The organism is Ruegeria profundi (assembly GCF_049800715.1).
Taxonomy (GTDB): Bacteria; Pseudomonadota; Alphaproteobacteria; order Rhodobacterales; family Rhodobacteraceae; genus Ruegeria; species Ruegeria profundi_A.
The window spans coordinates 57672-113434 of the sequence record NZ_JBNAFO010000011.1 but is presented as its reverse complement, the minus strand read 5'-3'; the positions used below and the strand labels follow the sequence as shown (position 1 = coordinate 113434).

The window sequence follows — 55763 nt, the reverse complement described above, 5'->3', positions numbered from 1 at the left end:
GACGTGCCCCAGAATCCTGAACTGAGCGTCGAAACCGAGAATGTCGAGGTCGACAACTGCGCGCATCAGGTTCTGCTGAAGCTCGAGAGCATGGGCCTGATCGCTGCGAACTAGGCGGTTGAGCTAAACCAGATTGGAAACGGCCTCCGGTCACCGGCGGCCGTTTTTCGTGCAACTAAAGCGTGGCAGGGTATTCGTGTCGCAGGTTTAACCCGGAACGCTATAACGACTGAGATTGACAAAAATGCGTGGCCTTGATGCAGTCGGCCCAGTCAAGTTCTGTACGGCCAATCCAAGATGCGCTCTCTTCCTCAAATCGCCAGCTTCTGGTTTGGCTCCGATCTCAGCTGGCTTGAGGCGCTGTGCATTCAGTCCTATCTGGACCATGGCCATTCCTTCACCCTCTATGCGACTCATGACATCGCGAATATCCCAAATGGCGTCGATCTGCGGCACACGTCCGAAATACTGTGGCCCGCCCCTTTCGCGTTGCGGCCCGAAGATCGGCTGGGTGTTGCGGTCTTTTCCGACATTTTCAGGCTGAGATTGCTAGAACGTACAGATTTCATCTGGGTGGATCTGGATGCACTCTGTCTGAAGCCTTTCGATTTTGCGTCCCCTTTTGTTTTTGCCCCCTCTCAATCCGGCAAGTTTCCCAATGGGGTGCTCCGTCTGCCGCAAGAGTCCCAAACGCTTGCGCAGATGCTGGCATTTGTCGCCTCGGCCAACCCGACCCAACCCTGGCGCGGGGCCAAGCTGCGCAGACGCAACGAGCAGCGTATCGCTGAGGGTGAAACCTGGGGGATCGAGGCGCTGCCCTGGGGATGCTCCGGCCCGAAGGCGCTGGGGCATTTTCTGCGTGAGACCGGAGAGGACATCCACGCAATGTCCGCCGATACGTTCTACCCGCTGGCGAATGAGGCGCTTTGGAAGCTGCACGACCCCTATCTGCCCCCATCCACTATTGAACGAGACGGGGTACATTCCGTGCATGTCTTTGGGCATCAGAAGAAATTCATGGCCCAACAGACTGCGGGCCTGCCGGTGCGGGGATCGTTTCTCAGCACGCTATGCGCGCGTCACGGGATTGACCCACAAGACAACCCAATCGCACCGATGGCTTGGATGGGGTTTTAACCGGACGCGCCCGATAGCTCATGCCGCAGAGCGCGCACGGCGCGTTCTTCGAACTGACCGTAATCTGCAGCTGCGTCCTGAGTCGCCTTCAGATGGGGCAGACGCTGGGCATAGTCTTCTTCGGATGCAGACTGAATCGCTTGCTGTATATCTGCCTGTGTCTCGCAGAGGATCATCCCAGAAGTCTCCATGAAATCCCCGATATTCGGGCAACCCCAGTAAATCGGGACCGTTGCGCAGAGGATCGAGTCGATCAGTTTCTCCGAGAAGTAATTCCGCTCTCGAACATTCTCGATTACGACCGAATAGCGGTAAGGGGCCAAACCATCCGATTTCTGATCGAAAGGCGTGTATCCCCGCCCCATGATGTCCACATCGGCCCCGGTTTCGCGGATCCAATCTATAACGTCATGGCGTAGCTGGTGGCCCACGAGGTCCCGCTTGGCCGAGGCGATCAGCGAACAGGATTTGACCTTCTCAGCCTGTAGCTCCTGCCAGTCCGGCACCATGGTCACGCCATAGGGCAGAAACACAGCATTGGGCAGGTTTTCCAGTAGAACGTCGTGAAAGGTGAACACCCTAAAGAACCGCCGCCATGTCAGGCGCAGCTGTCGGTCATGTTTGGCGTGGATGGCCGAAGGCTCGCCCATCATCAGCGAAATTCGCGCCTTCGTGCCACGCCGCAACCGCCAATGGACCGTCGAATTGGGATACATGATCAGATGATCTGTCGGCGCGAGGTCCCCGACCGTTTTACCCAGCAAACGATCCGGGCAGCCCTCGTGCCAGATCAGCTCGGACAGAGGCACCTCGGCCAGTTTCGGGCCCAGACGGTGGCCGTAGGGTAAAACAGCAATCGCTTGAGTCATTGATCCGCCTCAGGCAAGTCGACCTGTCCGCGCATCAGAACATAGCCTTGCCCCGCCACCTTGATCCCGGTCATGGCATCGCTCGGACCGACACGCGTCACCGTTGCTTGCCCCGGACGCCCCATGTCGTGACCCTGTTCAGCGATGAATTGGTCTTTCTCCATAAGCCCGTATTTCCAAAGATAGGCCGCCATCGCGCCCGTCGCAGAACCTGTGAAAGGGTCCTCGGGTGGGCTGGGCGGTGCCAGCAGCAGGCGTGAGAACGTATCCCCTTGTGTCGTCGCTCCCTGCAAGGTGACCAAAAACGGCTCTGCCATATCGGAACCAGAAAACCCCGCTGCTGCTGCCACCTCGCGCAAAGGACCTTCGGCCAGCCGTGCCGCGCGTAAGGCGTCGTGATCCCGCAGCACCGTGATACAGAATGGCAACCCGGTAGAGACAAATCGCGGCGGAGAGATGATGGCCTCTTCAGGCAGCAAAATCGCGCTGGCAACCAGATCGGCGGGAACATGTGCTCCAAATTCCGGCGCAACCTGCGTCATCTCGATCTCGTCACCGTCCAGACGAATGGCAACAAGCCCCGCCCCGGTTTCCAAAGTCAGAGAGCCACCCTCAACCAGACCGCGCGACCGAAGTGCCGCGACCGTTGCGATGGTCGGATGACCGGCAAAGGGGATTTCACGGCTGGCCAGAAAATACCGCACCCGGATATCGGCAACATCCGACGGGCCGGTAAAAGTACACTCGACCAGAGAGGTTTCGCGCACATAGGCCATGCAGGCCTCATCCGACAGATGGGCCGCGCTATGGACGACGGCGCAGCCATTGCCACCAAAGGCTTTGTCGGTAAAGGCATCCACCCAGTCAAAATCGAACCAGCTCATCCGGCGTTTCCTTACATGCAGATGTCATCCCGGATACAATCCGGAGTTTGTGCATGTTTCGCTGGTGTCGGGCGGAATGTCACGCGCAAACGCGTGTGGCTGGGGCCGTTCAGTGAACGGCCACCGGCGAGAGATCATGCTCGCGGGCCAATACAAAGGCCAGCTTGCGGTCGGCGACAAGCGCCAGTTGCTGCCCGTCTGAGTCATGAACGGCGTACAGCTGATCCAGATCACCCGCCTGATCGCGCAGATCGCTGGGCAGATCGGCAACCTCAACCGTTTTGACATAGACGATACGATCGCCTTCGGTGTTGATTTCAATCGGTGTGTTCATTGATCTTACCCCTTCCGTATGTTGATTGTCTGCACCACGGTTTCCGGCACGGCGCGGGTCAGATCCACATGCAGCAGACCGTTCTCCATAATCGCCTCGCCCACCTCGACACCGTCGGCCAGCACGAACATGCGCTGGAATTGACGCGCCGCAATGCCGCGATGCAGAAAGATGCGCCCCTCGCTATCGTCGCGTTGACGGCCTCGGATCACCAGTTGGCGATCCTCGATGGTGATCGACAGATCTTCTTCCGCGAACCCGGCCACCGCCAGAGTGATGCGGTAGGAAAAATCCGAGGTCTGTTCGATGTTGTAGGGCGGATATCCTTCATTGCCAGCCTTCGCAGACCGTTCCAGAAGGCGTTCCAATTGCTCGAACCCCAACAGATGCGGGTATGAGCCCAAGGTAAGTTTTGACACGTGTTCTCGTCCTTTTATGTCAAAGCGACGTTCTGGGCGGCCCCGTTCCGGCAACCGCACAAGATAGAATATGGGAAGAAACCCGGATGTCCACAAGGTCTGGCGCGATAACGTCTTGCACACTATCTTGTTGGGGACGCACCACAACAAGCCCGAGTCGCCAATGAACGCGCCCACTGACCTTTCCATGAAAACCGACGAAGTTCTGCGGGTTGAGCTGGAGGTTTTTCGCCGTCAGCACCGTGATCTTGATGAGGCGATTGAGGCGTTGCAGGCCACCGGCACATCCGATCAATTGACGATCAAACGATTGAAAAAGCAGAAACTGCGGTTGAAAGACATCATCCGCCTGATCGAGGATCGCCTGACCCCTGACATCATCGCATGACATCAGGGTCTATTGGATAGAGAGCTTTGCAATGAAGGCATCAGGTGGGTTTCTGTATGCGTTTTGGGGTGTTTTCCTTGTTTCAATACTCGTGCATTTCGCAATTGGCGGTGTCGTGGTTGCCCATAGCTTCGAAGATGGACAAAATTACATAGCTTTGCGCGGTGCTCCAAACGTTTGGATGCCAATATCAGGCTTCCTTCTTACTGCTCACCTAGTCCTAAAACCTCTGATGCTTGCGATGTGTGCGACCGCCGTATCTATAGGTGTGTTTTGTTGGGTGAACGGTTTGCGGCGATCTCCAAAACACTGAAGCCCGGGCGACAGGAAACTGCATTGCCACATGGTCGGATTTGGCTATAGTGCGCGCTCTTTCGAACGGCAGGGACGCAAGCGGATGAGCGATGTGAAAGTGGGGATCATCATGGGCAGCCAATCGGATTGGCCCACAATGAAAGAAGCCGCCAATATCTTGGATGAATTGGGCATCGCGTATGAAAAACGCATCGTTTCGGCCCACCGCACCCCTGACCGTCTATGGGATTACGGCAAGACTGCCGCGTCGCGCGGTTTGCATGTGATCATCGCAGGCGCTGGCGGAGCTGCGCATTTGCCCGGCATGATGGCGTCGAAAACTCGCGTGCCCGTTGTTGGTGTTCCGGTTCAGACGCGGGCTTTGTCGGGTGTCGACTCCCTGTACTCGATCGTTCAGATGCCGAAAGGATTTCCTGTGGCGACCATGGCAATCGGCTCGGCCGGTGGGGCCAATGCGGGTCTGATGGCGGCCGGTATTCTGGCCTTACAAGACAGCGCACTGGCTGAACGGCTGGACACGTGGCGTGAGGCTCTGTCCGCCTCGATCCCGGAGGAGCCAGTTGATGAGTGACGCTCTGAAACCCGGCGCCCGGATCGGTATTCTGGGCGGAGGCCAATTGGGCCGGATGCTGTCGGTCGCTGCCTCCCGCTTGGGGTTTGTGACGCATATCTATGAGCCGGGCGCCAACCCTCCCGCCGCTCAAGTCGCCGACCGCGTGACAACCGCGCCCTATGACGACGCCGACGCGCTGCGCGCCTTCGCCGACTCGGTCGATGTCATCACCTACGAGTTCGAGAACATCCCGACCGAGGCGCTGGACCTGCTAGAAGCCCACCGCCCGATCCGTCCGGGACGCGAGGCGCTGCGGGTCAGTCAGGACCGGTTGACCGAGAAGAATTTCCTGCAAGGTCTGGGCCTCAACACCGCGCCTTTTGCAGACGTCACCGATCTGGCAAGCCTGAATACGGCCATTGAGGACATCGGGACACCCGCGATCCTGAAAACGCGCAGGTTCGGCTATGACGGCAAAGGTCAGGCCCGCCTGCGCGCGCCTGAGGATGCCGAGGCTGCTCTGGCCGATATGGCGCGCGCGCCTGCGATCCTTGAGGGGTTTGTGGACTTCTCACACGAAGTCTCGATCATCGCGGCCCGCGGGCTTGATGGTCAGGTCGCTTGCTTTGACCCCGGTGAGAATGTCCACCGCAACGGCATCCTGCACACCACAACGGTCCCTGCCAGCTTGCGCCCGGCGCAGCGGACGGATGCCGTTCTGCTCGCGGCCAATGTCCTGAATGCTCTGGACTATGTGGGCGTGTTGGGGGTTGAGCTGTTCGTCACACCTTCGGGCCTGATCGTTAACGAAATCGCGCCTCGGGTGCATAACTCGGGCCACTGGACGCAGAATGGCTGCGCCGTCGACCAGTTCGAGCAGCACATTCGCGCCGTGGTCGGATGGCCTTTGGGAGACGGGCAGCGGCATTCGGACGTGGTGATGGAGAACCTGATTGGCGACGATATGGACCGCGTGCCGGAACTGGCGCAGGAGCGGGACGTTGCCCTACACCTGTATGGCAAGGCCGAGGTCAAGCCGGGCCGGAAGATGGGTCACTTCAACCGCATCGCGCGCTGAGGGAGATCGCGCAGTCTGCGCGATGCCTCCGGCGGAGGTATTTTTGAACAGAAGAAGATGGGGCGGTCAGGCGAAAAATCTGGCCGCGATATCGCCGGACATATGGCTGACACGCCCGCCCGCAAAGGTGGCGGCGACGCGGTGGGTTTTTGCGTCCAGGATGACGATATCGGCGCGTTGACCCGGCAGCAGCGTGCCGCGATCTTTCAGGTCGAGAACCCGCGCGGGGCCGGACGAGACCAGCGCCCAGGCCGCCGCAAAATCCAGCAACCCGCTTTTTGCCAACATCAACGCGGCGCGGCGCGGGCTGGGGTAATGGTAGTCCGAGGCCAGAGCATCACACAACCCCATCGCGATCAGGTCCAGCGCGCTGGCGTTGCCCTTATGGGAGCCTCCGCGCACCACGTTCGGTGAGCCAAGGATGATGTGATCTCCGGCCGCGTGAGCGGCTTCTGCTGCGGCGAGGGTTTCGGGGAATTCAGCGATCGAAACACCGCGTTTAAGCCATCCTGCACGGGTCTCAGGCGTGGCATCATCATGGCTGCCCAAGCGCACGCCGCTTTGGGTCAACTGAGCGCAAAGCAAGTCAAGTGCGTCAGGGACTTCATCGCTGCGGGCATGCATGGATAGCAGCATCTCAAAATGCGCATCGGGGTTACGCCCCGCTTTCAGGGCCTGCCCCGTCAGACGCGGAGGTTTACGCCCTTCGGCCAGGCGGTCATGCGGCAAGTGGTCATTGAAGACGACATAAGGCACTTGCCAATCCGCGATCTTTTTGGCCAGCCCGTCATAATCGTCCAGCATATGCGTCTCGAACCGCAATTGCGGGATCAGATCCGTGACGGTGCTGTCCTTGACCTCGGTAATCGCCTTGAACACCTGCGAGGCGAAGTCTGGCCCGCGGACCCCGCCCTCCCAGCTGTAAAACTGGGCCAGAACGCCGGTGGTGATCCCGTTGGCTGCAAGCTCGGCCTCGACCGACAGGATGCCTTCGTTCATCTGCTTCATGGCGCCACGGCGCGGGGCGATGTGGCGCTCGAACCCGTCCCCGTGCAGGTCGATGATGCCGGGTAGAACCAGATAGCCTGACAGATCAACGTGTCGCCCGGTTCGGTCGCCACACACTACCCCTTCGGCAATTGACAAATCGGCACGCGACAACCCGGCCTCCGGCAGCAGAACCTCTGCTCCGGTCAACGTCAGTTCCAATGCGGTCATTCCGTGCGCTCCGAGTCCGGTTCCGAGCAATCCTGCCCGATACAGATCTCTTCAATTACGTCCATCACCCCATCAAGCCAAGTGATTTGCGGGTCGAACTTTCCGAATTCGATGAAGTGCAGTGCCTGGGCCATCACACGGGGATTGTTCATCATGAAAGTATGCGTCACAGGCAGAACGATATGATCCGCCATACCTTCAACGTGGGTCGTCCGGATCGACACTTTGCCATCGTCAGGCCCGTCTATCATCGACGAAAAGACCGGGTTCAGAGAGTTTTCACCCGCGATCACCCCAAGCTCGAACTCAACCGGGGGCAATTGGCGCGGGATACCCTCTGGGCTTGTGCCCAATTGCAGCCCTGCCGGACCGTTGAGGTAGCCGAACACCTCCCATGCGCCCAATTCATCCACCAACTGGCTGCCCTGATTGGGCGGCCCAAGCATGACAACGCGACCCAAATTCTCTGGTTCATGATCCTGTAGCCAATAGCGCAACAGAATACCCCCCATGGAATGCGCCACGACATTTGCGGTGTCGTCCCCGCATTCGGCGAACGCATCGGGCAGAGTTTGCTCGGCCAGTTCCGGAATGCCCAAATCGGTCGACGGATAACCCGGTCGAATAACCGTGTAGCCATGAACCTCGAACAATTGTTCCATCACCGAAAAGGACGCCTCGGTCCGAGCCAGCCCATGCAGCAGGATCACGCATTTCGCCTGGGCTGCAGCCGGGAGCAGTAGAAAAAATATGGCAAGCAGAACTCTCATACCCGCCAGATAAGGCCTAATTCGGCTCGGGGAAAGATGTGACCTCAGGTTCTACGCTGTACTGCCAGCGCGATCCCGCCCAAAACCAGTGCCGCGCCGATGATCAAGCGAATGCTTGCCACCTCACCCAACAGCAAAATTCCGCCAACGATTGCGATGACAGGGACGCTGAGCTGTACGACCGCAGCGACCGAAGGGGCAAGCTGCGGCAACACGCGATACCACAGCGCGTAGCCAAGGCCCGAGGTCACGCCTCCGGACAGAGCCGCCAGAAAATAGCCAAATCCGGTCATCTGCCAAGTACCACCTGTCACCAGCAAGGCCATAGCCGTAACGGGCAAGGCGACAACGAAATTGGCCGCCGTGCCCTCCAACGCGTTCGGTTCGGACCGTCCGACCAAGGAATAAGCAGCCCAACCAACCCCCGCCGCAACCATCAGAGCAGCCCCTAAGGCTTCCACCTGAACGGTCTCCGATGGCCAAAGAACGTAGGCCAATCCGCCCAGCGCAACCACTGCGCCTGCCAATTGGCGCACCGTCGGGGTCGCTCCGGTCATAGCCCCGACTGCGAACATGGTGATCTGAACGACACCAAACAGGATCAACGCCCCCAACCCGGCGTCCAACGTCAGGTATGCCACAGAAAAGCCAATCATATAGAGAGACAGTGAACCCGCCCCGATGATCCGACGTGGTGAGCGAAGCGGCAGAACCCCGCCTTTCAAAAGAACCAACACGGCCAGAACCACCGCCCCCGCAAGAACACGGACGACGGCGAACCCCGCAGGATCACTCGCCCCGCTCTCAATCGCCAGCCGGTTCAGAATCGAATTGGCCGCAAAGGCGCACATGGTCAGGGAGGTCAGAAGAAAAAGTCTCATGAATCCCGCATAGCGCGTTGCCCCCGCTTTGCACACTCAATTTCCAGCTAAGTGCAACGGCAGCCTTCTTCAGTTCAACAAAACCTCCGCCTGAGGCATGACCGCGCAGCGGGCATTCCAAACGCAAACGGGGCCGCCCCAAGGCGACCCCGCTCGTAAGCACTATGGCCTAAGCAGCTTACATCATGCCGCCCATGCCGCCCATGTCGGGCATGCCGCCGGCAGGCGCAGCGCCTTCTTTGGCGGGCTTGTCAGCAACCATTGCTTCGGTGGTGACCAGCAGACCAGCAACCGAGGCCGCATCTTCCAGAGCGGTACGGACAACTTTGGCCGGGTCGATCACGCCGAACGAGAACATGTCGCCATATTCTTCGGTCTGCGCGTTGAAGCCGAACGATACATCGCCGGATTCACGGACTTTGCCCGCAACGACCGCACCGTCTACACCTGCGTTCTCGGCGATCTGGCGCAGAGGCGCTTCGATTGCTTTGCGAACGATGTTGATACCAGCGTTCTGGTCAGCGTTTGCACCTTCCAGAGTTTCCAGTGCTTTACCGGCCTGAACCAGAGCAACACCACCGCCGACAACAACGCCTTCCTGAACGGCAGCGCGTGTTGCGTTCAGAGCATCGTCCACACGGTCCTTACGCTCTTTCACTTCAACTTCTGTCATGCCGCCAACGCGGATAACAGCAACACCGCCTGCCAGTTTGGCAACGCGCTCTTGCAGCTTCTCACGGTCGTAGTCCGACGAGGTCTCTTCGATCTGAGTACGGATCTGAGCAACGCGCGCTTCGATCTCGGCTTTCTCGCCAGCACCGTCGACGATGGTGGTTTCGTCTTTGGTGATTTCGATCTTCTTGGCGGTGCCCAGCATGTCCATGGTCACGGACTCGAGCTTCATGCCCAGATCTTCGCTGATGACCTGACCGCCGGTCAGGATTGCGATGTCCTGCAACATGGCTTTACGGCGATCGCCGAAGCCCGGTGCTTTGACAGCAGCAATTTTCAGGCCGCCGCGCAGTTTGTTGACAACCAGAGTCGCCAGCGCTTCGCCTTCAACATCCTCAGCGATGATCAGCAGAGGCTTCTGCGACTGGATCACCTGCTCGAGCAGCGGAACCATCGGCTGCAGCGAGGACAGTTTCTTTTCGTGCAGCAGGATCATGCAGTCGTCGAGTTCTGCGATCATCTTGTCTGCGTTGGTCACGAAGTAAGGCGACAGGTAGCCACGGTCGAACTGCATACCTTCGACAACATCGGTCTCGGTTTCCAGACCTTTGTTTTCTTCGACAGTGATAACACCTTCGTTGCCAACCTTCTGCATCGCGTCTGCGATCTGCTGGCCGATTTCGGCTTCGCCGTTGGCCGAGATGGTGCCAACCTGAGCAACTTCTGCCGAGTCTTTGACTTCACGCGACGCGTCTTTGATGCCCGCAACAACCTTGGCCGTTGCCAGGTCGATGCCGCGCTTCAGGTCCATCGGGTTCAGGCCAGCAGCAACCTGCTTCAGACCTTCGCGAACGATGGCTTGGGCCAGCACGGTTGCGGTGGTGGTGCCGTCACCGGCTTCGTCATTGGTGCGGCTGGCGACTTCTTTCACCATCTGCGCGCCCATGTTTTCGAACTTGTCTTCCAGTTCGATTTCCTTGGCAACCGATACACCGTCTTTGGTGATGCGCGGTGCGCCGAAGGATTTGTCCAGAACCACGTTGCGGCCTTTGGGGCCCAGGGTCACTTTAACAGCGTCGGCCAGGATGTTCACACCTGCCAGCATGCGGTTACGGGCATCGGTGTCAAACTTGACGTCCTTTGCAGCCATGTCGTTTCTCCTCGAGAAATAAGTTGTAAATGAAGATCAGAGTGAAGCGCGGCGGCTTACTCGATGATCCCCATGATGTCGCTTTCTTTCATCATCAGCAGCTCTTCGCCGTCGACCTGAACCTCGGTGCCCGACCATTTGCCGAACAGGATCTTGTCGCCAGCTTTGACCGCCATCGCGATCAGCTCGCCGCTGTCCTTGCGTGCGCCTTCGCCGGTTGCGACGACTTCGCCTTCGCTGGGCTTTTCTTTTGCGCTGTCAGGAATGATCAGGCCGCCTGCGGTTTTCTCTTCGCTTTCTGTACGGCGAACCAGCACACGGTCATGAAGCGGTTTCAATGCCATCTTTGCAGCTCCTTGGGCTCAAAGTTTATCTATCCTCCCCTCGCCGACTGGCGAGGCGTTAGCACTCAAGAGTAGAGAGTGATAACGACGCATAGCTAGGGGGTGCAAATCCCCGAGTCAACAAGCTGTGATGGATTTTTTTCGACCCAGACCCTCAATCAGGCTGATCCCAACTATAGGCCCAGTGCTTCAAGCCCTCCTGCCCCGCATCCGTCAGGGCATAAACACCTTTTTCAACTTTGTCGAACCACCCGTAGTGATTGGTGCGCATCAGCCGAGTGGCCTCGGCTACGCCTGTCGACTTCGCAACCTCGGCCCCTTTGCAGGCGCCATGTTCGGCGAGATGGGCCGCGCATTTCAAAGCATCCTGACGATAAGCGGTTACAATGCCGTGCCGTGTTGCGCCGCCAGAGTTCGGGTCGCCTTGCAGCCGATCAAACTCTCGCAGCATCCGGCCTGCCTTGACCTTGTTCTTGCGCGGAGCGTAGGGGCCAGGATCGCAATGCACCTCGACAGCTCCGTCCGCGCGCACGGTGATCAGGCCCAAGCCCAACCTGCGGCAGAGCGCCAGATTATCCCGCAACGCTCGACGCGCAGTGCGTCCGGTTGGCTTGCTGACCCCCAGATAGACCTGATCCGTGATCCTGAGCCGCGCGACAGCCTGGTGGAACAAAGCCAGCGAAAAGCGCAGCTTCAACTCGACGATCACCGGCTCGGACCCGTCGCGCAAGGCCATGATGTCGGCTGCGCCAACCTCACCTTTCACGGTATAGCCCTGCCTCTCGAACAATGCCTTGATAGGGGGATAAAGATCCTGCTCGCGCTCCATGGCCCAATGCTATGCGTTTCGTGTCGAAATACCAGATAGGTCGCCTTGAATATGCTGCATTTGGATGCCTAAATCTTATGTCGCCTGTTTGACCAACCGAGGAAGGACCGCCTATGCGCCTGATGGCCCTTTTTGGATTATTGCTTCTGCCCCTGACCGCACATGCCGCCTGCGAAGGTCACGACCTGCGGCCCTTGATGTCGGAGGAGGATCAGGCCACCCTGCAACAATCCCTTGCCTCGGTCCCTTACCCCGAGGGCAATCACTGGATCGCCACCAAGGGCGATACGACCCTGCACCTGATCGGAACACTTCACACCAACGATGCACGGATGGGGCCGGTCGTCGAACGGCTGACACCCATCGTAGCCCAGGCAGACGCGATCTATTTCGAAGTCACCGAGGCCAAAATGGAAGCGTTTGAGCAAGGCCTGGCCAATGACCTGAGCCCCGTGATGATCACCGAGGGCCCCACCCTGATCGACCTGATGAGTGCCGAGGACTGGTCGGCCCTTTCGACTTCTTTGGCCGAGCGCGGCATTCCCAGCTGGATGGCGGCCAAAATGCGGCCCTGGTTTCTCAGCATGATGCTGGGCATCCCGCCCTGCCTGATGCAGAACCCGGATGCGAACCATGGCATGGATGCCCGCCTGACAGACGTGGCCGAGGCGCACGGGATTCCCCAACACTCGCTGGAGCGGATCGAAGACCTGATGGCGATGTTCGACACGCTTTCACTGGAACAACAGGTCGACTCGCTGGTCCGCCTGTCCGGAGCGATGCAGGCCGATGCAAACCACCTTGCTACCATGGCCAATGCGTATCTCGAGGAAAAACATGCGCAGATCCTGCAATTGGCCCGGATTCAGGGGTTCGAGGCCTCGGGCCTGTCGCAAGAGGATTACGACGCCGAATGGGCGCAGTTCGAACAGCAATTGTTGGTGGATCGCAATAACAGTTGGATGGGCCACATCCTGCGTATTCAGGATCAGACGGCAGTCATCGCGGTAGGCGCCGGACATCTCAGCCAGACGTACGGCTTGCTCTCGCTTCTGGAAAAGGAAGGCTACACGCTGACGCGCGCGCCGTTCTGATTTCTCGGCATGTCAGACCAACAGTCGCAGTGGCCCGCAAGCGGGTGACAAGCCATGTCATGCGCCCTATAACGCGCGCAAATTTCCAATCCGCAGGACGCTGACATGACAACCCTAGTATTTGGTCACAAATCCCCCGACACCGATTCCACCGGCTCTCCGATCCTGTGGTCATGGTACCTGAACGAAGTCAAAGGCGAGCAGGCTGAACCCGTGCTGCTGGGCGAGCCCAATACCGAAGCCGCCTTCATGCTGCAGCGCTGGGACCTGCCTAAGCCGCGCATCATCGAAGACGTTGAAGCGGACGATCCGGTTGTTATCGTCGACACCAATAACCCGGCCGAGCTGCCCGCCAGCGTCAACAGCGCTGATATCCGCGCCATCATCGACCACCACAAGCTGGTCGGCGGTCTGGAAACCAAAGGCCCAATCAATATCACTGTGCGCCCTCTGGCCTGCACAGCGACCATCATGGTTGACCTGATGGGTGACGACGCCGCCAAGATGCCCGAGGCCATCAAAGGCGCGGCGTTGACCTGCATCCTGTCCGACACGCTCGAATTCCGCTCGCCCACCACCACCGCGCATGACCGCGAAGTGGCCGAGAAACTGGCCGCAGAACTGGGTCTGGATGTCTCGGCCTATGCGGCGGACATGTTCGCGGCAAAATCGGATGTGTCCTCGTTCTCGGATGCCGAACTGATCCGCATGGATAGCAAGGAATACGAAGTTGACGGCACCAAGTTCCGTGTCTCGGTTCTGGAAACCACTGCTCCGGGCGTTGTTCTGGACCGCAAGGGCAGCTTGGCCGCGTCGATGGTTAACGTAGCAAAAGAAGACGGCGTCGATCAGGTGCTGCTGTTCGTCGTCGACATCCTGAACGAAGAAGCCACCCTGCTGGTCCCAAATGAATTGGTCAAAACCGTTGCCGAGAAAAGCTTCGGTGCATCGGTCGACGGCGACGCTGTGGTCCTGCCCGGCATCATGAGCCGGAAAAAGCAGATCATTCCGAACCTCAAGGTCTGAGACCTTACTCTAAGGCGCCCCAAGCGGGCGCCTTTTTCTTTGTGCGAGGCTCTGCCTCGCGCTCCGGGATATTTTTAGCCAGATGAAGTGCGGATCCCCTGCTTCTTCTGTTTCAAAATACCTCGGGGGAGTCGCGGCTTGCCGCGGCGGGGGCAGCGCCCCCTCTGGCAAAACCTGCCAAGCTCTGCCATAGGCTTGGCTGTCCGCAGACCATGCCAAAGGGAATCCCATGACCCAGATCATCTCCGCCCTCCACGAGATCTCCGACCGTTACAAAGTACTTTTTGTCGATCTTTGGGGCTGCGTTCACAATGGGATCACTGCGTATCCAGAAGCGGTTGCCGCGCTGCAGACCTACCGCTCGAAAGGCGGTTTCGTTGTTCTGGTGACAAACTCTCCGAAGCCGCGCGCGGGCGTCGCCGCGCAGCTTTCGCAGTTCAACGTCCCCGCTGACGCCTATGACACCATCGCAACAAGCGGCGACTCTGCACGTTCAGCCATGTTCCGCGGAACAGTAGGCGAAAAGGTTTACTTCATGGGCGAATGGGAACGCGATGCGGGTTTTTTTGAGCCGCTGAAGCTGTTGGACCATCCTGTTCATATCGAGCGCGTCCCTCTGGATCAGGCCGAGGGGATCGTCTGCTGCGGGCCGTTTGATACGATGGCAGATCCCGACGTCAATCGCCCTGACTTCCTCTATGCCAAGCAAAAAGGCATGAAGCTGCTATGTGCGAACCCTGACATCGTGGTCGATCGAGGCGAAGTACGGGAATGGTGCGCGGGCGCTTTGGCGAAGCTCTATACCGAGATGGGTGGCGAGAGCCTGTATTTCGGCAAACCCCATCCTCCGATCTATGATCTGGCGCGTCGGCGTGTGCAGGAAATGGATGTTGACGTCTCGGACAGCGACATTCTGGCTATCGGCGACGGCCCGCATACCGACATCCTTGGCGGCATGGGGGAGGGAATCGATACGCTCTTTATTTCAGGCGGGTTGGCCGCGGCCGAGACAAAAACGTCGCACCACCCCCACGCAGAATCCCTAAGCGCCTATATCGAAAGGGAAAAGATCAATCCCACCTATACAATCGGACGTTTGCGCTAGTCATTTTTCACTTGATTTTCTGCAGTTGCGAAGTAATAAAGTTGCCAGCGGATGGCCGATGGTAGACTTTTATTACTCGGCAGATTTCAAGTGAGGGCACCATGTTGGACAATCTTCCACGCGGAACGATCTGTATTGAAGACATCGAGATGGGCATGTCCCGCCACCTGCGCAAAGTGGTGACGGATGAAGATATCGAGATGTTCGCGCAGGTCTCAACCGACCGGAACCCTGTGCATCTGGACGATGATTACGCGCGCGATACGATCTTTGAAGGCCGCATTGCGCATGGGATGCTGACGGCTGGGTTGATCTCGGCCGTGATTGGCGAGCAATTGCCCGGTCACGGGACGGTCTACATGGGTCAGTCACTGAAGTTTCTGGCCCCGGTGCGCCCCGGCGACATGGTCTATGCCGAGGTCAAGGTGATCGACATTGATTTTGCCAAACGCCGCGTAAAGCTGGACTGTCACTGCGCGGTCGACGGCAAGAAGGTTCTGGTCGGTGAAGCCATGGTCCTTGCCCCGTCGCGTAAGTTCGACTGAGCGAGTAGACACGCACCCCTGCCACAGAGGGGTTTGATCGATGCAGCAATGACCGGCGCGCTGCAATGGTCATCGCTAAACCGAATGACACACAGCTCTGCACCATCCGAGCGGGTCGAATTGTCCGAAATTCTCGAAGGTCACGCTTGAACATACTGTTGATGAACAGTACCCAAAGCGCATGCAAATCATCCGGGACTTCCAGTATATCGAGCCAGAAAATCGCGGCGCCAGCGTGGCGATCGGGAATTTTGATGGCGTCCATGTGGGGCATCAGTCGGTTATCGAACTGGCGCGGAATGCGGCTCCGAATGCGCCTCTGGGCGTGCTGACGTTTGAACCGCATCCGCGTGAGTATTTTGCACCCGATGCGCCTCCGTTCCGGTTGATGCGGGGGAACGCGCGGGCGCACCGGCTTGAGAAGCTGGGTGTGCAGAAGCTGTACGAGCTGCCCTTCAATGCCGCTTTGGCCGGGCTGACCCCCGAGGAATTCGCGCGCAACGTGATCTGCGACGGTCTGGGGTTGTCTCATATCGTTGTGGGGGCCGATTTCTGCTTTGGCAAAGGTCGGGTTGGAACGGCCCAGGATATGGTGCGCTTTGGCGAGCAAATGGGGTTCGGTGTGACCATCGCCCCCTTGATGGAGCGGTCCGAGAACGTCGTCTCTTCGACCGCGATCCGCACCGCGCTCAGCGAAGGCCGCCCCGCCGATGCGGCGACCATGCTGGGCCATTGGCATCGCATCGAAGGCGAGGTCATCGGCGGCGAGCAGCGCGGGCGCGAGCTGGGCTTTCCCACCGCTAATATGTCGATCGAGGGCCTGCACCCGCCAAAATTCGGTGTTTATGCCGTTCTGGTTGATGTTCTGGACGGCCCCAACAAGGGTTCCTACCAAGGCGCGGCGTCGATTGGCGTGCGACCGATGTTCAATGGTGAGGTCCCCAATATCGAGACCTTCCTGTTTGATTTCTCCGGCGATCTTTACGGCGCAACCCTCTCGGTCGGGTTGGTCGAATTCCTGCGGCCTGAATTGAAGTTCGATAGTCTGGACGGGCTGATCGCCCAGATGGATGCCGATTGCGCGAAGTCGCGCGAGATTCTGGCGGCTCGATGAGCGTGGATCCGATCAACCGCGCGGACCTGCCCCCGCGCTTTTGGGAACGCAAACCCCTGCGCAAGATGAACCAGCGCGAGTGGGAGGCGCTCTGCGATGGGTGCGGCAAATGTTGCCTGAACAAGCTGGAAGACGAAGACACAGGCGAGGTCGCGCTGACCTGTGTTGCCTGCCGTCTTTTGGACGATGAAAGCTGCCGTTGCACCCAGTATGACATCCGGCACCAGTTCGTGCCCGAATGCATCGTCATGACGCCAGAAAACATCGACTCGCACGCCTACTGGCTACCCCAAACCTGCGCCTATCGCCTGCTGTGGGAGGGTAAGCCTCTCTATGATTGGCACCCCTTGCTGTCTGGCACAGCCGATAGTGTGCATGCCGCCGGCGTCTCGGTTCAGGGGTGTACCGTTTCCGAGTTCGAGACCCCCATGGAAGAGTGGGAAGACTATATCATTGAGGAGCCGACCTGATGTATTTTGCCTCTGACAACTCCGGGCCTGTCCATCCGCAGGTACTGGCAAAACTGGCCGAGGCCAATCAGGGCTATCAGATGGCCTATGGGGCGGACACGCTGATGAATGAGGTCCGGGACCGCCTTCGCAGCATTTTCGAAGCCCCCGGCGCGGCGGTTTATCTGGTGGCGACCGGAACGGCGGCGAATTCACTGGCGCTGGCCACCCTCTCCAACCCCTGGGAGACGATCTTTTGCTCTCCGGTCGCGCATATCCACGAGGACGAATGCAATGCGCCCGAATTCTACAGTGGCGCCAAGCTGACCCTAGTGCCGGGCACTGACAAGATGACCCCCGAGGCTCTGCGCCGGACGATTTCCGTAGAAGAAACGCGTGGTGTGCATGGGCCGCAACGAGGACCGGTTTCCATCACACAAGTGACTGAGCGAGGGTCGGTTTATTCGCTGGAAGAATTACAGGCGCTCTGCGCCGTAGCGAAAGAGTATGACCTGCCGGTGCATCTGGATGGCGCGCGGTTCACGAATGCTCTTGTCGCGTTAGGATGTTCACCGGCCGAGATGACATGGAAGGCCGGCGTGGATGCGGTCAGCTTTGGCGGGACCAAGAACGGCTTGATGGGCGTCGAGGCGGTGATCTTCTTCGACGAATCCAAAGCATGGGAATTCGAGCTGCGCCGCAAACGCGGAGCGCATTTGTTCTCGAAACACCGATATCTGTCCGCCCAGATGGCAGCCTATCTGGAAGACGATCTTTGGCTGACATCTGCCCGTCAGGCGAATGCAAACTGTGCTCGTCTGGCTGAGGGTCTTCGGGTGAAAGGAGCCGATTTCCTGCATGAGCCGCAGGCCAACATGATCTTCGCCTCCTTCCCGCGCGCCAAACACCGCCAGCTTCATGCGGCGGGCGCGGTCTATCACCTGTGGGGGGCGCAGTTGGAAGGCGCGGATGAGGCAGAACCGCTGCCCTGCCGTCTGGTCTGCGACTGGTCGATCAGCCATGAACAGATCGACCAGTTTCTATCACACCTGTAGGGCAGTTTGCGTTTGTATTGAATCGAAATTCGCTGCCTCTCCCTTCGGTCGAACGCGTATTTCGATCACCTTGCCAATGCAAAACGCAAAGCGCCGGGCTCAGCCTTTCAACGCGGCCAAATGTTGGTCGAGGTCGTCCAGACTGTCTTGCCCCCAGAACCGCTGACCATCGGGTGTGATGTAGAACGGCGCGCCGAAAGCTCCGCTCTCCACGGCCTCTTCCAGATTGGCGGCGTAAGTCTCGGCCCCCACCAGCAGGCCGCTATCGGCCAGATTGGCATCGAACCCGGCTTGCGTCAGACAATCACGGATAACGTCGTCCTGCGCAACGTCTTTCTCTTCGGCCCAACACGCGCGCAGCAGGGAATGGCATAGTTTACCCACATCCCCCGATCCATCCTTTGCTGCCGCAATCACGGCATAAGAGGACGGAGCCATATTGGTCGGCCAATGCGCCGGTTTCAGGTTGAACGGTACGCCTAACTTTTTCGCGACCCGCACCAAATTCTGTGCGCGGTATTCAATGCGGGAGATATGCCGGTCTTTTGGTGGCGTCCCGCCCGTGCGCCCGAACAGCGCCATGATGTCCAGCGGTTTGTAATTGATCGTCGCGCCGTGCTTGGCTGCTATCTCCTCCAGCCGTGTGCCCGCCAGATAGGTATAGGGCGAAATTGTCGCAAAATAGTAGTCAATCTGGGTCATCTGCACTTTCTCCGCTGCGTTGTCTTTGCGGAACGGTAAGGCCATGCTAAGCGGTGTCAACATCACGAATCTGTCACATTGCCAACGCTGCCCGGGGACTCCAGCCGATGCCGACACTCCACGAACCCAAGCTGATTGCTGGGAACGCTAACCTTCCGCTTGCCGAAACCATTTCACGCCGCATGAGCCTGTATCGTGGCGTTGATCAGGGCCTGGTCGATGCCCGCGTCGAGCGCTTCAACGACGGCGAGATTTTCGTCGAGGTATTCGAGAACGTCCGTGGCGAGGATATGTTCATCATCCAGCCGACCTCAAACCCGGCGAATGACAACTTGATGGAGCTGCTGATCATCGCCGACGCGTTACGCCGCTCGTCTGCGCAGCGCATCACCGCCGTGATCCCTTACTTTGGCTACGCCCGTCAGGACCGCCGCACCAAAGCGCGCACACCGATCTCGGCCAAGCTGGTCGCCAACATGCTGACCGGCGCAGGGATCGAGCGGGTTCTGACCATGGACCTGCACGCGGCCCAGATTCAGGGCTTTTTCGACATCCCGGTGGACAACCTTTATGCGTCGCCGATCTTTGCCCTGGATGTGAAAAACCAGTTCAAAGACAATATGGATGAGATCATGGTGGTCTCCCCCGACGTCGGCGGCGTGGCCCGTGCACGCGAACTGGCCAAGCGGATCGAAGCCCCCCTGTCGATCGTCGACAAACGCCGCGAAAAGGCCGGTGAAGTGGCTGAGATGACCGTCATCGGCGATGTCAAAGACAAGATCTGCCTGATCGTCGATGACATGTGCGACACTGCCGGCACCCTGTGCAAAGCGGCGCAGGTGCTGCTGGACAACGGCGCGAAAGAGGTCCACTCCTACATCACGCATGGCGTCATGAGCGGACCCGCGGTTGAACGTGTGACGAATTCGGTGATGAAATCTCTGGTTCTGACCGACACGATCCAGCCGACAGATGCGATCCTGAAAGCCAAAAACATCCGCATCGTGCCGACCGCGCCGATCTTTACCCAAGCCATCCTGAACATTTGGAACGGTACCAGCGTCTCGTCCCTGTTCGAGGACAAGACCCTGACCCCGATCTACGAATCCATGTACCAGATGGACTGACCTGACAGGGCGGCTTGCGATAGCCGCCCTTTTCTTTTTAGCAGCGGCAGATTAGGACGCCCCTGCCCTTTCTCTACCACCATACAGCGGGACAGCGTTCTTATGACTGACACCAAACGCGTCGTTCTTTCCAGCGACCACGCCGCCATCGACCTGCGTCAGACCCTAGCCGCACATATCGCCCAAGCCGGGTGGGAGGTCGTCGATATCGGCCCCACCACGCCTGAAAGCACGCATTACCCTCTGCACGGCAAGGCTGCGGCTGAACGTGTCGCCTCGGGCGATTGTGCGTTGGGTATTCTGCTGTGTGGCACAGGCCAGGGGATCATGATGGCAGCGAACAAGGTTCCGGGTATCCGCTGTGGCGTCTGCTCGGATTCGTTCTCGGCCCGGATGATCCGCCAGCACAACAACGCCAACATGTTGTCCATCGGTGCGCGCGTCATTGGCGAGGGTCAGGCCCTCGATATCGTAGACGCGTTTCTGACGGCCGAGTTCGAAGGCGGCCGCCATGCAACACGCGTGGACATGATCGAAGACTGATCAAAGCATTGGCCCGCATGACCTGCGGGCCATGGCACCGGCCTTATGAGATGTCCCAATCATCCTCATGGGCAACTTCACCAATAGCCGTCCATGAGGCGCGGATACGCGCGATCTTCGTGTCGGACCAAGTTCGAAACACAGCCGTGAACCCTTCGGCCGTGATCTCTTCGGCCTGCACCTCGGCGCGCAGGGCCGAGGAAGTATCCACATCCCACAAAGACACTCCGATCTGGATCAACGGAGCTGACCGGAACGACTGGCTGAATTTCACCGGGGAACGACGCTCACGCGGACCATTGCCCGTCCACATGTCGCCGCCGTTCGAAAAGTCCGAGAACAGAACCGTCTCGCCTTGGTCAATACCTATAGGATGGGTTCGAAAAGTCTTCATATTATTATGTCTTTAACTCGTAATTACCGGAACTTATTCCACAGTTATCTCACAATCACGACAAAAAAACGGCCCCGCGAAAGCGAGGCCGTTCAATTCTTCTGCAGGTGAACCTGTTACAGGCTCATATGCGTTCCAAGGGCTTCCATGTCGGCCAGCAACTTGGCGGCTTCGTCGACGATGGACTGATCATCACCTTCCTTGGCCGCATCATGCGAGGCACGCGCGTCAGCGATCAGGTCATCGAGATGCGACCGGGTCACTTCGGCAACCGGAATGGCCTTTTCGGCCAGAACCGACAGGCCATCACCGTTGATCTGAGCAAACCCACCGGTCACCAAATATTCGCTGGTGCCCTCGGGTGCGTCGACCTTCAGTAGCCCTGGGCGCAGCGTGGTGATCGTGGGGGCATGATCGGGCATGGCCGTCATATCCCCGTCCGCGCCGGGTAGCTGGACCGCGGTGGCCGCGAGCGAAGCGAGGCTCCGCTCGGGGCTGACGAGGTCGAATTGCATTGTGTTTGCCATCAGGGATACTCCTTAGGCGGCTTCTGCGGCCATCTTCTCCGCTTTGGCGATCACTTCGTCGATGCCGCCAACCATCAGGAAGGCCGCTTCGGGCAGGTGATCGTATTCGCCAGCCACAACAGCTTTGAACGATGCGATGGTCACGTCCAGAGGAACCTGAACGCCCGGCGAACCGGTGAAGACTTCGGCAACGTCGAACGGCTGCGACAGGAAGCGCTCGATCTTACGGGCGCGGGCAACGGTCAGTTTGTCTTCTTCCGACAGTTCGTCCATGCCGAGGATGGCGATAATGTCCTGCAGCGACTTGTAGCGCTGGAGGATCTGCTGAACGTCGGTCGCAACCGCGTAGTGCTCTTCACCAACGATGGCCGGGTCCAGCAGACGCGACGACGAGTCGAGCGGGTCAACAGCCGGGTAGATACCCTTTTCCGAGATCGCACGGTTAAGAACGGTGGTCGCATCCAAGTGAGCAAACGAGGTGGCCGGCGCGGGGTCGGTAAGGTCGTCCGCAGGCACGTAGATCGCCTGAACCGAGGTGATCGAACCCGACTTGGTCGAGGTGATGCGTTCCTGCAGGGCGCCCATGTCGGTCGCCAGTGTCGGCTGGTAGCCCACCGCCGAAGGAATACGACCCAGCAGAGCCGAAACCTCGGAGCCCGCTTGTGTGAAGCGGAAGATGTTGTCGACGAAGAACAGAACGTCCGTACCGGACTGGTCGCGGAACTGCTCGGCAAGAGTCAGACCTGTCAGAGCAACGCGCGCACGCGCACCCGGAGGTTCGTTCATCTGACCGTAAACCAGCGCAACCTGCGATTCCGACAGGTTGTCAGGCTTAATAACGTTCGATTCGATCATCTCGTGGTACAGGTCGTTCCCTTCACGGGTCCGTTCACCAACACCCGCGAACACCGAGAAGCCCGAGTGCACTTTTGCGATGTTGTTGATCAGTTCCATGATCAGAACGGTCTTACCAACGCCGGCGCCGCCGAACAGGCCGATTTTACCGCCTTTGGCGTAAGGTGCCAGCAGGTCAACAACCTTGATGCCCGTGACCAGGATTTCCGACTCGGTCGACTGTTCGTCGAACTCAGGAGCAGGCTGGTGGATCGCACGGGCTTCAGTTGCTTCAACAGGGCCTTTTTCGTCGATCGGCTCGCCGACAACGTTCAGGATGCGGCCCAGAGTTGCGTTACCAACCGGAACCGAGATCGGTGCGCCGGTGTCGGTTACAACTTCGCCACGGACCAGACCTTCCGTCGCGTCCATCGCGATGGTACGGACGGTGTTTTCACCCAGGTGCTGAGCAACTTCCAACACCAGGCGCTTGCCGTTGTTGGTGGTTTCCAGCGCGTTCAGAATTTCAGGCAACTGATCTTCGAACTGCACGTCGACGACGGCCCCGATGATCTGTGTGACTTTGCCTTTTGCATTCGCCATGTTTCGTCTCCGGTTTTCTTACAGCGCTTCGGCGCCGGAAATAATTTCAATCAGCTCGTTGGTGATCACGGCCTGACGCGAGCGGTTGAACTGGATCGTCAGCTTGTCGATCATCTCACCCGCGTTGCGTGTCGCGTTGTCCATCGCGGACATCCGTGCACCCTGTTCAGACGCTCCGTTTTCGAGCAGAGCCGAGAAGATCGCGGTCGCAACCCCCTTGGGCAGCAGGTCAGCCAAAATGGCCTCTTCGCTGGGCTCGTAGTCGAAGATGGCACCGCTGTCGTCACCTGCCGCTTCGTCCTCGAACGAGGCGGGGATAACCTGCTGTGCCGTCGGGATCTGTGTCACAACGTTGACGAACTTCGAGTAGAAGATCGTGGCAACATCGAACTCACCCGCATCAAAGCGAGACAGGACGTCCTTCGCAATGTCTTGCGCATTGGTGTAGCCAATACGTTTGACTTCGCTCAGGTCGACATGACCTACGAACAAATCGCCCAGATCGCGCTTGAGCGCGTCGCGGCCTTTTTTGCCGACGGTCAGAACTTTGACCGTTTTGCCTTTGCCGCGCAGCTCTTCCGCTTTGGCACGGGCAAGCTTTGCGATGTTCGCGTTGAAGCCGCCACACAGGCCGCGTTCAGCTGTCATCACAACCAGCAGATGGACATCATCACTGCCCGTACCACGGAGCAGCTTGGGGGCGCTGTCGCTACCCCCGACCGAAGCCGCCAGCCCCGCCATCACGGCATTGAACCGCTCGGCATAGGGGCGCGAGGCTTCAGCAGATTCCTGGGCGCGGCGCAGTTTTGCAGCCGCGACCATCTGCATGGCCTTGGTGATCTTGCGGGTCGATTTGACCGACTCGATCCTGTTTTTAAGGTCCTTCAGACTAGGCATCGGAACCTCCTCTTATGCGAAGGTCGCGGCAAATTCGTCGATCGCTGCCTTGATCTTGTCGGACGCTTCACCTTTGATCTTCGGATCTTCGTCGGTGAGCCATGTCAGCAGGTCAGCGTGCTTACCGCGCAGATGCGCCAGCAGACCGGCCTCGTAGCGGCCAACATCCGATACGTCGATCTTGTCGAGGTAACCGTTGGTACCGGCGAAGATGACGCAGACGATTTCCGCGTTGGTCAGCGGCGAGTACTGCGGCTGTTTCATCAGCTCGGTCAAACGCGCACCACGGTTCAGCAACTGCTGAGTTGCGGCGTCGAGGTCCGAACCAAACTGCGCAAACGCGGCCATTTCGCGGTACTGAGCCAGTTCCAGCTTAACCGGACCAGCGACCGACTTCATCGCATTTGTCTGAGCCGAGGAGCCCACACGCGAAACCGACAGACCGGTGTTCACCGCAGGACGGATGCCCTGGTAGAACAGTTCGGTTTCCAGGAAGATCTGACCGTCGGTGATCGAGATCACGTTGGTCGGAATAAACGCCGAAACGTCACCACCCTGAGTTTCGATAACCGGCAGAGCGGTCAGCGAGCCTGCACCGAAATCTTCGTTCAGCTTCGCCGAACGCTCCAGCAGACGGGAGTGGAGGTAGAAAACGTCACCCGGATATGCTTCACGGCCCGGCGGGCGGCGCAGCAGCAAGGACATCTGACGATAGGACACAGCCTGCTTCGACAGGTCATCATAGATGATCAGCGCGTGACGGCCATTGTCACGGAAGTATTCCGCCATCGCAGTCGCAGCGTAGGGCGCCAGGAACTGCATCGGCGCCGGGTCGGACGCGGTCGCGGCAACAACGATCGAGTATTCAATCGCGCCGGACTCTTCCAGTTTCTTCACCAGCTGCGCAACGGTCGAGCGCTTCTGACCAACCGCAACGTAAACGCAGTACAGTTTCTTCGACTCGTCGTCGCCTGCTGCGTCGTTGTAAACCTTCTGGTTCAGGATGGTATCCAGAGCAACGGCAGTTTTACCGGTCTGGCGGTCACCGATGATCAGCTCACGCTGGCCACGGCCGATCGGGATCATCGCGTCAACCGATTTCAGGCCGGTTGCCATCGGCTCGTGCACCGATTTACGCGGGATGATGCCAGGGGCTTTAACGTCTGCAACGCCACGCTTGGTTGCGTTGATCGGGCCTTTGCCGTCCAGCGGGTTGCCCAGACCGTCTACAACGCGGCCCAGCAGCTCGTCACCGATCGGAACGTCCACGATCGAGTTGGTGCGCTTAACGGTGTCACCTTCTTTGATGTCACGGTCAGAACCGAAGATAACAACACCAACGTTGTCGCTTTCCAGGTTCAGGGCCATGCCCATGATGCCACCGGGGAATTCGACCATTTCACCGGCTTGCACGTTGTCCAGGCCGTATACACGGGCAATCCCGTCACCGACGCTCAGCACGCGGCCGATTTCGGCCACTTCGGCTTCCTGACCAAAATTCTTGATCTGGTCCTTCAGGATTGCAGAAATCTCTGCAGCTTGGATTCCCATTTATCCGACCTCTTTCATTGCATTCTGTAGGGAGTTCAGCTTCGAACGGATCGAACTATCGATCATTTTCGAGCCCACTTTAACGACAAGACCGCCGATGAGGCTTTCATCCACGGTCGCATTGATAGTCACGGTCTTGCCCACACGCTCGGACAGCGTCTTGGACAGTTTTTCCATTTGCGTCTTGGTCAGCGCCTTGGCCGAGGCGACATCGGCGGTTACTTCGCCGCGCTCTTCGGCCAGCATGTCGCGCAGGACCTGCACCAGCTGCGGCACCACAAACAGGCGACGCTTCTGCGCCATTAGACCCAGCGTATTGCGCAGGATGGCGTTCAGGCCCATCTTGTCAGCAACAGCGGCAATGGCACCTTCCTGTTCGGCGCGGGAAACCAGCGGAGATGCGATCAGGTCGCGCAGATCGGCGCTTTCGCCCAGTGCTGCTGCAAGATCATTGATGCCGGATTCCAGACCTGCAAGGTCTTTGTTCTCTTTTGCGATCTCGAAAATCGCGGTGGCATAGCGCTCGGCGATGCCTGTGGAAATCGAAGCTGGTTCGGACACGTCCACCCTTCCGATACTTAGGCCCCGAAAACCGCGCGCGCAGCCAACCCGGGGGCGTGAAGATACCCCGTCCTTGAAGGGCGGGGATCAAAATCACCGGGGATGTATCAGAGGTGCTTCCACCAAGCAATACGCGATAGCGGTAACTGAATTATCCACAAATCGTTAGTTTTCATAAGCTTAACCCAAGTGCGACCGTTTGGACCCCTCGGCGCAGTTGAAAAATGTTACTGATTTGCAGGTTTTTGCGATTCCTGTGACCTTTTTCCCGCATTTTTTCCCGCAGACTGCACGGAATCGTCACGCCGGCTTCAGCAAACCGTCCAGCGCTTTGATCGGGCGTTTCACCTTGTCTTTGGTGACCGTACCGCTTGGCGGGCGGATCAGCTTGCTGACCTCAACCATCAGCACGCCTCCGGCCATTACGGTGGGAATGCGCTGGCCGGTTTTTTCGATCAGGCTACCCGATTTTAGCCAAAACCGCCGGAACGAGGGCGGAAGATACAGCGCGGAACAGTGGTTTTCAGGCACGAAATGATGGCTGCGCAGGAGGTTCTCGAGTTGCGTGGCCGAATATGGGTGACCAAATCCGAACGGTGTCCGGTCGGACCGCGACCACAGCCCCGCCCGGTTCGGCACTACAAAAAGCGCTCTGCCCCCCGGCCCCAACACGCGCCAGCATTCCTCAAGCACCTTGCTGGGCTGTTCCGAGGTCTCAAGCCCGTGCATCACCACCAGCTTGTCCACGTGGCCCGTCTCAATCGGCCAAAGCGTCTCTTCGGTCAGGACCGAGACATTGGGCATCCCGGCAGGCCAGGGCATCACCCCCTGAGGACCCGGCATCAATCCGATAACCCGCCGCGCGTCGGCGAGGTAGGGCCGCAGAAGTGGGACCGCAAAGCCAAATCCGGCCACCGTCTGGCCCTTCGCCTCGGGCCAGAGGTCGATCAGCCGACCACGAATCGCAGCCTGCGCCGCACGGCCCAGCGTGCTGCGATAGTAGAAATTCCTCAGATCCTGCACATCAAGATGCATTGCGGACACCCGGTCAATCGGCTTAGCTGAGGCGCAGTCTAGCAACGAAAGGGCAAAAGGCCATGCCTCTTGAGATCGTAACCATCCCATGTCTCAGCGATAATTACGCGTTTCTTGCGCATGATGCCCAAAGCGGCGCGACCGCGCTGATCGACGCACCCGAAGCCGGGCCCATCCTGGCCGAGTTGGAGGCGCGCGGCTGGGCCCTCAGCCATGTCTTGCTAACCCATCACCACTGGGATCACGTCGATGGGCTGCCCGGAATTCTTGAAAAACACCCGGCCAAGGTGATCGGAGCAGCAGCTGATGCACACCGCCTGCCCCCGCTCGACCAACAAGTCAGCGACGGTGAGAACTTTGAGATCGCAGGTGAGCCAGTTCAGGTAATGGATGTCTCGGGGCACACTTTGGGTCACGTCGCCTATTACATTCCGCAAAGTGCCGCTGTCTTCACTGCGGATAGCCTGATGGCGCTGGGATGCGGGCGCTTATTCGAAGGCACGCCAGAGCAGATGTGGCGATCACTCAGCAAGCTTGCGGCGCTGCCGGATGACACGCTGGTCTGTTCGGGCCACGAGTACACCCAGTCTAACGCCAAATTCGCCGTCACTGTCGACCCAACCAACACGGCGCTACAACAGCGCGTCGTCGATATCGACCGCGCGCGCGCCTCGGGGCAGCCCACGGTGCCCTCGAAACTGGGTCTGGAAAAAGCAACCAACCCGTTCCTTCGAGCCGAAGATCCGGCGATTCTAGCCCATTTGGGCATGGAAGGCGCGGACCCAGTTGCTGTTTTTGCCGAGATCAGGGGTAGAAAAGACAATTTCTGATGCCTATTTGACCATCCTCACGGCCACTCTCACAACAAATGTGACTGTCAAGTGAAAGAAAACCCTTGAAGCCGGGCGTCGATCAACCAAACTCTAATAGTATGAGGACATGGTTGGGATGGGGATCCGGCCGCAAGCCTGCCCCCTTCTGACCCAAGACAGAGGAGCACCCGCGTGCCTTCATTCTCGAGCACTTTGGAACAAGCCATTCATGCAGCTCTGGCAGCGGCGAATGAACGGCGACATGAGTTTGCTACGTTAGAGCATCTATTGTTGGCGCTATTGGAAGAGCCTGACGCAATCCGGGTCATGAAAGCCTGCAGCGTCGATCTGGATGAATTGCGCAGTACTCTGGTCGAATTCATTGATGAGGATCTGTCGAACCTCGTCACCGATATCGACGGGTCCGAGGCCGTGCCAACGGCAGCATTCCAGCGCGTCATCCAGCGCGCGGCCATTCACGTGCAAAGCTCGGGCCGGACTGAGGTCACAGGCGCCAACGTACTGGTCGCCATCTTCGCCGAACGCGAAAGTAACGCCGCATATTTCCTGCAGGAACAGGACATGACCCGTTATGACGCGGTCAATTTCATCGCGCACGGCGTCGCGAAAGACCCGGCCTATGGCGAAAGCCGCTCGGTCTCGGGCGCGGATCAGGTCGAGGATGAAGTGCAGGCCACCGCCAGCGACGAAGATCAAAAAGAAAGCGCGTTGGGCAAATATTGCGTCGATCTGAACGCGAAATCGCGCGCAGGCGATGTGGACCCGCTGATCGGCCGCGCCGATGAGGTCGAGCGCTGCATTCAGGTGCTGTGCCGCCGGCGCAAGAACAACCCATTGCTGGTGGGTGACCCCGGCGTGGGCAAAACGGCGATTGCCGAAGGTCTGGCGCATAAGATCGTTGCTGGCGAAGCCCCGGATGTACTTTCGAACACCACCATTTACTCGCTCGACATGGGCGCTCTGCTGGCCGGAACCCGCTATCGCGGCGATTTCGAAGAACGTCTCAAAGCGGTCGTGACTGAGTTGGAAGATCACCCAGATGCGGTGCTGTTCATCGACGAAATCCACACCGTGATTGGTGCCGGGGCGACGTCGGGCGGGGCCATGGACGCCTCAAACCTGCTGAAGCCTGCGCTTCAAGGGGGCAAGCTGCGCACCATGGGCTCGACTACCTACAAAGAATTCCGTCAACACTTCGAAAAAGACCGCGCGCTCAGCCGCCGGTTCCAGAAAATCGACGTGAACGAGCCTTCGGTTGAAGACAGCGTGAAGATCCTGCGCGGTCTGAAGCCCTATTTCGAAGAGCATCACGCCATCAAATACACAGCGGATGCGATCAAAACCGCTGTGGAACTCTCGGCGCGCTATATCAATGACCGTAAACTGCCGGACAAGGCGATTGACGTCATTGACGAGGCCGGGGCCGCGCAGCATTTGCTGGCCGAAAGCAAGCGTCGCAAGACAATCGGTGTGAAGGAGATTGAGGCCGTTGTTGCCAAGATTGCCCGTATCCCGCCGAAGAACGTCACCAAGGACGATGCGGTGGTTCTGAAAGACCTCGAAGCCTCGCTCAAGCGCGTGGTCTTTGGTCAGGATGACGCCATTGTGGCCTTGGCCAGCGCGATCAAACTGGCGCGCGCCGGGCTGCGGGAGCCTGAAAAGCCCATCGGCAACTACCTGTTCGCCGGTCCGACCGGTGTGGGTAAGACCGAGGTGGCGAAACAGTTGGCCGATAATCTGGGCGTGGAACTTCTGCGCTTTGACATGTCGGAATATATGGAGAAACACGCGGTCAGCCGTCTGATCGGTGCGCCTCCGGGCTATGTCGGGTTTGATCAGGGCGGTCTGCTGACCGATGGCGTCGACCAGCATCCTCACTGCGTCTTGCTGCTGGATGAGATCGAAAAAGCGCACCCGGATGTGTTCAACATCCTGCTGCAGGTCATGGACCATGGCGAGCTGACCGATCACAACGGCCGCACCGTGAACTTCCGCAACGTGGTGCTGATCATGACCTCGAACGCGGGCGCGCAGGAACAGGCAAAGGCTGCCATCGGCTTTGGCCGCGACCGTCGCGAGGGCGAAGACACCGCCGCAATCGAGCGGACGTTCACGCCGGAATTCCGCAACCGTTTGGACGCGGTGATCTCCTTCGCGCCGCTGCCGAAAGAGGTTATCCTGCAGGTGGTCGAGAAGTTCGTTCTGCAGCTTGAGGCGCAACTGCTGGACCGCGGCGTGACCATAGACCTGACGCCCAAAGCCGCCGCATGGCTGGCCGACAAGGGCTATGATGACAAAATGGGCGCCCGTCCTCTAGGTCGCGTGATCCAGGAACACATCAAGAAGCCTCTGGCCGAAGAATTGCTGTTTGGCAAACTCGCCAAGGGCGGTGTTGTTCGTGTCTCGGTCAAGAAAGGCGATCTGCACTTGGATATCCTCGGCCCCGATCAGCCGCGTATTCCGGGCAACAAGCCTCCGCTTTTGACGGCGGATTGATCGCGGATCATTTAAACAGAAAAACCCGCCAGTGTTTGGCGGGTTTTTTTCATGTCGAAAACCCTTGTGGTCAAAGTCCGTTTGTCACAGCCCAGTGTGGATCTGACACGCTGGAGCGGTATTGGCGACGGCCCATTTGCCCCGAACCGCCCAATAACCGGATAGCAGGCTGGACGCATAGCGCAGGCCTAGCTGACCTTGAGACAAGGCCGACAGCAAGGCGATGCTCAGATCGCGGGCTTTGCGCAACCGCCCCGCTTTGGTCGGCTTAAAGTATTCAAAATCAATGAACCTGATCTGCTGCCCATCCCAGCACATATCGCGAAAGGCGGGGCGGCCATGGGCAAGATCTGACGCATGAAGCCGCGCCAAGGCCCGGCCTGCGGCGCGACAGGCTGTTTGTTTTTTGAAAAGCCCACGGGAAAGATCCCCACAAAACCGGGTCAGGCTGAGACCCGCATCCTCGACGGCGATGAAATCGGAACCCTCGGCCAAGATGCGCGGCACCGGAACGCCGTTGTTCCACAAATAGCGATGCGATGTCCGGTCCCTGGCAAATGCCACCTTAGGGCAGCCTTTGACCAGCCAAAGGTGGGGCGCAAAATGCTCGACTCGTTTAAGCCAGAACCTGTCTCCGCTTGCAGTCTGGCACAACACAACCCGTCGGTATGATGCTCGCAATGCCGTTTCAATCGTGCAGTACAGGTCTGCTACCCTATGGGCCACGCGCGTCTCCTCTCAACCTATGACAGTAATCTAGGTTTGAGACGGGTGTGTTTCATCGGGTGCGGGCGGCAAATCCAGATCGCAAAGGCGGTTTTTCGCCACGCGAGGGCCTTAGCGCTCGGTCAATTTCAACTCAATTCGCCGGTTCTGTGCCCGCGCCTCGGGCGTGTCTTCCGGGTTGACCGGTTGGAACTCTCCGAACCCGTTCGCGGCCAAGCGATTGGGCGGAATACCCAGCGCTTCGACCATATAGCGCACGACGGAGAGCGCCCTCCCCTGGCTCAGTTCCCAATTGTCGCGGTATCGACCCGAGCCAGCCAAGGGCACATTGTCGGTGTGTCCATCCACCCGGATCACCCAGTTCAGACCTTCCGGGATTTCGGCAGCAACTGTGCGGAGGATCTCAGCGACTTTGGCGACCTCCTGCCGGCCTTCCAGCGACAATACTGCAGAGCCTGTGGCGAACAGCACCTCAGAGGAGAACACGAACCGGTCGCCTTCGATCCGCACGCCATCTTGGTCGCCCAAAACGTCGCGCAGGCGGCCGAAGAATTCCGACCGGTAGCGTTGCAAATCCTCGGCCTGCGCCGCGAGTTCCTCATTCTGTCCGGCCAGCGCTTCGGCCTCAGCCTCAAGGCGTTGACGCTCGGCCTCTTCCAGCAGGCGGCGGCGGCGTTCCTCGGATGCGGCGCGGGCCAGAGCTGCGTTCAGGTCCTGCCCCAGAGACTGGATTTGAATTTCAGCGGCCGTATTGCGGTCCTCGTAGTCATCCAGCAGAGCCTGCAGCGATCCCAATTGTCCGCGTAATGCTGCGATCTGCTGGTTCAACAAAGCGGCCTCGCGCTGCGCCTTTTCGGAAACCGCTTGCTCCGCCGAAAGCGTCTCGCGAGCTACGGCCAGCAATGCATCGCGCTGTTCGGCTAAGGAACGCTGGGATGCTGCATCTTCCTGCGCCTCGGCCTGCGCTGCCAGAGCGGCCTGCAACTGGGCCTCCAGCTCTTCCGCATTCAACCCGCCAAACTGTCGTTCCAGTTCTGCGCGGGCGGCATTTGCTGCGGCCAAAAGGGTCAGGGTATCTTCGGCCTCTTTGCGCTGTGCCTCTAGCGCAAGGGTCATGGCGGTCAGTTCCGCGTCGGCGTTCTGAAGGCGATCCCTCAGAGCTTCGGCAGCGGCGGCCTCCGCCAGCCTGCCAGCCTCTTCCGCACTTAGCTGATCTTCGAGTTGAGCGATCAGTGCCGCACGTTCCTCGCCGCTTTGTTCCAGATCGGCGACCAAAGCCTCCAAAGCCTCACGGCGGGCTGCAGCAAGGCGGGCGGCTTCGGCTTGGGCGTCAATTTCTTCGCGGCTTTGCGCCAAGGCCTGATTCAGACTGTCGCGTTCGCCCAAAAGATCCGCCCGTTGCGTCTCAAGTGCCGCAATTGCGTCTTGCGCCCGTGCCTGATCAGCCAACAGCGCCGCAACTTGAGCCTCAAATCCAGTAATCTGGCTTTGCGCCTCAGCCAGACTATCTTCCGTTTCGGCCAGTGTGGCATTCAAGGCCCCCAACCGCGCTTGCAGACGGCTATTCTCACGCTCTTCCAACCCTAAAGCGCCAGCCAGCGCAGCAACTTCATCCGCAAGGGTCGTCAGCTCATCCTCCTGGCCCGAGATCGTTTCTCGCAGAACGAATTGGATGACCATGAAGATGGTCAGCACGAAGGTCAGAACCATCAACAGACCCGTCATCGCATCGACGAAACCGGGCCAGACCGAGCCCTGGAATCGTTGACCGGTGCGGCGGGAGAGGGCCATGGGTTATTCCCCCTCGTGCGTGGTTCGAACCGCGCCGCGTGGCAGGGTCAGAGCCTTCACCAGCAGTTCGATATCCTTGCGGAATTCGTTCATGCTGTCCTGACGACCGGCGGAGATCTCTTCGAGGATGCGCAGCAACTGAACATCCATCGACCGCAGGCGCATCCGGCTTTCTGCATCGATGCCCTCGCCCGCCCCGTGTTCGCGCATGTGATCCAGCAAGGCGTCCTGACCCAAGGCAACACGCTCCAGCGCGGCGGTAACGCCTTCATTATCCGCCTGACGCTGGTTCATTTGTCCGATGACAGTGACCAATTGACCAAGCTTGTTGGACACGTCGGCCCGCTCTTCCTCCTGCGCCGAGAACAGATCCTGTAGCGCGTTCATCTGATCGGACATGGCGTCAAGAACAGGCGCCAGAACCGCGACCTCAGCCCCGCCATCTTCGCCCGAGGCAAATCCGACCCGGGTGATGCCCGACAGCCATTCCTCAAGCTCGCGGTAGAAACGGTTTTGTCCGTGACCGGCGAAGACCTCCAAAAGGCCCACGATCAATGACCCGGCGAGGCCCAGCAAGGAGGAGCCGAACGCAACGCCCATCCCCTGCAACTGCGCCTCAAGGCCCGTCATCAAACGGTTGAAGACGGCCAGCCCCTCTTCCCCTTCTTGCGGGTTCAGGCTGCGAATGGTGTCGACAATTGCGGGCACCGTGGTGGCAAGTCCAAAGAACGTCCCCAACAGGCCCAGATAGATCAGAACGTTGGTGATGTAGCGGGTGATCTCACGCTCTTCTTCTACCCGTTCCGCCACCGAATCCAGAATGGACCGGGTCGAGGTGGAACTGATCTGCGACCGCGCACCGCGTTCGCGCAGCAGTGAGGCCAATGGCGCAAGCAATTGAGGCGTGCGCGCATCCTCATGCACCACGCCGCCCACAAAGGCCTCGATCCAGCGGACCGAGCCGATCAGCTGCGCGACCTGATAAAAACAGGCGAAGACACCGATGATGAACACCAGCAAGATGAAGCCGTTCAGATAGGGATTCGCAAAGAAGACCGGCAGCACATAGGGCAGCGCCAAAAACACCCCGAGGCCCGACAGGCCTATTGCGATCAGCATCAGAAGAATCTGCCTGATCGGTTGCGAGAAATGCGGTCTCGCGCCCTGTTGTGCCTGCGCCATGCGCGTTATTCCTGGTTCTGCCTGCTCTGGCCTGAATCTAGCGAAAAGACGCCGATGACGCCAAGGGTTTATGCGGTGATGCTGCGCACCCGTTGCGACAACCACTCAAGATCGGGATCGTGCAGGCCGATCTCGGCCAGATGCTCAGTGGTGTTATACAGATATTCCGTGTTTGGACCGCGCCCTCCAACGGCATGGGCGATGATCTGAGCCTGCTCTTCCAAGGGCATGCCGCCGCAATACTGGACGTGATCGGCATCAATAACATAAGTTACGGCATTTACGACCTCACCTTTGTCCAGGTGCACGTCCAGCATCTTTTCGACATAGGCCGACGAAATCAGCTCGCGCTCACGCAGTTCTTGCAGGGTGCGATCCTCATGACCGGCCTCCACGGCCAGCGCCAATCCTTTGCAATGCGCCTCAGGCTGTTCGTCCAACGCCAGCACAAGACCAGGGTGATCTTCAGTGCCGCGATGGTGGATCGAACTCATGCAGAAAGAGCGCGCATATCCGTGCAGCATGGCAAGCTCGCTGCGCGCCACGGGAAAGCCAGGATTCCACAGTAGCGATCCATATCCGAAAACCCACATCGTCATTGCTCTGGTCCTTGCCCGTTTGGGCCTATAAACATCAAATCCAAGGCAGGAAAAAGGGCCAATGCTCATGCGCCGTCTGATACGAGTGTTCATTTTTATCGCCATCGCATGGAGTGCCTATTGGTTCATCGCGGGCTATGGTCTGCGCAATGCGATCACCAGCTGGTTCGATGCCCAGCAGGCGCGCGGCTGGCAAGCCGAATTCTCAGGCGTTGAAACGGCGGGCTACCCGACACATCACACCACCCGCTTAAACAACCCGGCGCTGGCCGATCCAGTCAACGGCACCGCCTGGAGCGCCGATTGGATCGAGTTTCAAAGCCCCGCAATCTGGCCCGGTCGTCAAACCCTCAGCTTTGCCGATACGCCTCAGCGCCTATCCTATTTCGACCAGACCGCGACGATCGAGGCCAAGGCTTTGCAAGCCGAGTTGGAACTGCAACCCGGTGTCGCATTGGTGCTTGAGAAGATGGCACTGACGGCTGGCCCTTGGCTGATCAGCGAAGAGAATGAGGCGCTGGCGGGCGGTGGTACCCTCAGCGTCATCATGGAGCAAACCACTGCGCCCGAAGCCTATGCCGTCACGGCACAAATTGACGGGTTCACCCCCGGTGAAGACTTGCGTGCGCTGATGCAATCGGCGACCTCGCTCCCCCAGCGGTTCGAGACGTTGCAGTTGGATATGCTGACCACGTTCGACAAGCCTTGGGACCGGAGCGCGCTAGAGGACAGCCGCCCTCAGCCCGTCACCATCGACCTGAATCTGGCCGAGGTCAAATGGGGCGAGTTGCGACTGTTTGCCGCCGGTGAGTTGGATATAGACTCGCAGGGCATCCCAACCGGAGAGATTGCGATCAAGGCCGAGAATTGGCGTGACATGATCGCAATGGCAAATGCAGCCGGTGCCCTGCCCGATCAAGCCGTTGACCCGGTGACCCGCGCGCTCAATTTTCTGGCCGGACTGGGCGGCAACCCGAACGCGCTGGACCTGCAGTTGAATTTCCGCGACGGGTTCGTGGCTCTGGGGCCGCTCCCTCTTGGCCCTGCCCCACGTCTGATCCTGCGCTAGCGGCAGTAGGAGCCCTTGCGATACCGCGCCGTATCCAGATGAAAATGGTCCCGATGATACCTGTCTGAATTGGGTCCCAACACGGTGCCAAACGGCCCGCAAGCCCCGCGCCATATCTTCTTGAGCTGCTTTTGCGAGGGGTTCTTGCGCCAGCCTTTCAGGACGGTTACGACCTCTCCATCCGCCATGACAAAGCCTGAAATGTCGATGGCACGGCCCTTGCCATGCTCTGACACACGCGCGCCTTTCTGGTTGTTGCGCGTCCGGCAGGCATAGTGCGCGGCAACCTGCAGCTGGACCACAGGACCACGACGCTTGAACGTGGGCTTGACGGTTTTGTCGACCCATTTGTTCAACGCGATGGCCGTGCCGCAATCCATCGTAGAAGCCCGGCTCAGCGTCACTCCCGAGACCGAGGTGATCTGCACCGCATCCTTGACTCCGCAAGCCTTGGTTTTGCTGGAGACACGTCCGACAGGCTTGCCTTGGATCGCGATATCACCGCAGACCGACCCCTTGCGCAGCTTGCGCTTTTTGAACAGCACCTCCTGCTCCAATGACTTGGGTCTGAGGTAGGGCATCAAAGAGGTATCAGGCCCCAGCAGCGGCAAATCTGCTGGGCGCGCTGCTACAGCGATCAACTGAGGCGACTCGGGCCGTGTTTCGGGGCGCAGGTTCGGGATGGTCAGAGGCGTTGCGGCCCGGCTGGAGATCGCGACGATGCCAGCAGTTTCGACTGCTGCGCTGGGGCGCGCAATTGGATACAGCGATTGCTCGGGTGCGGTGGCTTGGGTGGATGTGGCCCAAAGCGCGGCCACAAACGCGTATCGCAAAATCTGTTTCATGACCCTGCCTTTCCCCGTCCAAAGTCCGGCGCGTCGGTATCCTGACCCGCATCAATAATCCCACGCCGGATCGCGCGGGTGCGGGTGAAATAGTCGAACAGATGCTCTCCGTCTCCGGTGCGGATCGCACGTTGCAGGGCGAACAGCTCTTCCGTGAAACGGCCCAGAATCTCAAGTGTCGCGTCCTTGTTGGTCAGGAACACGTCGCGCCACATGGTTGGGTCCGAGGCCGCAATGCGGGTGAAATCCCGAAAGCCCGCAGCCGAGTACTTGATGACTTCGCTATCGGTCACACGGCGCAGGTCATCGGCAACACCGACCATCGTATAGGCAATCAGGTGCGGCGCATGAGAGGTCACGGCCAGAACAAGATCATGGTGATCTGCATCCATCTCATCTACATTGGCCCCCATGCCTTCCCACAAAGCCCGCAACTGGGCTATGGCCTCGGGGTCGGATCCCTCGACCGGCACCAGCAAACACCAGCGATTGTCATATAGCTCGGCGAACCCGGCCTCAGGCCCCGAATGTTCGGTCCCGGCCAAAGGGTGCGCCGGGATGAAATGGACGCCTTCGGGGATATGGGGTGATACGGCTTCGATCACGCTGCGCTTGACCGAGCCGACATCCGTCACCGTTGCCCCCGGCTTCAGCATATGGGCGATATCCTGTGCGACCGCGCCCATCGCGCCAACCGGAACGCAGAGGACGACCAGATCCGCGCCCTCGACCGCCTCTTGCGCGGTGTCGCAAACCCGGTCACACAAACCGATCCTGCGGGCTGTGTCGCGGGTGGCTTCAGAGCGGGCATAGCCGGTGACTTCGCCAGCCAGACCTGCGCGCTTGATGGCCCAGAACATGGATGAGGCGATCAGACCCAACCCGATCAGCGCAACACGGTCGTAAATCTGGCTCATGCTACGCCCTCTTTGAATGCGGTGATGGCTGCGACGACACGGCGGCAGGCTTCCTCATCGCCCACGGTGATCCGCAGCGCGTTTGGCAGGTTGTAGCCCGCAACGCGCCGCACAATCAAACCCTGCGACTTGAGGTAGTCATCGCAAGCCTCAGCCTCGGCCTGATCGGCAAAGCGCGCGAGGATGAAGTTGGTGAAAGACGGGTCAGACGGGACGTCGATCTTGGCCAACTCATCCGACAACCATGTCCGCAGGCGCGCGTTTTCAGCCTGACAGAAGGACAGGAATTCGACATCGTTGACGGCCGCTTCTGCCGCAGCCAGCGCGGTCAAAGACAGGTTGAACGGTTGGCGCACCCGGTTCAGTACGTCGATGATCGACTGATGCGCATACCCCCAGCCCACGCGCATTCCGCCCAGCCCATAAACCTTTGAAAAGGTCCGGGTCATGATCACGTTCTCATGGGCATCGACCAGAGACGCACCGCCATCGAACCCGTCTACAAACTCGGCATAGGCCCCGTCGATAACCATCAGGCAGCTATCCGGCAGACCTTGCGCCAAACGCTCCAGTTCCTGTTGCGAGATCATGGTTGAGGTCGGATTGCCGGGGTTGGTGACAAACACGATCCGCGTCTGCGCTGTTATGGCTGCTAAAATGGCATCCACATCGACCTTGCGCTCGCGCTCGGCCACCATGACCGGCGTGGCCCCCGCCATCCGTGCAATGATCGGATACATGGAAAACCCATGTTCCGTATAAACCACCTCATCCCCCGGCCCTGCATAAGCCTGAGCGATGAATTGCAGCACTTCGTCACTGCCCACACCGCATATGATCCGCGCCGGGTCCAGACCGTGACGCGCGCCCACCGCATTGCGCAGGCTGGCGTGGTCGGTGCTGGGATAGCGATGCAAGGTGGCGGCGCTGTCGCGCACCGCCTCAATCGCTTTGGGGCTAGGGCCAAACGGGTTTTCGTTGGAGCTCAGCTTGATCACATGCTCAACACCCGCCACATGCGACTGGCCGCCTTGATACAGCGCAATGTCCATAATGCCGGGTTGAGGGGTAATCTTGGTCATGAGAGGCTCCGTTTATTGGGCCTCTCATACCTGTCTCAACGCTTTCAGAAAAGCAGCAATTCCATCATGCGGCTTTGAAGCGCGCAGTCGCCGGGTCGGCATTGTAGAACGGTGCGAATTCTTCGGTCCGACGGGACAGGTCGTTGACGCTGTCGATGATGAACTGGACCGTTTCCTCGCGCATCAGATACGAGAAGTTCAGACGCACCCATCCGGGCTTTTTCATCTCCTCACCCGCGGACAGAGCGGCGTGCAATTCCTCTGACGCGGCACGATCTATGCCCAGAAGCCGATGCGCGTATGGGCCGGCACAGGCGCATCCTCCGCGCGCCTGGATGCCGTATATGTCGCTGAGCATCCGCGTGAACAGTTGCTGATGCACCGGTTGCCCTGCGTTGTCGCGCACGAGGAAGGAAAAGATCGGCAGGCGATGCGCGTTTTCCACCCCAAGCAAGGTCAGGTTCGGATTGTCCTTCCATCCCTCCAGCGCCATTTGGTTAAATTGCGCCTCGCGTCGGGCGATCTCGTCCGTTCCGACGACATCCTTAACGATGAAGGCAAGTGCCGCGCGGATATCACCGATCACATTAGGCGTTCCCGCCTCCTCTCGCGTTGACAGGATTTCGCTATAGTCGTGACGCCAAGGCGAGACGAAACTCACCGTCCCTCCGCCCGGCCAGCTGGGACAACGACGCTGGACAACACTCTGGTTCACGACCAGTACGCCCGACGCCCCCGGCCCTCCCGGAAACTTGTGCGGAGACACCACGATCGCATCTTTGCGCGCATCCGCAGGCCCCATGTCCATCGGCAGGTAAGGCCCGCCCCCGGCATAGTCCCAAACGGCCAAAGCCCCATACGATTTGAGCAAACGCGTCACCGGATCGGGATCGGTGATGATCCCCGTCACATTGGATGCGGCCGAAAATGACCCGATCAACAGATCCGCATCAGCGTGCGTGTCCAACGCCTCCTGCAGCGCGCGCAGATCAACGCCCCCTTCCGCCGCTTCCGGAATCTCAACCACCAGAGCCTTGCTCTCGCGCCATGGCAAGATGTTCGAGTGATGCTCATAAGGACCGATTAGGACAACCGGTTGATCAGCTTCCGCCACCCCGAGCAGACTGACCAACCGGTTGAGCCCCGCCGTGGCACCGGACCCGGTAAAGATCACCGCATCTTCTCCCCTCGCGCCAACAAGGCGGGCTATCTCATCGCGCGCTTCGCGACGCAGACGGGTCATGTAAGACCCGCAGAAGGAGGCCTCGGTGTGGCTGTTGGCATAAAATGGCAACACGTGATCGGCCACAAAGTCTTCGACCTGTCGCAACGCGCGACCCGAAGCAACGTAATCCGCATAGACAAGCGGCACGTCCCCCTGCAGACCCGGGATCAGAACATTCTCTCCGATCAGTCCGTCGCGCAGGTGGAAATTGTGAGTGGTGGAACAGAGATCCGCACGAAATTTGGACAGGGTCATAGCATTGGCTCCTTACTGTAAGTCCAATGTGATCCATCCGAACTGTGAAAACATTATCGTTCTTTGCGTAGAAATCACAAGTTTTGTGTCATATGATTAGATATGAGCCAAAATTTAGATCAAATAGACACTCACATCCTGAGAGAGCTTCAAAAAGACGCCACCCTTTCGCAGCGCGAGCTGGCCGATCGGGTCGGGTTGTCCCAGAACGCGTGTTGGCGCAGGTTGAAAGCGCTGAATGAAAACGGGGTTCTGATCGGGTCAACTGCGCGCATCGCGCGCGAGACTTTGGGGCTGAACCTCGTGGTCTTCGTTATGCTGCGCACCCGGCATCATTCAGCCGAGTGGCTGCAGGCGTTTCGCCGCCATGTTCTGACCATTCCCGAGGTTGTGGATTTCCATCGGATCGGCGGTGACTATGACTATCAACTGAAAGTCGTGACCCAGGATATGACCTCATACGACAAGGTCTACCAACGCCTGATCGAAAAGGTCGAGCTGGACAGCGTGACCTCCTACTTCGCGATGGAAGCGATCGCCGAAGGGCGACCACTTCCGATCTGAACTTAGGCCAAACCAAGCGTCGCCTTCATGCCGCCGATAAAAGTTGCGTCGTCCAGAGCCTTGCGATTGTCGAGGTATTCAACGGCATCTTCGCCGGCCCGATAGCGCAAAGTGTCAGTGTCGTCCGTCACCGCGGTCAAAATGACACCGGCGACAACACTTGGCGGCGACGTTCGCGCTGCCATTTCTTCCGAGCCCCACGTGCTGAACAAAGCCTGCACGACAGGTTGATACTCGGCCATGCTCTCGTCATTGACGAAATCAAACGAGCGGCCACCAAAATCGGTGGCAATCAGACCAGGCTCGACAATCTTGACCTTGATACCAGCCGCAGCAAGCTCGTAGTGCAGCGACTCTGACAGGCCTTCAACCGCGAATTTTGTGCCATGATAGAGCGTTCCAAGGGGGAAGGTAATTTGCCCGCCAATGGAAGAGATATTGACGATGCAGCCGGAACCATTTGCGCGCATATGCGGCAGAACGGCTTTTGTCACAGCCAACAACCCGATCACATTGGTATCGAATTGCCGCCGGATACGCTCCATCGGGAAAGCTTCGAGCGGGCCGTACGCGCCGTATCCCGCGTTGTTCAAAAGAACGTCAATCTGACCAAAGCGTTCAATCCCCTCGGCAACGGCGGCCGCAATTGAACCCTCGTCGGTGACGTCAAGACGTGTGACCAGAACACTCTCAAGTTGCGTCAACTCGGCTTCCTTGCTGGGGTTGCGCATTGTGGCAATGACGTTCCAGCCCTGCCTATGAAACAGCTCAGCCGTAACTCTGCCAATACCAGATGAAGCGCCAGTTATGAGGATAGTCTGTGCCATGGTAATTCTCCGCAATTGTTAGCCTGACCACTAGATAGGTTAGAAAACTGCGATACGCCTGCCGAATTCTCCTCATTATCTGCCTAATTCTCTGACCGTCAGGATTCTGGCTAGCACTGACCTCTTGCGCAAAATATGCTGAATGAGGCAGTGAGGATACCATGACACAACATGATTTAGTTGAAAAAATCTGCGAAGCTGTGGGCGGACAGGCAGAAGATGCTGCTTTCTACCCCACTGCACTGGACGGTCTTGGCCTGCTTCATGATGTCAAAACGAAATCAATCGAAGCACAGGTGTATGAACCGATTGTCTGCCTAGTTCTACAGGGGAAGAAAGAAACACGTATCGGCGATCGCCTTGTTCACTTCGGAGCAGGCGACTCTCTGATCGTCAGCCATTCCCTTCCGGTTTTGGCCGCCGTCACCGAAGCAAGTCGAGAAAAGCCCTATGTCGGTCTCGTATTCTCGTTGGACTTGTCCATCTTACGCGGCCTCTACGACTCTGTCGGTTCAGAGCCTGCTGAAATCGAAACAGCCCAAAGCCTTGCTGCATCAAAAGCCTCGCCCGATCTGATTGACGCTATGGCTCGCCTGTTTCACGCCGGTCAAAACCCTACGGATGCAAAAATCCTCGCGCCGATGATCAGCCGTGAAATCCACTACCGACTCCTGCAAGCAGATCACGGTGGCATGCTGCGGCAAATGCTTTGGCGCGATAGCGCCGCCAGCCGTATCGCGCGCGCAATAGACATCATCCGCTCAGATTTTCGAACAGCCCTGCCCGTCTGCGATCTGGCACAAAGCGCTGGCATGAGCGTTTCTGCCTTTCACGCCCATTTCAAAACGGTAACAGCCACCTCACCACTGCGGTACCAAAAAGACCTCAGGCTGCTGGAAGCCCGCAGGCTTTTGTCGCACGGTTCGCTCAGTGTGTCGCAGGCGGCCTTTGAGGTTGGCTATGAAAGCCCGACACAGTTCAGTCGTGAATACTCGCGCAAATTCGGAGTGCCACCTCGTCAGGACATCGGGTCAAAATGCATAGCTTAGAAACTAAAAAGGCCGCGCTGAAAGCGCGGCCTTTGTAATCTCGAGTGGCAGCGAAGATTAGTTCTTCGCGTAGAATTCGACGACCAGGTTCGGTTCCATCATGACCGGGTAAGGCACATCGCTCAGGCCCGGTGCGCGTACGAAGGTCGCGGTCATTTTCGAGTGGTCCGCGTCGATGTAGTCAGGAACATCACGCTCGGCCAGAGCAACAGCTTCCAGAACAACGGCCAGTTGCTTGGACTTGTCACGTACTTCAACTACGTCGCCTTCTTTGACACGGTAGGACGGGATGTTGACCCGCTTGCCGTTCACTTTGACGTGGCCGTGGTTCACGAACTGACGTGCAGCAAAGACGGTCGGTACGAACTTGGCGCGGTAGACAACGGCGTCCAGACGGCGCTCCAGCAGACCGATCAGGTTTTCACCGGTGTCGCCTTTTACACGCTCAGCTTCGGCGTAGATGCGACGGAATTGCTTCTCAGTCAGGTCGCCATAGTAGCCTTTCAGCTTCTGCTTGGCGCGCAGCTGCAGACCGAAGTCCGACAGTTTGCCCTTGCGGCGCTGGCCGTGCTGGCCGGGGCCATATTCACGACGGTTGACCGGGGATTTCGGACGACCCCAGATGTTTTCGCCCATCCGGCGGTCGATTTTGTACTTGGCAGACGTGCGTTTGGTCACGGCTGATCTCCTTTAAAGTGGCATTTCAGCTTGATCCGAAAACCGGTTCCCACTTTTCGGGCCGAAATAGCGTCTCCGCTCGGACCGGCAGTTCCAGTTCAGACCAGGCGTGGTGCCGGGTTATAAAGGGCGTTGTCCTCTTGAGGTTTCCCCCATGACAGGCATCCCCTTGCGGGGGCCACCAACACCAATGAAGCCGCGCTTATATCTGCAGAACTGTCAGAGTCAACACGTCCCGACGGCCCTGCTCAAATTTCTTGAAGGGTTTTTAGGCCAGCGGGTTCAACGCCAGCCAGGTAACCAAACCTATGAAAAGTAACCCGGCGCGGATTTTCCTGGAAAGGCCACCACCTTTGCGGTTGGCTGCGGTACACTCCGCAGGTCGGCACCGGCATGTGTTACTTCGCTGATCCAGAAATCCTGATCCCGAGGCGGACAGCCAGTGTTGAACACCAGAGTCGGCCATTGTTCGTCATCTGCTACGATCAAATCTGCCGCAAAGCGTTGCGCCCCATTGGTCAATGTAACCGAACCGTAATACTCTCCCGAGACCTCTTGCGGGGCCGAGAACGCGTCGCGGGTGCGCACAGCAGTCGCACCCATATGTCCCAGTTGTTCAAGATTTTGCTCTGCCACTTCGCCCAACACCAGCGCCTGACCTCGCCAGGACCATGCGGACCCGACCGCCAAAAAGGCCAAAGGCGCCGCCTCAAGCCCATCAAGCTCAGTTTGATTCCATGAAATGGCTACACGACCGTTATATCCGGCTCTCATATACCTGCTCGCACTTATCAACACCCCACCCAGTACTCAACCCGCTTTATCAGGGGAGATTCCGGCGGAAAAGAGACAGAATTTGAGCAATCACGTGAATGTTGCCGAATAGAATCAACTATCCGCGAACAAACCTGTGCCACCCAAGCTTCCAGACGCGTGTATAGGCGCGGTAAGTGTATGAAATAAAATATAATAATTGAAAATCTGAAACCGCAGGCGGCCGTAGCCGCTCTGCAGTTTCAGCTTGAGACTTCCCACCTACACCTCAACTTCAACCTTGCCGATCGGGTTCGAACAGCACGCCAGGATGTAACCTGCCGCGATGTCATCCTCGGAGATACCGCCGTTGTGGACCATGTGAACCTCTCCCGAGGTCTTTTTGACCTTGCAGGTACCGCAAACGCCAAAAGTACATCCCGAGGCAATGTTCAATCCAACCGCACGTGCAGCGGCCAGAATCGTATCCGTCTCGGCAACTTTGGCGGTTACACCCGAGGTCGCAAACACGATTTCTGCGGCGCTGTCATCGTCGGGGATGACATCGTCCAGATCGGGCTGATCTGCTTCGGTCTCAACCGGGGCTCCAAAGCTTTCCTGATGATAGTTGTCCATATCAAAGCCAAGACCCGCCAGAGCGTCACGGACAGCCTGCATGAACGGCTCGGGACCGCAGCAATAGACCTCACGGTCCAGATAGTCTGGAGCCATCAGGCCCAGCATCAGCTGGTTGAACTGACCCTGGTAGCCGGTCCAGGGGCTGTAGCGGTCAGCTTCCTCCACAACAAACTTCAAATCCAAACCCGGCGTCCGACTTGCCATCTGCTCCAACCGTTGGCGGAAGATGATCTCGGACGGACGTTTGGCGCAGTTGATGAACACGACATCCAAATCGCGGCCTTCGTCCCACATGCAGGTCGTCATCGACATCATAGGCGTGATGCCCGACCCCGCCGAGATGAACAGATACTTGGGCGCTGCGCTTTCAGCATTGGTGAACAGACCGGCTGGGCCAATCGCCCGCACCCGCATACCCGGTTGCAGATTGTCCAGCATCCAGCGAGTACCAATGCTGTCCGGTTGCGCCTTGGCCGTAATCGTGATGGATCGCGGACGCGACGGGGAAGACGAGATCGTGTAGGTCCGATGCACAACGCCACCCGGCTGCCCCGGCGCCGGAATCTCGAGCGTCAGGAACTGACCGGGATGGTAGGCAAACAAGGCGCCTGAAGGGGCGCGGAAGGTAAAGCTGGCGGTGTTTGGCGTCTCGGGCACGACCGAGACGCATTCCAGCGTCTCATCATCCTGCCAGATCGAGGCAACAGCGTTCAGATCTTTCATCTCTGTCACTCCGCCGCCATCGTGTCATGTGCAAGGTGACGCGCCAAAGCGCCGCAATACCAATCGGTGAATTGCAGAACACCGGATTCCTGGATCCCCGAATACGGCCCCGGCACATAGGCGGGGCTGTTGATGCCCATCTGGTTGTCTTCGACCACGCGGCGATCTTCGTCATTGGTGGCCATCCAGACCTCGGTCAGGCGCTTGACGTCAAAGTCGACCCCTTCGACGGCATCCTTGTTGACCAGCCATTTCGTGGTGACTTCGGTCTCGGTCGGGCTGACCGGAGTGACGCGGAAGACAATCGAGTGATCGGCCAGGAAGTGGTTCCATGTGCTGGGATAGTGGAACTTCAGCAACGTCCCGGCATCGGCAAAGGGCGCGCGGCCAAGAAAGCGACGCACTGCGGATTTGCCGTCCAGAGTATAGCTTTCTGCCCCTTCCTTCAGCGGCATCCGCGCCAGACGGTATTGCCCGTCATCATGCAGATAGAACTGCGACGGCATCCCTGCAGCCTCGCACCGGTCGAAGTGAGTTTGCATGAAGGCCGGGGTTTCGCCCCCTTCGATACCGGTTACCGAGGGATCATCAGGGAAGGTCCTGCACAGCGAGGGGTGGTTGCCGCCACAGTGATAGCACTCGCGGTTGTTTTCCCAGACCAGCTTCCAGTTGCCCTTTTCGATGATCGTGCATTCAAAGGCGACCCTGGCGTTGTTCAGATCATGCGGCTCCAGATAGGGGCGTGCTCTATTGGCGAAGGTGTCGAATTCGGGGGCTTCATCTGCAAGACAGATATAGACCAGCCCGGCCAGTTCACGGCAGTGAACGGTTTTCAGCCCCTGTTGTTTGGGGTCGAAATCAGGCCCCATATCTCGTGCCCATAGCAGTGAGCCATCAAGCTCATAGGTCCACTGGTGATAGGGACAGACCAGTTTGGGCGAGTTGCCCTTGGCCGCCTTGCAGATGATCGACCCGCGATGGCGGCAGGTGTTGTGGAAGGCCCGGATCTGGTCGTCCGCGCCGCGCACGATGATCACGCGGTATGCGCCTACAGTGTAGGTCACATAGTCGCCTGTTTTCACCAGCTCACATGCCGGAATAGCAAATAGCCAGTCGCGGTAATGGATGGCCTCAAGATCGGCCTGAAAGACATCTGGATCGGTATAGAACGCCTGTTCAAGGGCATAGGCCGGGTTTCGACGCGCCAACAGGCTTTGAACGTTGCTCACTTCTGGCTCTCCTGCCGCGCCCTGCGGCTCAGCTTGGGCAGATGACATCAGAGACCAGTCCGGAGCCGTGCGAGGATCACGTCCGAAACTTGTGCCCCCACCGCCACCCGCGGTTTGACATATATGCAAGGCTGGTTTCCGGACTTGAAAGGGGCTTGCGCCCGGTTTCGACACCTTCCCGGGATCCTCCTCCCAGTGGTCACCTGTCGAACCTGACCTTCCTTACCGTTGCGGGGGCAGCGCCGGAATTGCACCGGCTTCCCAATTCTCTGCCGCCTGAGAATCAAACAGCAGCACCTCACACGTGCAACCTACTCGGGGATGGATTCGTGACTGAAAGCCTTGCGACATTTCCAGAAACAAAACAGACATGGCCCGCAGAAATGGAGACCTGAAACAGGGCTGTATTTTGAGGCAAGGACAAGAAAACCGAATTCACCCGTGTTGCGATGTGTCCCACAAATACGAGTGCATAAAGGGCGCAACCGCAAGTGTTTTGCCCGCCAGCTTTTCAACCGATCCTGCGGTGAGCTCAAGCGCCATCCATGCCTCTGGGATCGTCAGAAGGTTCGGATATGGCGTCTCTTTGTCGGTCGGGACAAACCCGAACAAGGGGTAGAATGTCGGCACGCCCAACACGAAGACAGCGTCTGTTCCAATGGACCTCAAGTGGTCGATGCTGGTCTCCATCATCTCTCTGCCAACACCGCGGCCTTGATGCTCGGGCGAGACACCGCAGGGCGCCAGAAGATAGCATTTAACGTCCGGGTGATCCTGGAAGACAAACGGGGTGAACATGACATTGCCCGCGATCTGCCCGTCACGCCTCACACTGATCGAAATCGTTTCCGGATGCTCAAGGAGATCTTCGGCGAGTTGAGCGATTTCTTCACCTTCCGCTTCGCCAAAAGCCAGTCTATGCAAATTCAAGATGGCATCGGTTTCTGAACGGTTCATGATCCATCCCTATCCTGAGCTTAACAGCCTGCGCCGCGTCATACGGCGCGAGACTACCAGACCGACGCCCCAGAGGTTGCATTCGACGAGCTTCCGCAAGACCAGCCGCTCAGGTCAATATGTTTCTTCGTACAATCGGCAGCGTGCGTCTGTGTCCAGATGTGCGGTTGTCGCGATCTCGGATTGTTTGTGGGCTTGGTATAGCTCGGCGAAGCCTTCGGGGAACCAGCCGGTCACAACCGGGTTGGAAACGAACCGGTCGAGCGCATCTTCCAAAGTCTGAGGCAAGCGCACCAGCCCCCTTTGGTTCAGTTCTTCGACGTCCAACAGCGAAAGATCTTCCTCGGTTGGAATGGGCGCGGGTAGCCCCTCTGCGATCCCTTGTGTCCCAGCCATGACAACCGCCGCAAGTGCCAGATGAGGCGAAGCTGCAGCATCCGCCGCACGGTATTCGATGTTGAACTGCCCGGCGATTGAGGCTGGGTCTTTTGCGGTGACCGGACAAATCCGCAAGGAAGCCTCGCGGTCGCGGAAACCCAGATTGTTGAAAGCCGCAGACCAACGATGCGGTGTCAGGCGTTCATACGAGATCACCGAAGGCGCAGTCAGGGCCAGGATCGCATCCAGATATTTCAATACTCCAGCAGCGAAGGCACTCGTCAGATCCGACATGCCGCAGGGCCCATCTTCGGCGTAGGTCAACGGCGCGCCATGATCATCCACAAAGCTCATATGGATATGGACCCCATTCCCAACGCTCGCGACATCACGAATAGGGGTATAGGTCGCCCGCTCGCCATAGGCCTGTGCAGTCGCATAGGTCAGTTCGCGTACCATGATGGCCGCGTCCGCTGCGCGTACCCCCAGTTCAGGACCGATGACGACCTCATATTGGTTTGGCCCATATTCCTTCATGATCGAATCCGGCTTCAAACCGACCTGACAAATCGCGTTGATCAAGGTCTCGCACAGATCACGCTGCAGGCCAAAGCCCCGGTGACCATAGGCTTCGTTGGCCTGGCTTGGCGGATCTTTCAGCTGGAACTCATGCTCGAACGCAGCCAGCAAATTTGCTCCTGAGACCTTGTGCAGCCGCTCCAGCGCCGCCCTCAACAAACTGCGCGTGCAGAAGTCCCACGGGTCTCCGTCAAGCGTGACGATGTCGCCCATAAGAAAATGCAGACCAGTTTCTTCGCCGAACTCGACTTTTGTCTCGGCCGTGGCGTCCGGGATCAGAAGAAGATCGCCCAGCGCACCAAACGGGCTTTCGGCAATTCCGTCAAAGCAGTTGATCTGAACATTCGTTGGTGTCCACCCGACCCCGCGCTGCAACCGCTTGTTCAGTTGATCCGCCGGAAAGGCCTTGCCCCGTAATTTACCGGCAAGGTCAGAGGTGGCGACAAACATCAAGGGGGTTTTGGGCATCATGGGTTGGGGTCCTGATTGTGGGATCGCATGGCGTCCCAGGCTTCGATGCGGGATTTCGTCTGGTCCCAGTTGTCTTCGGCGATACGCGTCACCAGCGCCTCGGTCACGGCAAGGGCCGCTGTATACGTGTCCCAGAGCGTGCCGCTTTCGATCGGAACTGGCAAGATTTCTGCCGCATGGCGGGATATGGGAGACAGCCATTTGTCTGTCATGAGGACAACGCGAACCCCTCGGTCCTGCGCGGCAGTCGCGGCCAATCGCGCCAGCGCGGGTTGGTAGCGGCGAAAATCGACGAGAAACAGGATATCCGCAGGCTTCATCCGCAGCAGGTATTCCGGCCAGACCTCATTGTTGGCCGGAAGATGATACACGCCGCTGCGGGTTTGGCGCAGGTGAAAGGACAAATGCTGCGCGATGGTGTCACTGATCCGACCGCCCAAGATATAGACATCGCTTTTAGGCTGGCTCAGTACCGAGCATATGCGCTGAAACTGCGCCTCGGTGATGCCTTCTGCCGACAGCGCCATCTGGGACGAGGCGCGCGCGATGAAATCACGTAAGAACCCTCCATCAACACTGCGCCCTTCGCCGTGCAGATCGGTGGGCGAGCGTTGGCCTTCTTTCAATTCCGACAAGAGAGCACGTTGGAATTCCTGATAACCGCCCAGTCCGATCTTGGTGACAAACCGAGAGATCGACGGGGCCGATACCTCGGCCCGGCGCGCGAGTTCCTGAATCGTGACCAGACCCGCATAGGGGTAATCGCTGAGCAAGGCAGCGGCCAGCTTGCGCTCGCTCGCGGTCATGTGTTCCGCCTTCGCTTCAATTCTCTGCCTAACCAGCAAGCGGCACCTCCTAATTTGAATGGATCGCATGGAATAAAAATTTCAGTCAATCTATTTTTCATTGACTCTGAAAAAACTTGTTCTCTAACGTGGACCACATGAATACATCAACCGCAACCCAAGAATTGCTGGTCGCCGGGGATCCCGCCCCGGTGGAATGGGTGAATCGTGACAGTGATGCAAAGATCGCGCTGCTCTGCGAACACGCCGGGCGCGCGATCCCGCAAAAGCTCGGTGATCTTGGTGTCTCGGAAGAGGTGCAGGCCAGCCATCGCGGTTGGGACATTGGGGCCGAGGCCGTGGCCCGGCAATTGGCTGACCGGCTACGGGCCCCTTTGATCTTGCAGCGCTATTCCCGGCTTGTGATTGATTGCAACCGCCCAATCGAAGCCCCGGATTCAATTCCGCCAAACAGCTTTGGAGAGCAGATCCCAGCCAATCTGAACTTGACCGTTGCGGATCGCAAGGCGCGTCAGCGTGAGATCATGGCCCCTCTGAACGCAGCCATTGAACATATGCTGGACCGGGCACCGCGCGTGCTTGCCGTGTCGATCCATTCCTTCGCCGCACAGGTCGATGGTGAGGCGCGGCCTTGGCACGCCGGATTTCTGACCCGCGTTGACCCGACCACGGGGCAGGCCGCGATCGACCATATCTCGGCCCTACGTCCCGATCTGCACATGACGTTGAACCAGCCCTATCAGATCGACAGTGAAAGCGACTGGTTCATACCGCATTTCGCCGAACCGCGCGGACTGGCACATTCGCTGGTCGAGATCCGCAATGACCTGATCCGCGATACAAAAGGCGTCGAAGATTGGGCGCAGCTTCTCGCCGAAGCCTTTACCCGGATATTGGAGACCAAGACGTGAGTTTGACCCGAAATGTTCCACTTATCCCATCGCAATCCGCGCTGTTGTTCATTGACGTGCAGAACTATTCGGCACACCGGGAAGGAGCCGAATTCAAAGAACTGCCTGAGGCCGAATTCAATGAGGAATACGGCTGGTTTTTCGATCAGCTGGACAACCGCGTGATCCCGAACATGCAGGCCATACAGGCCGCCTGCCGCACTGCCGGCGTCGAGGTCATGTACACCAATATCGAAAGCCTGACGCTCGACGGGCGGGACCGGTCACTGGACTACAAGATAACGGGTTTTCATGTTCCCAAGGGCAGCTGGGACGGAAAGGTCATTGACCAGATCGCGCCCCAAGGCGATGAGATCGTGCTGCCGAAGACGTCCTCTTCGGTGTTTGTGTCCACGCATGTTGACTACATCCTGCGCAACCTTGGCGTTCGCCAAGTTGTTTTGTCCGGTCTTTTGACGGATCAATGCGTCGAAAGCGCCATCCGTGACGCGTGTGATCTGGGCTACCTTGTCACTCAGGTCGAAGATGCCTGCCTGACTCATACGCAGGACCGGCACGACAATTCTCTGCGCGCGATCAAAGGCTATTGCCGACAGGTCACCACAAAAGAACTGGTCGAGGAATTGGCCGGTGCTTGATCTGAACGGCATCACCAAGACCTTTGGCGGGGTCCACGCCGTTGAGGATGTGACCATGTCCGTCGCACCGGGCGAGGTACGCGGCCTGATCGGTCCCAATGGCGCAGGCAAGACGACGCTGGTCAACCTGATCTCTGGCCTGCTGACCCACTCAGCAGGAAGTCTGTCGCTGGACGGCGAGCCGCTGGACAATCTACGCGCCCACGAACGCGCGGCGCGCGGTGTGGCGCGGACGTTTCAGAACCTGCGGGTCTTTCCAAGCCTCAGCGTCGCGCAAAACATCGACATCGCCCGCTATTCCGGCCGCGGCGCCGAAATCGTCGACGCCGCGATCCCCGAGTTCGGCCTGTCGGACAAGCTCAACCAAAACGCTGGGTCGTTGGCATATGGGCAGCTTCGGCGGTTGGAGATCGTTCGCGCGCTGGCCCTGAACCCGCGTGTCCTGATGCTGGACGAACCCGCCGCGGGGATGAACGAACAGGAAACGGACACTCTGGGCCGGTCACTGACATGGGTGCGGACACATTCGGACTGCGCGATTTTGGTGATCGACCACGATCTTAAATTCATCATGTCGCTCTGCGACAAGATCACTGTTTTGAACATGGGTGCCATCATTGCCCAAGGCGCACCCGAAGAAATAACCAAGAACCAAGAGGTTATCGACGCTTATCTTGGCGAGACCGATGAACGTGCCGCGTGACGCAGGCGGCTTTCAACAGGAGAACAAGTATGAAGAAGTTGACCCTTACGACTCTGACCGCCATGAGCCTCGCCCTACCCGCGGTCGCTGAAGATACGATCAAGATCGGACTGGGCGTGCCGATGACAGGTGATCTGGCCATCTATTCCGAATACCTGGGCGCGCGCTGTATGGCCGATATGATCAACGCCGACGGTGGTGCTGGCGGCAAGAAGATCGAAGTCCTGGTTCAGGATTCCGCAGGCGACACGCAGGCGGCCATCTCGTTGGCGCAGAAGTTCCTGGACGAAGGGGTTGTGATGCTGGGCACCACGCCGTTCTCGGACACGATGATCCCGGTAGCTCAGATCGCGCAACCTTATGGCGTTTCCATCTTCCAGCCGCAATCCACGCAAGTCGAGATGCACGCGGGCATTGTGGACAATTTCTTTACCGGTGTCTCACCCGATCCATTCACGGCAACGGCAGCTGCCAACCACGCGCTTAGCGAAGGGGTCAAGAATGTGGTTCTGCTGACGTCGGACGAAGGCGGGTCGTGGTCTGCCCGCACCCCGCTGTGGTTCGGTCAAGTGATCGAAGAGGGCGGCGGCAAGGTGCTGGCGAAGATGAACTTCAGCTTTGGCACATCGGACTGGTCACCTCAGATCGCTGACATGAAAGCACTGGGTGAAGAGATCGACGCCGTTTATATTTCGTCGATCATGCCCGATATCGGTGTGCTGGTCCGACAGCTGCGCAGCGCCGGTATCGACGCCTGGGTGGTCGGCTCGGACGGGTTTGACGATCCTTCCCTGGACGCCGTCGCGGCTGATGATCCCGCAATCCTCGACAAGGTGTTCTTTGCCACGCTGGCTCCCAGCCATGACGAAAGCGCCGTGGTCAAGTTCATGGCGGACTGCAAAGAGTTGGGCCACGATGTGCCCGGCCTGTTCCCAGCCACCGGTGCCGACACGGTCAAGGCCGTTGCCTGGGCGGTCGAAACCTCAGGCAGCAGCGACCCGGCGGTGATTGCGGAGACGATCCGCACAGCCGACTCGATCCCGGTCCTGACAGTCGACAGCATTTCGTTCAAAGATACGAAAACCTATGCCCAGCGCACGATCCCTGTGATCGGCTACAAAGATGGCAAGCGGGTTCTGATCTCGAACGAAATTCCCGAAAACACACCGAAAGACTGGAACTGAGCCAAAAGACGGGGGCGGTTCGAGCCCCCGTTTCAATCCCATGCTGAATGTTGAAAACCTGATAGTTTCTCACGGCCCGATTGAGGCCGTGCACGGCATCTCTTTCGCCGTGGAGAAGGGCCGCTGCGTGTCCTTGCTGGGACCCAATGGCGCGGGCAAGACTTCGACCATCTCCGCGCTGATGGGGGTGGTTAAGTCTTCGGGCCGGATCACTTTTGACAGGGCCGATATCTCGGCCCTGCCTGTGGAAGCCCGCGTGCAGGCGGGTATGTCCGTGGCGCCCGAAGGACGGCGGATCTTCTCGAATCTGAGCGTCGAGGAAAACCTGGTTCTGGGCGGTGCCACGCGTTCTGACCGCACGGCCAAGGAGGCCGACATCGCCCACTGGCTTGAGACCTTTCCAATCCTTGGCGAACGCAGGGATCAACCGGCGGGAACCCTTTCAGGCGGAGAGCAGCAGATGCTCGCCATCTCCCGGGCCTTGATGACTCGACCCAAGATTCTGTTGCTGGACGAACCCAGTCTAGGTCTGGCCCCCAAGATCGTGAGCCAGGTTTTCCAGATGATCGAACAGCTGAAAGCGCGGGGAATGACGATCCTGCTGGTTGAACAGAACGCAACGCAGGCGCTGCGCCTGTCGGACTACGCCTACCTTCTAAATAATGGGCGGATCATGGTTGAGGGCACCAAGGAAACACTGGGCCAAAGCAGCGCGCTTATGGCGGAACTGACGGGGATCGCCTGACATGGAATACGTGGCCCAGCAGATGATGAACGCGCTCGCCTTTGGTGCGGAATATGCGCTGATTGCACTCGGCCTGGCGATTGTCTTTTCGATCATGGGGCTGGTGAACTTTGCCCATGGTGAGGTGATCGCAGTTGGCGGCTACACGATGGTGGCCTTTGCCGCACTGGCGCTGAACAACCCCTTCATCGTGATAGGCGGAGCGATCGCCGCTGCGATCCTGATGTCCCTTCTGCTTGAACGCGTGGCGTTCCGACCCGTGCGATACGCGGACCCGACAACCGGTCTGCTGACCGCCTTTGGTGTCTCAATCATTCTGCAAAACGTGTTTCTGCTTGCGGTCTCACCACGCCCCGTGGCCGTGACATCGTTGTATTTCCTCGACTGGCCCGTGCAGCTTTTGGGCGTTCAGGTATCTTCACTTCAGGTGTTCGAGGCGGTGACGACGGTGCTGGTGATCGTCGGACTGATGCTGTTTCTCAAACGCACAACACTGGGTCTGGCCATGCGCGCGGCCTCGCTGGATTTTGAGATGGTCCGTATGGTCGGCGTCAAATCCAACAGGGTGTTTGCGGTGGCCTTCATGGTGTCGGGCCTGCTGGCCGGGCTAGCCTGTATCTTCATCATGGCGCGGCGCGGATCGGTCGATCCTCATCTGGGGTTCAACCCGGTCCTCAAGGCCTTCGTTGCCTGTGTCGTCGGAGGGTTTGGCAGCCTGCCCGGAGCCGTACTGGGCGGCTTCCTACTCGGCGCGATTGAGGTCGCCATGCTAGTCCTTCTGCCGCAGGAATATGGCGGCATGAAAGATGCCTTTGTCTTTGGAATCATAGCCCTCGTTCTGGTCTGGAGGCCGGATGGCATCCTGTCGCCCCCGACCGAGAAGGGGGACAAAATATGATCCTGAATCCCAGTCAGAAACGCGGGTTGGTGGGTGCTGCGATCCTGGCCGCCGTATTGATCGCGATTGGGCTGATCGTGACTTATTTCGGCTCTCGCTATCAGCTTCGGCTGGTCTACAGCGCCTACGTGAACCTACTGGTTGTTCTGGCCATGCAGGTATTCATGGGCAATGCGCGCCTGACCAACCTCAGCCACAGTGCCTTCATGGGGATCGGCGCCTATGTGGCCGCGATCTGCGTGACACCGGTGACTGTCAAATCCATCTCTCTTCCGGATGCGCCTTGGGGGTTGAATGCCTTCTCGCTGGATCCGGTCAGTTCGGCGCTGCTTGCCATTGTGATCACCGCTGTTCTGGCCCTGATCGTCGGGTTGTTCGTAGTGCGCCTGACAGGGTCTGGCGTGACCATCTTTTCCCTTGCCGTCCTGGTCATCGTGCATTCTGTATTCCTGTACCGCACCGACATTTTCAAAGGGAACCAGGCGTTTTTCGGCATTCCGCAGGTCTTTTCACTGACGTCTATCGTGATCTTGTCCGTGTTCGTCGTGTTCATCGTGCGCCTGTTTCGCGAAAGCCGCTGGGGCATCCAACTACGCGCCTGCGCCGATGATGAGGTCGGAGCCGCCGCAATGGGCGTGAATATTTGCCGGTTACGCCTGATTGCCTGGGTCCTGTCGGCCATCCTGCTTGCGGTCGCCGGGATTGCCTACGCGTATTTCCTTGGCACGATCAGCGCACGGCCCTTCTATTTCAACCACGTCTTTCTAACACTCGCCATGCTGATCCTTGGGGGAATGCGGACGGTCACAGGCGCGGTTCTAGGCACGCTTTTGATCTCGTTCGGGTTGGAATGCGTGCGATGGCTGGAAACCGGCCCGGTCTTGCTGGGCATCGACCTGCCCGAAGTGCTCGGCTTGTCGGGTATTGCACTGGGAACGGTCATTGTACTGACGATGGCCCTGCGTCCTGGAGGGATCATGGGTGATCAAGAAATCGAAGACCTGGTTC

60 protein-coding genes and 1 riboswitch (2 of these 61 cut by a window edge) are annotated in these 55763 nt (G+C 58.7%); of the genes, 26 read left to right on the top strand and 34 right to left on the bottom strand.

Features of this window, described 5'->3' with window-relative positions:
* Together ACP15L_RS17420 and ACP15L_RS17415 are read left to right on the top strand one after the other, a co-directional pair.
* Positions 1-114 carry the final stretch of a bifunctional sulfate adenylyltransferase/adenylylsulfate kinase gene (locus ACP15L_RS17420; protein ID WP_425085138.1) on the top strand. It extends 1605 nt beyond the left edge of the window, so the window shows 114 of its 1719 coding nt (coding positions 1606-1719); its start codon lies off the left edge, out of view; the stop codon is at positions 112-114.
* Positions 115-297: 183 nt separating this feature from the next.
* Entirely contained in the window at positions 298-1137 is an 840-nt protein-coding gene (locus ACP15L_RS17415) for a hypothetical protein (protein WP_425085137.1), read from the top strand.
* Here ACP15L_RS17415 and ACP15L_RS17410 read toward each other — a convergent pair.
* From ACP15L_RS17410 to ACP15L_RS17395, 4 genes are all read right to left on the bottom strand, one after another.
* On the bottom strand, positions 1134-2006 hold the full coding sequence (locus tag ACP15L_RS17410) for a hypothetical protein (protein ID WP_425085136.1): 873 nt from the start codon (positions 2004-2006) through the stop codon (positions 1134-1136). The two genes, ACP15L_RS17415 and ACP15L_RS17410, sit on opposite strands and share 4 nt — an antisense overlap.
* A complete protein-coding gene (locus ACP15L_RS17405; protein ID WP_425085135.1) occupies positions 2003-2890 on the bottom strand; it encodes a PhzF family phenazine biosynthesis protein in 888 nt (295 codons plus the stop codon). Before ACP15L_RS17405 ends, ACP15L_RS17410 begins: the two co-directional genes overlap by 4 nt.
* Positions 2891-2999: 109 nt before the next feature.
* Positions 3000-3224, bottom strand: coding sequence for a DUF1150 family protein (locus ACP15L_RS17400; protein WP_170374662.1), 225 nt, complete (start codon positions 3222-3224; stop codon positions 3000-3002).
* A gap of 5 nt (positions 3225-3229) precedes the next feature.
* Positions 3230-3643 (bottom strand): Hsp20 family protein, encoded by a 414-nt coding sequence (locus ACP15L_RS17395; protein ID WP_058275530.1) that lies wholly within the window; start codon positions 3641-3643, stop codon positions 3230-3232.
* 163 nt (positions 3644-3806) lie between these two features.
* Here ACP15L_RS17395 and ACP15L_RS17390 point away from each other — a divergent pair, with 163 nt between their 5' ends.
* From ACP15L_RS17390 to ACP15L_RS17380, 3 genes are all read left to right on the top strand, one after another.
* The gene (locus tag ACP15L_RS17390) at positions 3807-4031 is read left to right on the top strand and encodes a YdcH family protein (RefSeq protein ID WP_037308505.1); all 225 of its coding nucleotides are present in this window, start codon (positions 3807-3809) and stop codon (positions 4029-4031) included.
* 397 nt (positions 4032-4428) lie between these two features.
* Positions 4429-4917, top strand: a complete 489-nt coding sequence (gene purE, locus ACP15L_RS17385) for a 5-(carboxyamino)imidazole ribonucleotide mutase (protein ID WP_170680370.1) — start codon at positions 4429-4431, stop codon at positions 4915-4917.
* Positions 4910-5977, top strand: a complete 1068-nt coding sequence (locus tag ACP15L_RS17380) for a 5-(carboxyamino)imidazole ribonucleotide synthase (RefSeq protein ID WP_425085134.1) — start codon at positions 4910-4912, stop codon at positions 5975-5977. Before purE ends, ACP15L_RS17380 begins: the two co-directional genes overlap by 8 nt.
* A 66-nt stretch (positions 5978-6043) precedes the next feature.
* Here the strand turns inward: ACP15L_RS17380 and ACP15L_RS17375 are convergent, their stop codons facing one another.
* From ACP15L_RS17375 to ACP15L_RS17350, 6 genes are all read right to left on the bottom strand, one after another.
* A complete protein-coding gene (locus tag ACP15L_RS17375) occupies positions 6044-7195 on the bottom strand; it encodes an alpha-D-ribose 1-methylphosphonate 5-triphosphate diphosphatase (RefSeq protein WP_425085133.1) in 1152 nt (383 codons plus the stop codon).
* On the bottom strand, positions 7192-7965 hold the full coding sequence (locus ACP15L_RS17370; RefSeq protein ID WP_425085132.1) for an esterase/lipase family protein: 774 nt from the start codon (positions 7963-7965) through the stop codon (positions 7192-7194). Before ACP15L_RS17370 ends, ACP15L_RS17375 begins: the two co-directional genes overlap by 4 nt.
* A 44-nt stretch (positions 7966-8009) precedes the next feature.
* Positions 8010-8846, bottom strand: a complete 837-nt coding sequence (locus ACP15L_RS17365) for a DMT family transporter (RefSeq protein ID WP_425085131.1) — start codon at positions 8844-8846, stop codon at positions 8010-8012.
* A 178-nt stretch (positions 8847-9024) separates the two neighbouring features.
* Positions 9025-10668, bottom strand: a complete 1644-nt coding sequence (gene groL, locus ACP15L_RS17360) for a chaperonin GroEL (RefSeq protein WP_170374649.1) — start codon at positions 10666-10668, stop codon at positions 9025-9027.
* Positions 10669-10724: 56 nt separating this feature from the next.
* Positions 10725-11012, bottom strand: coding sequence for a co-chaperone GroES (gene groES / locus ACP15L_RS17355; RefSeq protein ID WP_170352338.1), 288 nt, complete (start codon positions 11010-11012; stop codon positions 10725-10727).
* A gap of 154 nt (positions 11013-11166) precedes the next feature.
* On the bottom strand, positions 11167-11841 hold the full coding sequence (locus tag ACP15L_RS17350) for a DUF2161 family putative PD-(D/E)XK-type phosphodiesterase (protein ID WP_170555856.1): 675 nt from the start codon (positions 11839-11841) through the stop codon (positions 11167-11169).
* A 113-nt stretch (positions 11842-11954) separates the two neighbouring features.
* Here ACP15L_RS17350 and ACP15L_RS17345 point away from each other — a divergent pair, with 113 nt between their 5' ends.
* The 7 genes from ACP15L_RS17345 to ACP15L_RS17315 all read left to right on the top strand — a co-directional run bounded on the left by ACP15L_RS17345 (position 11955) and on the right by ACP15L_RS17315 (position 18229).
* Complete coding sequence (locus ACP15L_RS17345) at positions 11955-12935, top strand: TraB/GumN family protein (protein WP_425085130.1); 981 nt, start codon at positions 11955-11957, stop codon at positions 12933-12935.
* Positions 12936-13040: 105 nt separating this feature from the next.
* Positions 13041-13961: a manganese-dependent inorganic pyrophosphatase gene (locus ACP15L_RS17340; RefSeq protein WP_425085129.1), complete on the top strand. Its 921-nt coding sequence runs from the start codon at positions 13041-13043 to the stop codon at positions 13959-13961.
* A gap of 229 nt (positions 13962-14190) precedes the next feature.
* Entirely contained in the window at positions 14191-15066 is an 876-nt protein-coding gene (locus ACP15L_RS17335; RefSeq protein ID WP_425085128.1) for a TIGR01459 family HAD-type hydrolase, read from the top strand.
* A gap of 101 nt (positions 15067-15167) precedes the next feature.
* The gene (locus ACP15L_RS17330; protein ID WP_074736482.1) at positions 15168-15611 is read left to right on the top strand and encodes a MaoC family dehydratase; all 444 of its coding nucleotides are present in this window, start codon (positions 15168-15170) and stop codon (positions 15609-15611) included.
* A 181-nt stretch (positions 15612-15792) separates the two neighbouring features.
* The gene (locus ACP15L_RS17325) at positions 15793-16725 is read left to right on the top strand and encodes a bifunctional riboflavin kinase/FAD synthetase (protein ID WP_425085127.1); all 933 of its coding nucleotides are present in this window, start codon (positions 15793-15795) and stop codon (positions 16723-16725) included.
* On the top strand, positions 16722-17195 hold the full coding sequence (locus ACP15L_RS17320; RefSeq protein ID WP_425085126.1) for a YcgN family cysteine cluster protein: 474 nt from the start codon (positions 16722-16724) through the stop codon (positions 17193-17195). Before ACP15L_RS17325 ends, ACP15L_RS17320 begins: the two co-directional genes overlap by 4 nt.
* Positions 17195-18229 (top strand): threonine aldolase family protein, encoded by a 1035-nt coding sequence (locus ACP15L_RS17315; protein WP_425085125.1) that lies wholly within the window; start codon positions 17195-17197, stop codon positions 18227-18229. Before ACP15L_RS17320 ends, ACP15L_RS17315 begins: the two co-directional genes overlap by 1 nt.
* Before the next feature lie 99 nt (positions 18230-18328).
* Here the strand turns inward: ACP15L_RS17315 and ACP15L_RS17310 are convergent, their stop codons facing one another.
* Entirely contained in the window at positions 18329-18931 is a 603-nt protein-coding gene (locus tag ACP15L_RS17310) for a 2-hydroxychromene-2-carboxylate isomerase (RefSeq protein ID WP_425085124.1), read from the bottom strand.
* Positions 18932-19038: 107 nt separating this feature from the next.
* On the opposite strand from ACP15L_RS17310, the gene ACP15L_RS17305 reads away from it, so the two are divergent.
* Positions 19039-20058, top strand: a complete 1020-nt coding sequence (locus tag ACP15L_RS17305; protein WP_170637503.1) for a ribose-phosphate pyrophosphokinase — start codon at positions 19039-19041, stop codon at positions 20056-20058.
* A gap of 102 nt (positions 20059-20160) precedes the next feature.
* Positions 20161-20601, top strand: coding sequence for a ribose 5-phosphate isomerase B (gene rpiB, locus ACP15L_RS17300; RefSeq protein ID WP_170680348.1), 441 nt, complete (start codon positions 20161-20163; stop codon positions 20599-20601).
* Between the two features lie 43 nt (positions 20602-20644).
* Here rpiB and ACP15L_RS17295 read toward each other — a convergent pair whose 3' ends face one another.
* From ACP15L_RS17295 to ACP15L_RS17265, 7 genes are all read right to left on the bottom strand, one after another.
* Positions 20645-20995 carry an H-type lectin domain-containing protein gene (locus ACP15L_RS17295; RefSeq protein ID WP_170374626.1) on the bottom strand — a complete coding sequence of 117 codons (351 nt, stop codon included), beginning with the start codon at positions 20993-20995 and terminating at the stop codon, positions 20645-20647.
* Between the two features lie 116 nt (positions 20996-21111).
* Positions 21112-21522, bottom strand: coding sequence for a F0F1 ATP synthase subunit epsilon (locus ACP15L_RS17290; RefSeq protein ID WP_425085123.1), 411 nt, complete (start codon positions 21520-21522; stop codon positions 21112-21114).
* A gap of 12 nt (positions 21523-21534) precedes the next feature.
* Positions 21535-22959, bottom strand: coding sequence for a F0F1 ATP synthase subunit beta (gene atpD / locus ACP15L_RS17285; protein WP_170460468.1), 1425 nt, complete (start codon positions 22957-22959; stop codon positions 21535-21537).
* Positions 22960-22977: 18 nt separating this feature from the next.
* Positions 22978-23856 carry a F0F1 ATP synthase subunit gamma gene (locus ACP15L_RS17280; protein ID WP_170374620.1) on the bottom strand — a complete coding sequence of 293 codons (879 nt, stop codon included), beginning with the start codon at positions 23854-23856 and terminating at the stop codon, positions 22978-22980.
* Positions 23857-23868: 12 nt separating this feature from the next.
* Positions 23869-25407, bottom strand: coding sequence for a F0F1 ATP synthase subunit alpha (atpA, locus tag ACP15L_RS17275; RefSeq protein ID WP_170374618.1), 1539 nt, complete (start codon positions 25405-25407; stop codon positions 23869-23871).
* On the bottom strand, positions 25408-25968 hold the full coding sequence (locus ACP15L_RS17270; protein ID WP_170468341.1) for a F0F1 ATP synthase subunit delta: 561 nt from the start codon (positions 25966-25968) through the stop codon (positions 25408-25410).
* A 300-nt stretch (positions 25969-26268) separates the two neighbouring features.
* Positions 26269-27003 (bottom strand): class I SAM-dependent methyltransferase, encoded by a 735-nt coding sequence (locus ACP15L_RS17265; RefSeq protein ID WP_170722335.1) that lies wholly within the window; start codon positions 27001-27003, stop codon positions 26269-26271.
* Positions 27004-27065: 62 nt separating this feature from the next.
* Between ACP15L_RS17265 and gloB the strand changes: the two genes are divergently transcribed.
* Together gloB and clpA are read left to right on the top strand one after the other, a co-directional pair.
* On the top strand, positions 27066-27833 hold the full coding sequence (gloB, locus tag ACP15L_RS17260) for a hydroxyacylglutathione hydrolase (RefSeq protein ID WP_425085122.1): 768 nt from the start codon (positions 27066-27068) through the stop codon (positions 27831-27833).
* Positions 27834-28007: 174 nt separating this feature from the next.
* Positions 28008-30332 (top strand): ATP-dependent Clp protease ATP-binding subunit ClpA, encoded by a 2325-nt coding sequence (gene clpA / locus ACP15L_RS17255; protein WP_170460457.1) that lies wholly within the window; start codon positions 28008-28010, stop codon positions 30330-30332.
* A gap of 84 nt (positions 30333-30416) precedes the next feature.
* Here clpA and ACP15L_RS17250 read toward each other — a convergent pair whose 3' ends face one another.
* The 4 genes from ACP15L_RS17250 to ACP15L_RS17235 all read right to left on the bottom strand — a co-directional run bounded on the left by ACP15L_RS17250 (position 30417) and on the right by ACP15L_RS17235 (position 34630).
* On the bottom strand, positions 30417-31058 hold the full coding sequence (locus tag ACP15L_RS17250; protein ID WP_425085121.1) for a hypothetical protein: 642 nt from the start codon (positions 31056-31058) through the stop codon (positions 30417-30419).
* A 111-nt stretch (positions 31059-31169) separates the two neighbouring features.
* On the bottom strand, positions 31170-32849 hold the full coding sequence (locus tag ACP15L_RS17245; RefSeq protein ID WP_425085120.1) for a peptidoglycan -binding protein: 1680 nt from the start codon (positions 32847-32849) through the stop codon (positions 31170-31172).
* A gap of 3 nt (positions 32850-32852) precedes the next feature.
* Complete coding sequence (locus ACP15L_RS17240; RefSeq protein ID WP_170664719.1) at positions 32853-34031, bottom strand: biopolymer transporter ExbB; 1179 nt, start codon at positions 34029-34031, stop codon at positions 32853-32855.
* A 68-nt stretch (positions 34032-34099) separates the two neighbouring features.
* On the bottom strand, positions 34100-34630 hold the full coding sequence (locus ACP15L_RS17235; protein ID WP_425085119.1) for a gamma-glutamylcyclotransferase: 531 nt from the start codon (positions 34628-34630) through the stop codon (positions 34100-34102).
* A gap of 61 nt (positions 34631-34691) precedes the next feature.
* On the opposite strand from ACP15L_RS17235, the gene ACP15L_RS17230 reads away from it, so the two are divergent.
* Complete coding sequence (locus ACP15L_RS17230; RefSeq protein WP_425085118.1) at positions 34692-35699, top strand: DUF2125 domain-containing protein; 1008 nt, start codon at positions 34692-34694, stop codon at positions 35697-35699.
* Here ACP15L_RS17230 and ACP15L_RS17225 read toward each other — a convergent pair.
* From ACP15L_RS17225 to ACP15L_RS17210, 4 genes are all read right to left on the bottom strand, one after another.
* Positions 35696-36544 carry an extensin family protein gene (locus ACP15L_RS17225; RefSeq protein ID WP_425085117.1) on the bottom strand — a complete coding sequence of 283 codons (849 nt, stop codon included), beginning with the start codon at positions 36542-36544 and terminating at the stop codon, positions 35696-35698. The genes ACP15L_RS17230 and ACP15L_RS17225 overlap by 4 nt on opposite strands.
* Positions 36541-37461: a prephenate/arogenate dehydrogenase family protein gene (locus tag ACP15L_RS17220; RefSeq protein WP_425085116.1), complete on the bottom strand. Its 921-nt coding sequence runs from the start codon at positions 37459-37461 to the stop codon at positions 36541-36543. Before ACP15L_RS17220 ends, ACP15L_RS17225 begins: the two co-directional genes overlap by 4 nt.
* The gene (hisC, locus tag ACP15L_RS17215; protein ID WP_425085115.1) at positions 37458-38543 is read right to left on the bottom strand and encodes a histidinol-phosphate transaminase; all 1086 of its coding nucleotides are present in this window, start codon (positions 38541-38543) and stop codon (positions 37458-37460) included. Before hisC ends, ACP15L_RS17220 begins: the two co-directional genes overlap by 4 nt.
* Positions 38544-38607: 64 nt before the next feature.
* Positions 38608-40023, bottom strand: a complete 1416-nt coding sequence (locus ACP15L_RS17210; RefSeq protein WP_425085114.1) for an aminotransferase class V-fold PLP-dependent enzyme — start codon at positions 40021-40023, stop codon at positions 38608-38610.
* Positions 40024-40125: 102 nt separating this feature from the next.
* Here ACP15L_RS17210 and ACP15L_RS17205 point away from each other — a divergent pair, with 102 nt between their 5' ends.
* Entirely contained in the window at positions 40126-40587 is a 462-nt protein-coding gene (locus tag ACP15L_RS17205; RefSeq protein WP_170706509.1) for an Lrp/AsnC family transcriptional regulator, read from the top strand.
* 2 nt (positions 40588-40589) lie between these two features.
* Here ACP15L_RS17205 and ACP15L_RS17200 read toward each other — a convergent pair whose 3' ends face one another.
* Positions 40590-41414: an SDR family oxidoreductase gene (locus tag ACP15L_RS17200; protein ID WP_425085113.1), complete on the bottom strand. Its 825-nt coding sequence runs from the start codon at positions 41412-41414 to the stop codon at positions 40590-40592.
* A gap of 161 nt (positions 41415-41575) precedes the next feature.
* Here ACP15L_RS17200 and ACP15L_RS17195 point away from each other — a divergent pair, with 161 nt between their 5' ends.
* Positions 41576-42463: an AraC family transcriptional regulator gene (locus ACP15L_RS17195; RefSeq protein WP_425085112.1), complete on the top strand. Its 888-nt coding sequence runs from the start codon at positions 41576-41578 to the stop codon at positions 42461-42463.
* A 57-nt stretch (positions 42464-42520) separates the two neighbouring features.
* Here ACP15L_RS17195 and rpsD read toward each other — a convergent pair whose 3' ends face one another.
* The 7 genes from rpsD to ACP15L_RS17160 all read right to left on the bottom strand — a co-directional run bounded on the left by rpsD (position 42521) and on the right by ACP15L_RS17160 (position 49745).
* Complete coding sequence (rpsD, locus tag ACP15L_RS17190) at positions 42521-43141, bottom strand: 30S ribosomal protein S4 (protein WP_170722356.1); 621 nt, start codon at positions 43139-43141, stop codon at positions 42521-42523.
* A gap of 306 nt (positions 43142-43447) precedes the next feature.
* Positions 43448-43915, bottom strand: a complete 468-nt coding sequence (locus ACP15L_RS17185) for a hypothetical protein (protein ID WP_425085111.1) — start codon at positions 43913-43915, stop codon at positions 43448-43450.
* A gap of 261 nt (positions 43916-44176) precedes the next feature.
* On the bottom strand, positions 44177-45256 hold the full coding sequence (locus ACP15L_RS17180; protein ID WP_425085110.1) for a 2Fe-2S iron-sulfur cluster-binding protein: 1080 nt from the start codon (positions 45254-45256) through the stop codon (positions 44177-44179).
* 5 nt (positions 45257-45261) lie between these two features.
* Entirely contained in the window at positions 45262-46533 is a 1272-nt protein-coding gene (locus tag ACP15L_RS17175) for an aromatic ring-hydroxylating oxygenase subunit alpha (RefSeq protein WP_425085109.1), read from the bottom strand.
* A gap of 64 nt (positions 46534-46597) precedes the next feature.
* A riboswitch (cobalamin riboswitch) is annotated at positions 46598-46801 on the bottom strand.
* A 119-nt stretch (positions 46802-46920) separates the two neighbouring features.
* Positions 46921-47442 (bottom strand): GNAT family N-acetyltransferase, encoded by a 522-nt coding sequence (locus ACP15L_RS17170; RefSeq protein WP_425085108.1) that lies wholly within the window; start codon positions 47440-47442, stop codon positions 46921-46923.
* Positions 47443-47556: 114 nt separating this feature from the next.
* Positions 47557-48867 carry a glutamine synthetase gene (locus ACP15L_RS17165; RefSeq protein WP_425085189.1) on the bottom strand — a complete coding sequence of 437 codons (1311 nt, stop codon included), beginning with the start codon at positions 48865-48867 and terminating at the stop codon, positions 47557-47559.
* A complete protein-coding gene (locus ACP15L_RS17160; protein ID WP_425085107.1) occupies positions 48867-49745 on the bottom strand; it encodes a MurR/RpiR family transcriptional regulator in 879 nt (292 codons plus the stop codon). Before ACP15L_RS17160 ends, ACP15L_RS17165 begins: the two co-directional genes overlap by 1 nt.
* A gap of 68 nt (positions 49746-49813) precedes the next feature.
* Between ACP15L_RS17160 and ACP15L_RS17155 the strand changes: the two genes are divergently transcribed.
* The 7 genes in view from ACP15L_RS17155 to ACP15L_RS17125 are tightly spaced (at most 40 nt apart) and all read left to right on the top strand, a layout consistent with a single transcriptional unit that may run on beyond the window.
* Positions 49814-50587: an N-formylglutamate amidohydrolase gene (locus ACP15L_RS17155; RefSeq protein WP_425085106.1), complete on the top strand. Its 774-nt coding sequence runs from the start codon at positions 49814-49816 to the stop codon at positions 50585-50587.
* The gene (locus ACP15L_RS17150; protein ID WP_170643163.1) at positions 50584-51225 is read left to right on the top strand and encodes an isochorismatase family cysteine hydrolase; all 642 of its coding nucleotides are present in this window, start codon (positions 50584-50586) and stop codon (positions 51223-51225) included. The genes ACP15L_RS17155 and ACP15L_RS17150 overlap by 4 nt, the downstream gene beginning before the upstream one ends.
* Positions 51218-51928: an ABC transporter ATP-binding protein gene (locus ACP15L_RS17145; protein WP_425085105.1), complete on the top strand. Its 711-nt coding sequence runs from the start codon at positions 51218-51220 to the stop codon at positions 51926-51928. Before ACP15L_RS17150 ends, ACP15L_RS17145 begins: the two co-directional genes overlap by 8 nt.
* A 29-nt stretch (positions 51929-51957) precedes the next feature.
* Positions 51958-53112 (top strand): ABC transporter substrate-binding protein, encoded by a 1155-nt coding sequence (locus tag ACP15L_RS17140; RefSeq protein ID WP_170680310.1) that lies wholly within the window; start codon positions 51958-51960, stop codon positions 53110-53112.
* A gap of 40 nt (positions 53113-53152) precedes the next feature.
* Positions 53153-53857 (top strand): ABC transporter ATP-binding protein, encoded by a 705-nt coding sequence (locus tag ACP15L_RS17135; RefSeq protein ID WP_425085104.1) that lies wholly within the window; start codon positions 53153-53155, stop codon positions 53855-53857.
* A gap of 1 nt (position 53858) precedes the next feature.
* Positions 53859-54755 carry a branched-chain amino acid ABC transporter permease gene (locus ACP15L_RS17130; RefSeq protein ID WP_170492416.1) on the top strand — a complete coding sequence of 299 codons (897 nt, stop codon included), beginning with the start codon at positions 53859-53861 and terminating at the stop codon, positions 54753-54755.
* Positions 54752-55763: the 5' portion of a branched-chain amino acid ABC transporter permease gene (locus tag ACP15L_RS17125; protein ID WP_425085103.1), read on the top strand. The gene runs 17 nt beyond the window's last position; the window shows 1012 of its 1029 coding nt (coding positions 1-1012); the start codon lies at positions 54752-54754; its stop codon lies off the right edge, out of view. Before ACP15L_RS17130 ends, ACP15L_RS17125 begins: the two co-directional genes overlap by 4 nt.

Bases quoted from the DNA above. Each gene is read 5' to 3' on its own strand.
- ACP15L_RS17415 (WP_425085137.1), top strand. From the start codon at position 298: ATGCGCTCTCTTCCTCAAATCGCCAGCTTCTGGTTTGGCTCCGATCTC.
- ACP15L_RS17410 (WP_425085136.1), bottom strand. From the start codon at position 2,006: ATGACTCAAGCGATTGCTGTTTTACCCTACGGCCACCGTCTGGGCCCG.
- ACP15L_RS17405 (WP_425085135.1), bottom strand. From the start codon at position 2,890: ATGAGCTGGTTCGATTTTGACTGGGTGGATGCCTTTACCGACAAAGCC.
- ACP15L_RS17400 (WP_170374662.1), bottom strand. From the start codon at position 3,224: ATGAACACACCGATTGAAATCAACACCGAAGGCGATCGTATCGTCTAT.
- ACP15L_RS17390 (WP_037308505.1), top strand. From the start codon at position 3,807: ATGAACGCGCCCACTGACCTTTCCATGAAAACCGACGAAGTTCTGCGG.
- purE (WP_170680370.1), top strand. From the start codon at position 4,429: ATGAGCGATGTGAAAGTGGGGATCATCATGGGCAGCCAATCGGATTGG.
- ACP15L_RS17380 (WP_425085134.1), top strand. From the start codon at position 4,910: ATGAGTGACGCTCTGAAACCCGGCGCCCGGATCGGTATTCTGGGCGGA.
- ACP15L_RS17375 (WP_425085133.1), bottom strand. From the start codon at position 7,195: ATGACCGCATTGGAACTGACGTTGACCGGAGCAGAGGTTCTGCTGCCG.
- ACP15L_RS17370 (WP_425085132.1), bottom strand. From the start codon at position 7,965: ATGAGAGTTCTGCTTGCCATATTTTTTCTACTGCTCCCGGCTGCAGCC.
- ACP15L_RS17365 (WP_425085131.1), bottom strand. From the start codon at position 8,846: ATGAGACTTTTTCTTCTGACCTCCCTGACCATGTGCGCCTTTGCGGCC.
- groL (WP_170374649.1), bottom strand. From the start codon at position 10,668: ATGGCTGCAAAGGACGTCAAGTTTGACACCGATGCCCGTAACCGCATG.
- groES (WP_170352338.1), bottom strand. From the start codon at position 11,012: ATGGCATTGAAACCGCTTCATGACCGTGTGCTGGTTCGCCGTACAGAA.
- ACP15L_RS17350 (WP_170555856.1), bottom strand. From the start codon at position 11,841: ATGGAGCGCGAGCAGGATCTTTATCCCCCTATCAAGGCATTGTTCGAG.
- ACP15L_RS17345 (WP_425085130.1), top strand. From the start codon at position 11,955: ATGCGCCTGATGGCCCTTTTTGGATTATTGCTTCTGCCCCTGACCGCA.
- ACP15L_RS17340 (WP_425085129.1), top strand. From the start codon at position 13,041: ATGACAACCCTAGTATTTGGTCACAAATCCCCCGACACCGATTCCACC.
- ACP15L_RS17335 (WP_425085128.1), top strand. From the start codon at position 14,191: ATGACCCAGATCATCTCCGCCCTCCACGAGATCTCCGACCGTTACAAA.
- ACP15L_RS17330 (WP_074736482.1), top strand. From the start codon at position 15,168: ATGTTGGACAATCTTCCACGCGGAACGATCTGTATTGAAGACATCGAG.
- ACP15L_RS17325 (WP_425085127.1), top strand. From the start codon at position 15,793: ATGCAAATCATCCGGGACTTCCAGTATATCGAGCCAGAAAATCGCGGC.
- ACP15L_RS17320 (WP_425085126.1), top strand. From the start codon at position 16,722: ATGAGCGTGGATCCGATCAACCGCGCGGACCTGCCCCCGCGCTTTTGG.
- ACP15L_RS17315 (WP_425085125.1), top strand. From the start codon at position 17,195: ATGTATTTTGCCTCTGACAACTCCGGGCCTGTCCATCCGCAGGTACTG.
- ACP15L_RS17310 (WP_425085124.1), bottom strand. From the start codon at position 18,931: ATGACCCAGATTGACTACTATTTTGCGACAATTTCGCCCTATACCTAT.
- ACP15L_RS17305 (WP_170637503.1), top strand. From the start codon at position 19,039: ATGCCGACACTCCACGAACCCAAGCTGATTGCTGGGAACGCTAACCTT.
- rpiB (WP_170680348.1), top strand. From the start codon at position 20,161: ATGACTGACACCAAACGCGTCGTTCTTTCCAGCGACCACGCCGCCATC.
- ACP15L_RS17295 (WP_170374626.1), bottom strand. From the start codon at position 20,995: ATGAAGACTTTTCGAACCCATCCTATAGGTATTGACCAAGGCGAGACG.
- ACP15L_RS17290 (WP_425085123.1), bottom strand. From the start codon at position 21,522: ATGGCAAACACAATGCAATTCGACCTCGTCAGCCCCGAGCGGAGCCTC.
- atpD (WP_170460468.1), bottom strand. From the start codon at position 22,959: ATGGCGAATGCAAAAGGCAAAGTCACACAGATCATCGGGGCCGTCGTC.
- ACP15L_RS17280 (WP_170374620.1), bottom strand. From the start codon at position 23,856: ATGCCTAGTCTGAAGGACCTTAAAAACAGGATCGAGTCGGTCAAATCG.
- atpA (WP_170374618.1), bottom strand. From the start codon at position 25,407: ATGGGAATCCAAGCTGCAGAGATTTCTGCAATCCTGAAGGACCAGATC.
- ACP15L_RS17265 (WP_170722335.1), bottom strand. From the start codon at position 27,003: ATGCATCTTGATGTGCAGGATCTGAGGAATTTCTACTATCGCAGCACG.
- gloB (WP_425085122.1), top strand. From the start codon at position 27,066: ATGCCTCTTGAGATCGTAACCATCCCATGTCTCAGCGATAATTACGCG.
- ACP15L_RS17245 (WP_425085120.1), bottom strand. From the start codon at position 32,849: ATGGCCCTCTCCCGCCGCACCGGTCAACGATTCCAGGGCTCGGTCTGG.
- ACP15L_RS17240 (WP_170664719.1), bottom strand. From the start codon at position 34,031: ATGGCGCAGGCACAACAGGGCGCGAGACCGCATTTCTCGCAACCGATC.
- ACP15L_RS17235 (WP_425085119.1), bottom strand. From the start codon at position 34,630: ATGACGATGTGGGTTTTCGGATATGGATCGCTACTGTGGAATCCTGGC.
- ACP15L_RS17230 (WP_425085118.1), top strand. From the start codon at position 34,692: ATGCTCATGCGCCGTCTGATACGAGTGTTCATTTTTATCGCCATCGCA.
- ACP15L_RS17225 (WP_425085117.1), bottom strand. From the start codon at position 36,544: ATGAAACAGATTTTGCGATACGCGTTTGTGGCCGCGCTTTGGGCCACA.
- ACP15L_RS17220 (WP_425085116.1), bottom strand. From the start codon at position 37,461: ATGAGCCAGATTTACGACCGTGTTGCGCTGATCGGGTTGGGTCTGATC.
- hisC (WP_425085115.1), bottom strand. From the start codon at position 38,543: ATGACCAAGATTACCCCTCAACCCGGCATTATGGACATTGCGCTGTAT.
- ACP15L_RS17210 (WP_425085114.1), bottom strand. From the start codon at position 40,023: ATGACCCTGTCCAAATTTCGTGCGGATCTCTGTTCCACCACTCACAAT.
- ACP15L_RS17205 (WP_170706509.1), top strand. From the start codon at position 40,126: ATGAGCCAAAATTTAGATCAAATAGACACTCACATCCTGAGAGAGCTT.
- ACP15L_RS17200 (WP_425085113.1), bottom strand. From the start codon at position 41,414: ATGGCACAGACTATCCTCATAACTGGCGCTTCATCTGGTATTGGCAGA.
- ACP15L_RS17195 (WP_425085112.1), top strand. From the start codon at position 41,576: ATGACACAACATGATTTAGTTGAAAAAATCTGCGAAGCTGTGGGCGGA.
- ACP15L_RS17185 (WP_425085111.1), bottom strand. From the start codon at position 43,915: ATGAGAGCCGGATATAACGGTCGTGTAGCCATTTCATGGAATCAAACT.
- ACP15L_RS17180 (WP_425085110.1), bottom strand. From the start codon at position 45,256: ATGAAAGATCTGAACGCTGTTGCCTCGATCTGGCAGGATGATGAGACG.
- ACP15L_RS17175 (WP_425085109.1), bottom strand. From the start codon at position 46,533: ATGTCATCTGCCCAAGCTGAGCCGCAGGGCGCGGCAGGAGAGCCAGAA.
- ACP15L_RS17170 (WP_425085108.1), bottom strand. From the start codon at position 47,442: ATGAACCGTTCAGAAACCGATGCCATCTTGAATTTGCATAGACTGGCT.
- ACP15L_RS17165 (WP_425085189.1), bottom strand. From the start codon at position 48,867: ATGCCCAAAACCCCCTTGATGTTTGTCGCCACCTCTGACCTTGCCGGT.
- ACP15L_RS17160 (WP_425085107.1), bottom strand. From the start codon at position 49,745: ATGCGATCCATTCAAATTAGGAGGTGCCGCTTGCTGGTTAGGCAGAGA.
- ACP15L_RS17155 (WP_425085106.1), top strand. From the start codon at position 49,814: ATGAATACATCAACCGCAACCCAAGAATTGCTGGTCGCCGGGGATCCC.
- ACP15L_RS17140 (WP_170680310.1), top strand. From the start codon at position 51,958: ATGAAGAAGTTGACCCTTACGACTCTGACCGCCATGAGCCTCGCCCTA.
- ACP15L_RS17135 (WP_425085104.1), top strand. From the start codon at position 53,153: ATGCTGAATGTTGAAAACCTGATAGTTTCTCACGGCCCGATTGAGGCC.
- ACP15L_RS17130 (WP_170492416.1), top strand. From the start codon at position 53,859: ATGGAATACGTGGCCCAGCAGATGATGAACGCGCTCGCCTTTGGTGCG.